The 57,671-nt window shown below is 67.3% G+C and carries 39 protein-coding genes and 1 pseudogene (1 of these 40 running past the window's edge); 14 read left to right on the top strand and 26 right to left on the bottom strand.

Annotated features, from left to right (window positions below; translation table 11 throughout):
- The first annotated feature begins 173 nt into the window (after positions 1 to 173).
- Together ACFQB0_RS14625 and ACFQB0_RS14630 are read left to right on the top strand one after the other, a co-directional pair.
- Complete coding sequence (locus tag ACFQB0_RS14625; RefSeq protein WP_386733067.1) at positions 174 to 1,670, top strand: DHA2 family efflux MFS transporter permease subunit; 1,497 nt, start codon at positions 174 to 176, stop codon at positions 1,668 to 1,670.
- A 9-nt stretch (positions 1,671 to 1,679) separates the two neighbouring features.
- Positions 1,680 to 2,675 carry a ketopantoate reductase family protein gene (locus tag ACFQB0_RS14630; protein ID WP_386733069.1) on the top strand — a complete coding sequence of 332 codons (996 nt, stop codon included), beginning with the start codon at positions 1,680 to 1,682 and terminating at the stop codon, positions 2,673 to 2,675.
- Positions 2,676 to 2,704: 29 nt separating this feature from the next.
- On the opposite strand, the gene ACFQB0_RS14635 is transcribed toward ACFQB0_RS14630, so the two are convergent.
- Complete coding sequence (locus tag ACFQB0_RS14635) at positions 2,705 to 3,319, bottom strand: hypothetical protein (protein WP_386733070.1); 615 nt, start codon at positions 3,317 to 3,319, stop codon at positions 2,705 to 2,707.
- 23 nt (positions 3,320 to 3,342) lie between these two features.
- Between ACFQB0_RS14635 and ACFQB0_RS14640 the strand changes: the two genes are divergently transcribed.
- Together ACFQB0_RS14640 and ACFQB0_RS14645 are read left to right on the top strand one after the other, a co-directional pair.
- Positions 3,343 to 4,281, top strand: coding sequence for an A/G-specific adenine glycosylase (locus tag ACFQB0_RS14640; RefSeq protein WP_386733072.1), 939 nt, complete (start codon positions 3,343 to 3,345; stop codon positions 4,279 to 4,281).
- A 51-nt stretch (positions 4,282 to 4,332) separates the two neighbouring features.
- The gene (locus ACFQB0_RS14645; RefSeq protein ID WP_386733074.1) at positions 4,333 to 5,592 is read left to right on the top strand and encodes a hypothetical protein; all 1,260 of its coding nucleotides are present in this window, start codon (positions 4,333 to 4,335) and stop codon (positions 5,590 to 5,592) included.
- 252 nt (positions 5,593 to 5,844) lie between these two features.
- Here the strand turns inward: ACFQB0_RS14645 and rbfA are convergent, their stop codons facing one another.
- The 6 genes from rbfA to ACFQB0_RS14675 all read right to left on the bottom strand — a co-directional run bounded on the left by rbfA (position 5,845) and on the right by ACFQB0_RS14675 (position 15,151).
- Positions 5,845 to 6,372 (bottom strand): 30S ribosome-binding factor RbfA, encoded by a 528-nt coding sequence (gene rbfA, locus ACFQB0_RS14650; protein WP_386733075.1) that lies wholly within the window; start codon positions 6,370 to 6,372, stop codon positions 5,845 to 5,847.
- Between the two features lie 129 nt (positions 6,373 to 6,501).
- On the bottom strand, positions 6,502 to 9,285 hold the full coding sequence (infB, locus tag ACFQB0_RS14655) for a translation initiation factor IF-2 (protein ID WP_386733076.1): 2,784 nt from the start codon (positions 9,283 to 9,285) through the stop codon (positions 6,502 to 6,504).
- A gap of 86 nt (positions 9,286 to 9,371) precedes the next feature.
- Entirely contained in the window at positions 9,372 to 9,635 is a 264-nt protein-coding gene (locus tag ACFQB0_RS14660; RefSeq protein WP_386733078.1) for a YlxR family protein, read from the bottom strand.
- Positions 9,636 to 9,776: 141 nt separating this feature from the next.
- Positions 9,777 to 10,775, bottom strand: a complete 999-nt coding sequence (nusA, locus tag ACFQB0_RS14665) for a transcription termination factor NusA (protein WP_386733080.1) — start codon at positions 10,773 to 10,775, stop codon at positions 9,777 to 9,779.
- 211 nt (positions 10,776 to 10,986) lie between these two features.
- A complete protein-coding gene (locus tag ACFQB0_RS14670) occupies positions 10,987 to 13,053 on the bottom strand; it encodes a PhoX family protein (protein ID WP_386733082.1) in 2,067 nt (688 codons plus the stop codon).
- Positions 13,054 to 13,387: 334 nt separating this feature from the next.
- Positions 13,388 to 15,151: a proline--tRNA ligase gene (locus ACFQB0_RS14675; protein WP_386733083.1), complete on the bottom strand. Its 1,764-nt coding sequence runs from the start codon at positions 15,149 to 15,151 to the stop codon at positions 13,388 to 13,390.
- Between the two features lie 37 nt (positions 15,152 to 15,188).
- Here ACFQB0_RS14675 and ACFQB0_RS14680 point away from each other — a divergent pair, with 37 nt between their 5' ends.
- Positions 15,189 to 16,643, top strand: a complete 1,455-nt coding sequence (locus ACFQB0_RS14680) for an RNB domain-containing ribonuclease (protein WP_386733085.1) — start codon at positions 15,189 to 15,191, stop codon at positions 16,641 to 16,643.
- 2 nt (positions 16,644 to 16,645) lie between these two features.
- On the opposite strand, the gene ispG is transcribed toward ACFQB0_RS14680, so the two are convergent.
- Positions 16,646 to 17,800 (bottom strand): flavodoxin-dependent (E)-4-hydroxy-3-methylbut-2-enyl-diphosphate synthase, encoded by a 1,155-nt coding sequence (gene ispG, locus ACFQB0_RS14685; protein ID WP_386733088.1) that lies wholly within the window; start codon positions 17,798 to 17,800, stop codon positions 16,646 to 16,648.
- Positions 17,801 to 17,919: 119 nt separating this feature from the next.
- Between ispG and ACFQB0_RS14690 the strand changes: the two genes are divergently transcribed.
- The gene (locus tag ACFQB0_RS14690; protein ID WP_386733090.1) at positions 17,920 to 19,104 is read left to right on the top strand and encodes an acetyl-CoA C-acetyltransferase; all 1,185 of its coding nucleotides are present in this window, start codon (positions 17,920 to 17,922) and stop codon (positions 19,102 to 19,104) included.
- Between the two features lie 111 nt (positions 19,105 to 19,215).
- On the opposite strand, the gene ACFQB0_RS14695 is transcribed toward ACFQB0_RS14690, so the two are convergent.
- The gene (locus ACFQB0_RS14695) at positions 19,216 to 20,547 is read right to left on the bottom strand and encodes a M50 family metallopeptidase (RefSeq protein ID WP_386733092.1); all 1,332 of its coding nucleotides are present in this window, start codon (positions 20,545 to 20,547) and stop codon (positions 19,216 to 19,218) included.
- 171 nt (positions 20,548 to 20,718) lie between these two features.
- Between ACFQB0_RS14695 and ACFQB0_RS14700 the strand changes: the two genes are divergently transcribed.
- A complete protein-coding gene (locus ACFQB0_RS14700) occupies positions 20,719 to 21,633 on the top strand; it encodes an NAD-dependent epimerase/dehydratase family protein (RefSeq protein WP_386733093.1) in 915 nt (304 codons plus the stop codon).
- On the opposite strand, the gene dxr is transcribed toward ACFQB0_RS14700, so the two are convergent.
- Positions 21,608 to 22,705 carry a 1-deoxy-D-xylulose-5-phosphate reductoisomerase gene (gene dxr / locus ACFQB0_RS14705; RefSeq protein WP_386733095.1) on the bottom strand — a complete coding sequence of 366 codons (1,098 nt, stop codon included), beginning with the start codon at positions 22,703 to 22,705 and terminating at the stop codon, positions 21,608 to 21,610. The genes ACFQB0_RS14700 and dxr overlap by 26 nt on opposite strands.
- A 110-nt stretch (positions 22,706 to 22,815) precedes the next feature.
- Between dxr and ACFQB0_RS14710 the strand changes: the two genes are divergently transcribed.
- Positions 22,816 to 26,766: a Pls/PosA family non-ribosomal peptide synthetase gene (locus ACFQB0_RS14710; RefSeq protein WP_386733097.1), complete on the top strand. Its 3,951-nt coding sequence runs from the start codon at positions 22,816 to 22,818 to the stop codon at positions 26,764 to 26,766.
- Positions 26,763 to 28,109 carry a M1 family metallopeptidase gene (locus tag ACFQB0_RS14715; protein WP_386733099.1) on the top strand — a complete coding sequence of 449 codons (1,347 nt, stop codon included), beginning with the start codon at positions 26,763 to 26,765 and terminating at the stop codon, positions 28,107 to 28,109. The genes ACFQB0_RS14710 and ACFQB0_RS14715 overlap by 4 nt, the downstream gene beginning before the upstream one ends.
- 47 nt (positions 28,110 to 28,156) lie before the next feature.
- Here ACFQB0_RS14715 and ACFQB0_RS14720 read toward each other — a convergent pair.
- Positions 28,157 to 28,891 (bottom strand): annotated as a pseudogene (locus ACFQB0_RS14720) (4'-phosphopantetheinyl transferase family protein); the annotation flags it as partial.
- Here ACFQB0_RS14720 and ACFQB0_RS14725 point away from each other — a divergent pair.
- The gene (locus ACFQB0_RS14725; RefSeq protein ID WP_386733101.1) at positions 28,863 to 29,630 is read left to right on the top strand and encodes a lysophospholipid acyltransferase family protein; all 768 of its coding nucleotides are present in this window, start codon (positions 28,863 to 28,865) and stop codon (positions 29,628 to 29,630) included. The pseudogene ACFQB0_RS14720 and the gene ACFQB0_RS14725 sit on opposite strands and share 29 nt — an antisense overlap.
- Before the next feature lie 21 nt (positions 29,631 to 29,651).
- The gene (locus ACFQB0_RS14730) at positions 29,652 to 30,575 is read left to right on the top strand and encodes a hypothetical protein (protein ID WP_386733103.1); all 924 of its coding nucleotides are present in this window, start codon (positions 29,652 to 29,654) and stop codon (positions 30,573 to 30,575) included.
- Between the two features lie 22 nt (positions 30,576 to 30,597).
- Here ACFQB0_RS14730 and ACFQB0_RS14735 read toward each other — a convergent pair whose 3' ends face one another.
- Both ACFQB0_RS14735 and ACFQB0_RS14740 read right to left on the bottom strand, forming a co-directional pair.
- The gene (locus ACFQB0_RS14735; protein WP_386733105.1) at positions 30,598 to 31,113 is read right to left on the bottom strand and encodes a CGNR zinc finger domain-containing protein; all 516 of its coding nucleotides are present in this window, start codon (positions 31,111 to 31,113) and stop codon (positions 30,598 to 30,600) included.
- A 323-nt stretch (positions 31,114 to 31,436) separates the two neighbouring features.
- A complete protein-coding gene (locus ACFQB0_RS14740; RefSeq protein ID WP_386733107.1) occupies positions 31,437 to 31,916 on the bottom strand; it encodes an OsmC family protein in 480 nt (159 codons plus the stop codon).
- 98 nt (positions 31,917 to 32,014) lie between these two features.
- On the opposite strand from ACFQB0_RS14740, the gene gabT reads away from it, so the two are divergent.
- Positions 32,015 to 33,394: a 4-aminobutyrate--2-oxoglutarate transaminase gene (gene gabT, locus ACFQB0_RS14745; protein ID WP_386733110.1), complete on the top strand. Its 1,380-nt coding sequence runs from the start codon at positions 32,015 to 32,017 to the stop codon at positions 33,392 to 33,394.
- A 144-nt stretch (positions 33,395 to 33,538) separates the two neighbouring features.
- Here gabT and ACFQB0_RS14750 read toward each other — a convergent pair whose 3' ends face one another.
- The gene (locus ACFQB0_RS14750; RefSeq protein WP_386733112.1) at positions 33,539 to 34,066 is read right to left on the bottom strand and encodes a VapA/VapB family virulence-associated protein; all 528 of its coding nucleotides are present in this window, start codon (positions 34,064 to 34,066) and stop codon (positions 33,539 to 33,541) included.
- A 298-nt stretch (positions 34,067 to 34,364) separates the two neighbouring features.
- Here ACFQB0_RS14750 and ACFQB0_RS14755 point away from each other — a divergent pair, with 298 nt between their 5' ends.
- Positions 34,365 to 35,381 (top strand): asparaginase, encoded by a 1,017-nt coding sequence (locus ACFQB0_RS14755; RefSeq protein WP_386733114.1) that lies wholly within the window; start codon positions 34,365 to 34,367, stop codon positions 35,379 to 35,381.
- A 226-nt stretch (positions 35,382 to 35,607) separates the two neighbouring features.
- Here ACFQB0_RS14755 and ACFQB0_RS14760 read toward each other — a convergent pair whose 3' ends face one another.
- Genes ACFQB0_RS14760 through ACFQB0_RS14775 form a run of 4 tightly spaced genes read right to left on the bottom strand, consistent with a single transcriptional unit; the run spans position 35,608 to position 39,828 of the window.
- Positions 35,608 to 36,441 carry an ABC transporter permease gene (locus tag ACFQB0_RS14760; protein ID WP_386733302.1) on the bottom strand — a complete coding sequence of 278 codons (834 nt, stop codon included), beginning with the start codon at positions 36,439 to 36,441 and terminating at the stop codon, positions 35,608 to 35,610.
- Between the two features lie 56 nt (positions 36,442 to 36,497).
- Positions 36,498 to 37,412 (bottom strand): ABC transporter permease, encoded by a 915-nt coding sequence (locus tag ACFQB0_RS14765; RefSeq protein ID WP_386733116.1) that lies wholly within the window; start codon positions 37,410 to 37,412, stop codon positions 36,498 to 36,500.
- Between the two features lie 2 nt (positions 37,413 to 37,414).
- Positions 37,415 to 38,614 carry an ABC transporter ATP-binding protein gene (locus ACFQB0_RS14770; protein WP_386733118.1) on the bottom strand — a complete coding sequence of 400 codons (1,200 nt, stop codon included), beginning with the start codon at positions 38,612 to 38,614 and terminating at the stop codon, positions 37,415 to 37,417.
- A gap of 2 nt (positions 38,615 to 38,616) precedes the next feature.
- Positions 38,617 to 39,828, bottom strand: a complete 1,212-nt coding sequence (locus ACFQB0_RS14775; RefSeq protein ID WP_386733119.1) for an ABC transporter substrate-binding protein — start codon at positions 39,826 to 39,828, stop codon at positions 38,617 to 38,619.
- A gap of 233 nt (positions 39,829 to 40,061) precedes the next feature.
- Here ACFQB0_RS14775 and ald point away from each other — a divergent pair, with 233 nt between their 5' ends.
- Positions 40,062 to 41,177, top strand: a complete 1,116-nt coding sequence (gene ald, locus ACFQB0_RS14780; protein WP_386733121.1) for an alanine dehydrogenase — start codon at positions 40,062 to 40,064, stop codon at positions 41,175 to 41,177.
- Positions 41,178 to 41,252: 75 nt separating this feature from the next.
- On the opposite strand, the gene ACFQB0_RS14785 is transcribed toward ald, so the two are convergent.
- From ACFQB0_RS14785 to ACFQB0_RS14820, 8 genes are all read right to left on the bottom strand, one after another.
- Positions 41,253 to 44,267 carry an FtsK/SpoIIIE domain-containing protein gene (locus tag ACFQB0_RS14785; protein WP_386733123.1) on the bottom strand — a complete coding sequence of 1,005 codons (3,015 nt, stop codon included), beginning with the start codon at positions 44,265 to 44,267 and terminating at the stop codon, positions 41,253 to 41,255.
- Positions 44,268 to 44,354: 87 nt separating this feature from the next.
- Complete coding sequence (locus ACFQB0_RS14790) at positions 44,355 to 45,470, bottom strand: hypothetical protein (RefSeq protein WP_386733125.1); 1,116 nt, start codon at positions 45,468 to 45,470, stop codon at positions 44,355 to 44,357.
- Entirely contained in the window at positions 45,467 to 47,785 is a 2,319-nt protein-coding gene (locus ACFQB0_RS14795; RefSeq protein ID WP_386733127.1) for a transglutaminase domain-containing protein, read from the bottom strand. The genes ACFQB0_RS14790 and ACFQB0_RS14795 overlap by 4 nt, the downstream gene beginning before the upstream one ends.
- A 10-nt stretch (positions 47,786 to 47,795) precedes the next feature.
- A complete protein-coding gene (locus ACFQB0_RS14800; RefSeq protein WP_386733129.1) occupies positions 47,796 to 49,133 on the bottom strand; it encodes a DUF58 domain-containing protein in 1,338 nt (445 codons plus the stop codon).
- A complete protein-coding gene (locus tag ACFQB0_RS14805; RefSeq protein WP_386733131.1) occupies positions 49,130 to 50,101 on the bottom strand; it encodes an AAA family ATPase in 972 nt (323 codons plus the stop codon). Before ACFQB0_RS14805 ends, ACFQB0_RS14800 begins: the two co-directional genes overlap by 4 nt.
- Before the next feature lie 46 nt (positions 50,102 to 50,147).
- Positions 50,148 to 56,132 carry an Ig-like domain-containing protein gene (locus tag ACFQB0_RS14810; protein WP_386733134.1) on the bottom strand — a complete coding sequence of 1,995 codons (5,985 nt, stop codon included), beginning with the start codon at positions 56,130 to 56,132 and terminating at the stop codon, positions 50,148 to 50,150.
- Positions 56,042 to 57,460 (bottom strand): serine/threonine-protein kinase, encoded by a 1,419-nt coding sequence (locus tag ACFQB0_RS14815; RefSeq protein WP_386733136.1) that lies wholly within the window; start codon positions 57,458 to 57,460, stop codon positions 56,042 to 56,044. The genes ACFQB0_RS14810 and ACFQB0_RS14815 overlap by 91 nt, the downstream gene beginning before the upstream one ends.
- Positions 57,461 to 57,599: 139 nt before the next feature.
- Positions 57,600 to 57,671: the 3' end of a PP2C family protein-serine/threonine phosphatase gene (locus ACFQB0_RS14820; protein WP_386733138.1), read on the bottom strand. Its footprint extends 738 nt past the window's final position; 72 of the gene's 810 nt are visible here — the last part of the coding sequence; the start codon falls outside the window, past its right edge — the gene reads right to left on this strand; its stop codon occupies positions 57,600 to 57,602.

Genomic DNA, 57,671 nt, shown 5'->3' on the forward strand with positions numbered 1-57,671 from the left:
CGTCAGGCTTCTCGTCAGGCTTCTCGTCAGGCTTCTCGTCAGGCTTCTCGTCAGGCTTCTCGTCAGGCTTCTCGTCAGGCTTCTCGTCAGGCTTCTCGTACACGCTTGACATGTTATCAGTCGATAACTAATCTGCATCATGTAATCATTCAATTACAACAGTCAGGAATACCGTGAAACCCCTTCACCCGACGCGACGCGTGCCCATCTGGCTCGCGATCCTCGCAGCCTCCCTGCCGATGTTCATGGCGACGCTCGACAACCTCGTCGTGACCGGTGCCCTCCCGGTGATCAGCCACGATCTCTCGGCCTCGATCGAAGAGCTGCAGTGGGTGATGAACGCCTACGCCCTGAGCTTCGCCACCTTCATGCTCCTCGCCGTCGCGCTCGGCGACCGCTTCGGCCGCCGAACCGTCTTCCTCGTCGGAATCGGCGTCTTCACCATCGCATCGGCGCTCTGCGCGCTCAGCCTCGAACCGTGGATGCTCATCGGCGCCCGCGCATTGCAAGGTGTCGGAGCCGCCGCCCTCATGCCCCTCTCGCTCACTCTGCTCGTCGGCTCCGTCAGTGACAGACTCCGACCCGCCGCGATCGGCATCTGGGGCGGAATCTCAGGCCTCGGGGTTGCTCTCGGCCCCCTCATCGGCGGCGCCGTCGTCGAGGGCTGGAACTGGCAAGCGATCTTCTGGCTCAACGTTCCTCTCGGCATCCTCTCGGTGCCGCTCGCACTGCTCTCCCTGCCGCAGAGCTTCGGAGCGCGCGTGCGGGCCGACATCGTCGGAACCCTCTTCGCCGGGCTCGGCGTGCTAGGCCTCGTCTACGGAATCGTGCGCGGCAACGACGCAGGCTGGACGAGCGCCGAAGTGCTCGGCGCGCTCATCGGCGGCGGAGTCCTGCTCGGCGCCTTCCTCGTCTGGGAGACGCGCACGGATGCGCCGCTGCTCCCACTCCGTCTGTTCCGGGACCGGAGTTTCACTGTGGCGAATCTCGTCGGCGTGACCTTCAGCTTCGGCATCTTCGGCTCGATCTTCATCCTCATCCAGTTTCTCCAGATCGTGCAAGGACACACTCCGCTCGAGGCAGGCGTGATGACGATGCCGTGGACCCTCGCACCAATGATCGTCGCGCCTCTCACCGGAGTGTTTAGCCCCCGCACGGGAACCCGACTGCCGATCGTCATCGGGCTCGCCCTCCTCTGCGTCGCCATGTTCTGGCTCGCTGCGACGATGTCGGCGACCGTCGAGTACGGTGAGATGGTTCCCGCCTTCCTGCTCGCCGGTATCGGCATGGGCTTCGTGTTCGCACCGAGTTCGACCGCCGTGCTCGCGAATATGGTTCCGGCCGACCATGCGAAGGCGTCCGGCACCAACTCGACGCTCCGCGAGATCGGCGTCGCCCTCGGTGTCGCAGTCCTTACCGCCGTCTTCACCGGAGCCGGCGGCGAACTCACCCCGACGGGCTACGTAGATGCCGCCATCCCCGCGATCATGGTCGGCGCCGCCGTCCTCGGCGCGGCCGCCGTCGCCGCGATCGCCCTGCCGTCGCGGCGCAGCGCTGCGCTTCGGACCGAGGCCTCCCGTGCTCGAACGATCGCGCATCCACCGGCATCCGTGGACGGCGAGCGCTCGGCCGTGGATCTCGATGCGGAGCTGACGACCGTCGAGATCTAGGCTGGAACGATGAGGATCGCGGTCATCGGAGCAGGTGCGCTCGGCGGGACCTTCGCGGTGCTCCTTGCCCGTGCAGGGCACGAGGTGACCGTGACGGCGCGCGGTGCCGGTCTCGCGGCGATCCGCTCCGGCGGCATCCGCCTCGACGGCGGCTTCGGCGAGGCGCACGAATGGGTGCATGCCCTCGAACGACTCGACGAGACCCCAGAACTCGTGCTCGTGTGCACGAAGGCTCAGGATGCGGCTGCGGCGATCGACGACAACGCGGCGGTCATCGACGGAGCATCCGTCATCGTCCTTCAGAACGGACTCGACGGCGTCGCGACCGCCGAACGCCTCCTGCCTCGATCGTCGTGCTTCGGGGCTCTCTCGATCATCGCCGCGAACTACACGGAACCTGGCCACGTCACGATCACGACGCCGGCATCCACCTACATCGGCCGCGGATCCGGACCCGTCGACGATGAGACCCGACGATGGCAGACACTGCTCTCGGCTGCCGCACCCGTCGTAGCGATCGACGACTTCGTCGGAGCGCAGTGGACGAAACTCGTCGTCAACATGCTCAACGGCCTCCCCGCCGCCACCGGTCTGAGCGTTCAGACGGTCGTCGCCCATCGCGGCCTCCGTCGTATCATGACGGCGAGCATGCGCGAGGCGGTGCGGGTCGGAACAGCGCGTGGCATCCGCTTCGGAACACTGCAGGGTCTCGGGGATCGACGGCTCAGGCTCTTCGCCCGGCTGCCGATCTGGATCGGTCAACTGCTGCCGTTGCTCATGAAGGCGCGCATGGGCACTGTGCCCAACCTCGGTTCGACTCTGCAGAGCCTGCGACGCGGCCAACGCAGCGAAATCGACCACCTCAACGGCGTCGTGGTGCGGGAAGGCTCGACTGTCGGCATCCCCACACCGGTCAATGCGGCGATCACCGCCATGGTGCACGAGGTCGAGGCGAGTGGGGTGCATCCGACACCGGACGCGGTCTCCGCTCGGATCCGGCTCTAGCGATGAGACGTCAGCAGATCCGGCTCTAGCTAAGAGGCGTCGGCGAGGAGACGTCGCGGCGCGGACGGCTCGTGGTTGTCGACGATGGCCGATGCCGCGGAACGCGGATTCGCGATCGAGAGGTACCGGCGGTCCGGAGCGCCTGCCACACCCTCAGCAGGCTCCGCGTCGAGCAGGATGCTGTAGTCCCAGAGATCCCGCAGCTCGGGCCGGTTGGCGAAGCGCCCGTCGACGATGAGCACCGCATCGGCCGGACCCGTCTCCCACTTCGGAACCATGCGGGCGTCACGTGCGGGGTCGAAGGCTCTGGTAACGAATCCGGTGCTTCCCGAAAGCCGGAACGGGCCGATGAGGACTCGGCGCAGCAACGAGTAGTCGAACCCGTAGCCGTAGTAGCGCTCGGGAGTGTCGGGCCCGAAGGCGTCCTGCTCGGCGCGGGATCGGTGGAAGAACTCCAGGCTCGCCCGGAACACCGCATGGCCGCGCTCGGCGAACACCGCCCCCAGGTCGTCCGCGAAGGCGGTCTTGCCCGAGCGCTCGACGCCGTCGACCGCCACGATCACGCGCCCGCGACCGTGATCGTGGGCGATCTCGGTCGCAAGGTCCCGCAGGAGCCGCACGCGTGGGGTCGAGACGAGTTCCATGGTGCGAGCCTACGCTGGAGGTGATGGACACGACAGCGGGCACCCACATCACGAGACGCACGACAGACGACTCCCACGACCGGCGCACGTTCGAGACCGAGGTCATTGCCGCCGCGATCATCGTCTGGTTCCGTGAGAACGGGCGGGATCTGCCCTGGCGCCGCCCGGGCTTCACCGCCTGGGGCACCCTCGTGAGCGAGTTCATGCTGCAGCAGACACCGGTCAACCGAGTCATCCCGCATCTCGAAGCCTGGCTGGACCGCTGGCCGTCACCGGTCGAACTCGCCGCCGAACCGCCCGCATCGGCGGTGCGCGCTTGGGCGAGCCTCGGCTATCCGCGTCGCGCCCTATGGTTGCATGCGGCGGCCGTGGAGATCACCGAACGGCACGGGGGCACGGTACCCGAGGACGTCGGTGCCCTGCTGGCGCTCAGCGGGGTCGGCGACTACACGGCGCGAGCCGTCGCCGCCTTCGCGTACGGCCATCGGCATCCGGTGGTGGACACGAACACCCGCCGGGTCATCGCGCGAGCCGTCGACGGGCAGGGCGAGCCCGGACCGCCGAGCCGCCGCGACCTGACGGCGATGGAGGCCATCCTGCCCCGTGGCGTCGTGGAAGCGCGCACCTTCAACGCCGGCATCATGGAACTCGGTGCGATCGTCTGCACAGCTCGCGCACCCCGCTGCCAGGAATGTCCCATCCGCGAGGCGTGCGCTTGGCGCGCCCAGGGCTATCCACCGTACCTCGGGGCACGCAAGCCCACGCAGAAGAAGTATGAGGGCTCCGACCGCCAGGTGCGCGGCCTCATCATGCGCGAGCTGCGCTCGACCCACCGACCGGTGACCGACACCGAGATCGAGCAGCTCTGGCCGGACGCCGTGCAACGCGACCGCGCGCTCACGGGTCTGCTCGGCGACGGCCTCGCGATCGCGACGGTCGACGGCTACACTCTCCCGTCGTGAGGCTCAGGACGGGAGGATCGGCGGCACCCGAACAGGCGATAGCGTATGCTCATGATCCGGATCCTCGTCTCCGCCCTCATCGGTGCCGCCGTCGCCGGAGCCGTCGCGTGGATCCTCTCGGCCGACGAGGCTTGGACCGGCCTGGTGGTCACGACCGCGATCGCGGCTGGCGTCTTGACCCCCCTAGTGCTCGTGGCCCGCAGTGCGAGCGGGGTCTTCGGAGCCGAGAGCAAGCCCGAGGACATCCAGCTCGCCCGGAGCGAAGGCCGGCTCGCTTTGGCGCGTGTGCTCGCCATTGCTAGGACCGGAACCTCGATCAACGACCAGCCACTGTGCGACATCGATCTGCTCGTGATGCCGCGCTTCGGCTCTCCCTATCAGGTGCGTACCCGGCGCCTCGTCGACATCGTCGAGATCCCGCGCCTGCAACCGGAGTGCGTCGTAGTGGTTGCGCTCGCGCAGAAGGCTCCCTCTGCGGTCGCTATCGTCATGAACCCGCCCGATGATTGGGCTGTGCAGGCGCTCTCGGACCAGGCCGTGCGTACAACGCGGAGTGCGCCTGTCTGGGTGCCTCAAGCGAGCGCGGCGAATACCTCCAGACTACGGCGCATTCCCGTATGGGCATACGGCTTCGGTCTCCTCGCCGGAGCCGCGCTCGCGCTCATTCCGGCGTATCCGATCATGGCACAGCTCGTGAACGGTGAGACGACGCTCGACGAGGTGCGCTCGGCATCCGGGTGGGAGGGGCGGCAAGCCGCCGAGGAGGCCGGACAGGCCGAAGCGGCGGCCGAGGCCGACATCTTCGTAGGAGACAATGCGCGGCGGCAGGTCGACGCCCTCGTCGAGAAGGTCGGACCGTTCGTCACGAGCCTGAGCTTCTGGCGTGCCGACGTCGCCGCGAGCGCGCCGACGACTCCGGGAGCGCAGACGGTGGACCGCTTCAGCGTGTCCGCGCAGACCGTCACCCGCGACGGGGCAGACAGCACGCAGCCCGAGCCAGGAGAGCTCGTCGAAGAGCTCTTCGACGCGACCGCGGTCGACTACGGGATCATGGGCGAGCTCATCACCGTCGCCCACGGATTGAGCGGTATCGATCCATCCGAGTCCTCCGACGGAGGACAGTGGGTCTATCTCGACAAGCGTCCGATCTTCGTGAACGGCGAGACGCAGACGATGCTCACCTTCGACGTTCCCGTCGACGGCGAGTACTACAATGCGTGGATCACCTTCGACACGGGTGGGAATGTACTCTCCATGCGCGGCGGCGCCCCCGGCTCGGCGAGCTATCTCGCCGAGCACCCGGCGGGCTAGGCACCCACCCGGTGAGGGGAATGAGAAGATCCATCCTCTTTCTTTTCGAAGGATCTACTACTGCTGCTACCAGGCTGCACCCAGGTCTGTCCTGAACGCGGACAGCGACGCCGTCATGACGACGAATGACCACGAAAGCAATGGGTACACTCATTCCCACCATCGACTTCCCACCATCGACGACTACGAATACGAATACGGAAACGCCCGACTCCTTCGAGCCGGGGACCTTTCATCAACGGCGGGACCAGGCTAAGCCTTGCCTGCCTCGTCTTCGGCCTCGGCCTCGGCCTCAGCCTCAGCCTTGTCTTCGGCTTCGGCTTCGGCGAGATCTTCGTCGAAGTCCTCGCCCTCGGCTTCTTCCCGCGGCTTGACGTAGGGGTCCGCGTCTCCCGCGTACTCCGCTGTCGCGGCCAAGCCGGCGACGGCGGTGTCGCGCTCGCGCGCCTCACGCAACAGACCTTCGATGTGCGCGGCGTTCTCGGGGATCGCATCGAGGATGAACTCGAGGGACGGAGTGAGCCGGGCCGTGATGTTCTTGCCGACCTCGCTGCGCAGCATCCCGGTCGCCGCTTTGAGAGCCGCAGCGGTGTCGGCACGTTCCTCCTCGGTTCCATACACCGTGTAAAACACCGAGGCATGCTGCAGGTCGCCGGTCATCTGAACGTCCGTGATGGTCACGAAACCGAGTCTCGGATCGCGGATGCCCCGCTCGAGGCGCTTCGCGACGATCACTTTGATGCGATCGGCCATCTTTCTGGCACGTGCCGGATCTGCCATGGTCTTCTCTCCTGCGTGGGGTCGTGCATAGACGCTACCGCGTCGGAATCAGATATGAGAACGGCCGGAAGCCGAGAGCACGTCTCGTGTCTCGGCTACCGGTGCTCGGTCGGAGCGCCCAACGGCGCGTCAGCCGCGCAGCTTCTCCTTGAGCTCGATCGTCTCGATCTCGTCGCCGATCTGGATGTCGTTGAACTTGCCGAGACCGATACCGGCCTCGAAATCCGTACGCACCTCGGTGACGTCGTCCTTGAAACGGCGCAGCGACTCGATCGCGAGATTGTCCCCCACGACGACCCCGTCGCGGATGACCCGCGCCTTGGCGTTGCGAGTGATCGTTCCGGAGCGCACGATGACACCGGCGATGTTGCCGAACTTCGAGGAGCGGAAGATCTCGCGGATCTCGGCGACACCGGACTGGACTTCTTCGTACTCAGGCTTGAGCATGCCCTTGAGCGAGCTCTCGATCTCGTCGATCGCGTTGTAGATGACCGAGTAGAAGCGGATGTCGACACCCTCGCGCGCGGCGCGCTCGCGCGCCTTCGTGTCCGGACGCACGTTGAAGCCCACGATGATCGCATTGTCGATCGTCGCGAGGTTGACATCCGACTCGGTGATCGCACCCACACCGCGGTGGATGATGCGGAGCTGGACGCTGTCGTCGACCTCGATCTTGAGCAACGACTCCTCGAGCGCCTCGACGGCGCCGGAGACGTCGCCCTTGAGGATGAGGTTGAGCGACTCGACCTTGCCCTCTTCGAGCGCGCGGGTGAAGTCTTCGAGGCTGATGCGCTTGCGGGCGCGTGCGAGCTGCGCGTTGCGCTCGGCCGCCTCGCGCTTCTCGGCGATCTGACGAGCCGTGCGGTCCTCGTCGGTGACGAGGAAGGTGTCGCCTGCACGCGGGACGCTCGAGAGACCCTGCACCTGAACGGGACGCGACGGGTAGGCGGCCTCGACCGAATCGCCGTTCTCGTCGGCCATGGCACGAACACGTCCGTAGGCAGTTCCGGCGACGATCGAGTCGCCGACACGCAGCGTTCCCGACTGGATGAGCACGGTTGCAACCGCACCACGGCCTTTGTCGAGCTTGGCCTCGATGGCCACGCCGCGAGCGTCCTTGTGCGGGTTCGCCCGCAGATCGAGACCGGCGTCAGCCGTCAGCAGCACAGCGTCGAGGAGGTCTTGGATGCCGATGTTGTTGCGAGCGGACACGTCGACGAACATGACGTCGCCGCCGTATTCCTCGGCGACCAGTCCGAACTCGGTGAGCTGCTGGCGCACCTTCTGCGGATTGGCGTCTTCCTTATCGATCTTGTTGACGGCGACCACGACCGGCACATTCGCCGCCTGAGCGTGGTTGAGCGCTTCGATCGTCTGTGGCATGATGCCGTCGTCGGCCGCGACAACGAGGATCGCGATGTCGGTGACCTGTGCGCCACGAGCACGCATGGCGGTGAACGCCTCGTGACCGGGGGTGTCGATGAAGGTGATGGCACGCTCGAGGCCTTCGTGCTCGGTCCACACCTGATAGGCACCGATATGCTGCGTGATGCCTCCCGCCTCGCCGGCGACGACGTTCGCATTGCGGATGGCGTCGAGCAGTCGGGTCTTACCGTGGTCGACGTGGCCCATGACGGTCACGACCGGTGGACGAATCTCGAGGTCTTCGTCGGTCTCGTCCTCGAGTTCCTGATCGAGATCGATGTCGAAGCCCTCGAGCAGTTCACGATCCTCTTCTTCAGGAGAGACGACGAGGATCTTGTAACCGAGTTCCTCGCCGAGAATGGCGAAAGTGGCCTCGTCGAGCGACTCCGTCGCCGTCGCCATCTCTCCGAGATGGAACAGCACGGTCACGAGGTTGCCGGGGCTGGCATCGATCTTGTCGGCGAAGTCCGTGATCGAGGCACCACGGCGCAGTCGGACGACGGTGTCGCCGTCGCCACGGGGAACGCTGACGCCACCGAGCGATGGGGCCTCCCGCAGCTCGAACTCTTGCCGCTTCGTCCGCTTCGACTTGCGAGCCTTGCTCTTGCCGCCACCGCGACCGAACGCTCCAGCCGTTCCACCGCCGGGGCCACGACCACGACCGCCGCCGCCGGCCGGGCGTGGAGCGAAACCGCCACCGGCACCCGGGGCGCCACCAGCGCCACCAGGACGTTGGAAACCTCCTCCGGCCGGGCGGGCTCCGCCCGCACCACCGGGGCGCTGGAAGCCACCGGCGCCCGGACGCTGGCCGAAGCCGACCGGGCGCTGGCCCATGCCGGGACCACCCGGACGCGGCGAACCGGGGCGCTGAGCCGCCGGACGCGGGATGTTGCTCGGAGTCGGACGCTGACCCATGCCTTGTGCGCTCGCGAACGGGTTGTTGCCCGGCCGTGGGTTCGCGGGACGCTGACCCATGCCCTGATTGGAGGCGAAGGGGTTGTTGCCGGGGCGGGGAGCGCCAGGACGGGGCGCGCCGGGGCGAGGGATCGACGAGTTCGTGGTTGTGGAAGCCGGAGCACTCGCAGACGAAGCGGCCGGGGCATCCGTCGACGTCGCGGCCTCGGCGGCGGCGGCGCGCTCCTCAGCCTGGGCCTGACGCTCGGCAACAGTGAGCGGGGCGACCGGAACTGGAACGGCCTCGGCCACAGGGGCCTCCTGAGCCTCCTTGACGACCGGAGCGGCAGGGGCTTGGGGGGTGGGCTTCGCCGCCGCAGGCTTCGCCGCAGCGGGCTTGGTCGGTGCCTCGGCGGCCTGGACGGAGACACCGTCCGCCTCGAGAGCAGCCTTCAGCCGCCGGGCGACCGGCGGAGCGATACTGGAAGACGGGCCCTTGACGAACTCGCCCATCTCCTTGAGTTTCGCAAGAGCGATCTTGCTGTCTACACCGATCTCGCTTGCGATCTCGTGCACGCGTGGATTTGCAGCCACAATTCTCCTGTTCCGGGTCTGCACCCGGACAGGGGCAGACCATTAAAAAAGACGGACGGGTCTCATTTCGAGCCGCTCATTAGTTGTCACTCATTGGTGATCACTGTGCCGTTCAGCCTGTTCTCTAAAGTTTCCGTGTCGAGCGCCTCGTTCGCCTTGAGCGCCCGCCCGAAGGCCCGGCGCTGCACGGCTGAGCGAAAACACTCAAGAGTCGGATGCAGCCACGCGCCACGCCCGGGAAGTGTGGCGGTGTCATCCACCACAAGTTCTGATCCCCGGGCCACGACCCTCAGAAGAGAGGATCTCGGATCACGCGAACGGCACCCAACGCACGTTCTAACGGGTTCCATGTTAGCACTCCTCCTCGAGGCGAGAGGCCGGGGACAAGGTCTGCGCGAGCACAGCCTCGTGCGTTCTCGTCACGATCGAGGCTACGTCACGTGCGCGTGCAGCTCGCGCTTTCGCGAAAGCCGGCTGGCTCCCAAGGCGCCTTAGTCCTCTTCGAGGATCGAGTCGGGCTGGATGTCGATCTTCGCGCCCGTCAGCTTGGCGGCGAGGCGGGCGTTCTGCCCCTCCTTGCCGATCGCGAGCGAAAGCTGGTAGTCCGGCACGAGCGCCCGAACGGCCTTGAGCGACTCGTCGATGACGAAGGCACTCGTGACCTTCGCGGGCGAGAGCGCACTCGAGACGAAGGTGGCGAGATCCTCCGAGTAGTCGACGATGTCGATCTTCTCGTTGTTGAGCTCTGCCGTCACCGCACGCACACGCTGGCCGAGCTCGCCGATGCACGCGCCCTTGGCGTTCACACCCGGCTCGGTCGCACGCACAGCGATCTTGGTGCGATGGCCGGCCTCGCGAGCCAGGGACACGATCTCGACGACCCCGCTCGCGATCTCGGGAACCTCGAGCGCGAACAGCTTGCGCACGAGCGCGGGATGCGTGCGGGAGACCGTGATCTGCGGCCCCCTGAGCCCCTTGCTGACGCTCGTCACGTACACGCGGATACGCGACCCGTGGTTGTACTCCTCACCGGGAACCTGCTCCTCGGGCGGTAGGATCGCCTCGACGCTGCCGAGATCGACGTGGATCATGCGCGGGTTCGGCCCCTGCTGGATCACACCGGCGACGATATCGCCCTCGCGTCCGCGGAACTCACCGAGCACCGCGTCGTCTGCGATGTCGCGCAGCCGCTGGTTGATGATCTGCTTGGCCGCGAAGGCGGCGATCCGGCCGAAGTCGCTCGGGCTGTCCTCGGCCTCGCCGACGACGTTGCCCTCCTCGTCGAGCTCCGGTACGAAGACCGAGACGTGGCCGCTTTTGCGGTCGAGATGCACACGCGCGCCATCCGGGTTCAGATGCCCGTGTGCGGCCGGATTGACGTGCTTGAGGTACGCGGTCAAGATGGCCTGTTCGATGATCTCCACGAGTTCCTCGAAGGGGATGTCTTTCTCGCGTTCCATCAGACGCAGGACGCTGAGGTCGATGTCCATTGCCGGCCTCCTCTATTCATCTATTCAAGTCTCACCGCCGCACCACCGCACAGCGGGCTAGAGGTCTAAGTTACCCGACTCCCACGACTCCCGTCACCACTGGCAGCATTCGCTTCGCGCATCCCAACGCACCGAACCGGCAGTCGCCGCCGCTATGGCGCTCCCATAGGGGCGACGACTGCCGGTTCGAGGAACAACTACGAGGGACGACTCAGAGTGCGCTCGATCTCCAGGACTGCACCACCGCCGGGCGAGGTGCACGGAACTTGCCGCCGCCGTCCGCATCGACATAGTCGGGGAACAGCGAGTGCGGCGCCTCCCATGCACCCTCCTCGCCCGGGTGCTGCACGGCGACGAAGACGAGACCGTCCTGGTCGTGGATGACGGGACCACAGGTCTCGGCGTCGCGCGGCACCGAGAGAAACTGCTGCACGCGACCGCGCTCCGGTCCTTCGAGCGGAACCTTGAACAGACCGTCGTTCGTGCCGATCTTGCTCGGCGCACCGTCGGTCGATATCCACAGGTTGCCCTCGGAGTCGAAGGCGACGTTGTCGGGGCAGGAGATCGGCGACACCTGCTCCTTCGGATAGCCGGCGAAGTACGTGGTCGAGTCGGTCGCCGGGTTGCCGCAGAGCAGCAGGATGTTCCACGCGAAGCGAGTGCCACCCTGACCGGACACCTCAGTGAGCTCGATCACGTGGCCGTCACGGTTTCCGTTGCGCGGGTTCGCCTCATCGGCCGGCGCGTTCTTGCCCGCCTTGCCGCGATCGGAATTGTTCGTGCAGGCGATGTAGACCTTGCCAGTAGCCAGGCTGGGCTCGACATCCTCGCAGCGGTCCATCTTCGTGGCTCCCGCGAGATCCGCGGCGAGCCGTGTGTACACGAGCACCTGTTCGGTGGTCATACCAGGAACGGCGCTCTCACCCTTGTGCGTGAGCGCAACCCACTCCCCCGTTCCATCGAAGAGCCCGTCGCTCGGAAGCCGCCCGGAGCCGTCGATCTCGGCGGCGGAGTTGCCCGTGAACTTCGCGACGTAGAGGTCGCCATCGCTCAGCAGACGGCGGTTCTGCTTGCGCGCGCCCGGGTTGTTCTTCGGGTTGTACTTGTGCTTGGAGACGAACTTGTAGAGGTAGTCGTTGCGCTCGTCGTCGCCCATGTACGCCACAACCTTGCCGTCGTCGCCAACGATGACGTTCGCGCCCTCGTGCTTGAACCGGCCCATCGCCGTGTGCTTGAGCGGCATGGCGGTCGGGTTCTGCGGGTCGATCTCGACGATGTATCCGAAGCGGTTCGGCTCGTTCTCGTAACCGGGATTGTCGGCGTTGAAGCGCGGGTCGTAGCGCTCCCACGTCGTCGAAGTCGTGAGCGCAGCCAGCCCATAGCGCTTGCGCTCCGCGCTGACCGTTGGAGCCGTGAAGTAGCCGTTGAAGTTCTCCTCACCCGAGAGGATCGTGCCCCATGGGGTGAGCCCGCCAGCGCAGTTGCCGAGCGTGCCGCGCACGATCCGTCCGCTCGGGTCGTCGATCGTCTTCAGCAGCGTCGAGCCGGCGGCCCGACCGGTCAGTTCGAACTCGGTCTCGACCGTGAGACGGCGGTTGCGTGCGCCACCCTGAACATAGCTCCACGGCTGGCCGACGGCCGGACGGGTGAGCTCGACGACGGTCATGCCCTGCGCGGCCTTGTAGAGATTGGCACGGTCTTCGAGCACTGCCGGGTCACTCGAAGCGGGGAACATGATGTTCGGGTTCACGTACTCGTGGTTGCAGACGAGCACACCGCTTGTGCCGCTCGCGTCGGGGACGATGGCGAGGTAGTCGTTGTTGTAGCCGAACTGGCGCTCCTGCGCGGCGGCCGTCTGGCTGTGGATGTCGAAGGCCGGCGAGTCGGCGAAGAGCGGGTCGCCCCAGCGGATGATCGGGCTCCACGAGAAGCCTTCCGGCACGACAAAGGCGTCGACGGCCTTGTCGACGGGGGCGATCGGTCCGAAGGAGAGACCTGCGCCGGCCGGCACAGCGGGTGCGGCTCCGGCCGCCTGCGCGGCGGGCGCATCCGTCGCCGCATCGCCGACGATGAGGGCGAGCGCGCCGGCCGTGCCGAGTCCTAGCAGCGCGCGCCGCGACAGCGCGACGGAGGCGATGTCTCGGAACGACGGGTTGGAGGAGGTGTTGCACTCGTCGCCGAGGCACGCATTGGCGCACTTGAGCTGACAGGTCACGGCCGAGCGCTTGCCACGCACATGGTCGGCCATCGGCAGGAGACGCGGGTGTTCGAGAGTCATCGGTGTCCCAATCGCTGGTGAGGTCGGTCATACCAGGATGGACTGTGAACGCCGTCCGCATCCGCCCCCGCTCGGTGAACGTCCCGTGACGATCCCGTGAAACTCCGTCGTCGCTCTCCGCGGGGTCGCTCACCGAACTGGCAGTCGTCGCCCTTATCGCGCTCCCAGAACGGCGACGACTGCCGGTTCGCGGGTAGAGACGAGGCCGGGAGGCAGTCGCGAGGACACGGCACGAAACCAGGAGAACGCGGCAAGAAACCAGGAGAACGCGGCAAGGAACCAGGAGAACACGGCACGAAGCCTAGAAGCTAAAACTAGAGAACGCGGCAAGAAGCTAGGAGAACGCTGCGGCGATCTCCGTGATCGCGACGGGGGTGCGCTCTCCGGTCGCACGATCCCAGAGCTCCACGAGTCCCTCGGAGACCCCGCGGCCCGCGATCACGATCTTCGGAACGCCGATGAGCTCGGCATCGCCGAACTTCACCCCGGGAGAGACCTTCGGACGGTCGTCGTAGAGCACGCTCTTGCCCACGGCCTCGAGCGAGGCGACGACGATCTCCGCGGCCTCGAACGCCGCGTCATCCCGGCCCGTCGCGATGACGTGGACGTCGAAGGGAGAGACGGATGCCGGCCAGACGAGCCCCTTGTCGTCGTTGTTCAGTTCGGCGATGATCGCGAGGATGCGGGTGACGCCGATGCCATAGGAGCCCATCGTCACGGTGACGAGCTTGCCGTTCTCGTCAAGCACCTTGAGCCCGAAGGCCTCCGCGTATTTACGACCGAGCTGGAAGACATGGCCGATCTCCATGCCGCGGGCGAGCTCGACCGGCCCGGAGCCATCAGGAGCGGGGTCGCCGGGCAGCACCCCAGCCACTTCGACGGTGCCGTCGTGGCCGAAATCGCGGCCGGCCACGAGTCCGAAGACATGCTTGCCGTGCTCGTTCGCCCCGGTGATCCACCCGGAACCGTCGACTATGCGGGGATCGACGACGTAGCGGATGCCCGTGCTCGACTCCTCGCCGAGGACGGGCCCGGTGGCGGACCACGGTCCGATATAGCCCTTGACCAACCTGGGGTGCTTCGCGAAGTCCTCCTCGGTCGCCGCCTCGACAGCGGCCGGCTGGAACGCGACCTCGGCGCGCTTGGTGTCGACCTCACGGTCTCCGGGGAGCCCGATGATCACGAGCTCGCGCGTGCCGTCGAGCTGCGTGAGCGCGAGCACGACGTTCTTGAGGGTGTCTGCCGCCGTCCAGGCGCGGCCGTCCGGCCGCGGGTGGGCCGTGTTCGCGCGGTCGACGAGTGTCTGGATCGTGGGCGTGTCCGGGGTGTCGAGCACCTCGGCCGGGGTCAACGCGTCATAGCTTCGAACTGGAGGAGGCGTCGTCGTGAACGCCTCGACGTTCGCCGCGTAGCCGCCCGCCGAGCGCACGAAGGTGTCCTCGCCGATGGGGGTCGGATGCAAGAACTCCTCGCTCTTGGAGCCGCCCATCGCTCCGGCATCCGCCTGAACGATCACGTATTCGAGGCCGAGACGCGTGAAGATGCGCTCGTACGCGTCGCGTTGCGCCTGGTAGCTGGCATCGAGGCCCGCGTCGGTGTAGTCGAAGGAGTAGGCATCCTTCATCGTGAACTCGCGGCCGCGCAGCAGTCCAGCGCGGGGGCGCGCCTCGTCACGGTACTTGTCCTGGATCTGGTAGATCGACAGCGGCAGATCCTTATAGGAGTTGTACAGGTCTTTCACGAGCAGCGTGAAGACCTCCTCGTGCGTCGGGGCGAGCAACAGGTCGCTCCCCTTGCGGTCCTGCAGCCGGAACAACCCGTCACCGTACTCCTCCCACCTGCCGGTCAGCTCGTAGGGCTCCTTGGGAAGCAGCGCCGGAAAATGCACCTCGTGCGCTCCCGCCGCAGTCATCTCCTCGCGGATGATGCGCTCGATCTTCTCCTTGACACGCAAGCCGAGCGGCAGCCAGGCGAAGATGCCGGGAGCTTGACGCCGAATGTAACCGGCCCGCACGAGCAGACGATGACTCGCGACCTCGGCATCCGAGGGATCGTCGCGGAGGGTGCGCAGAAAGTAGTTCGAGAGGCGTGTAGGCACGAGCGTTAGTTTATCGAGCGCCGCATAGGCTGGGCGCATGCCCTCACGCCGGCCACATGTCGCAGCATCCGCCGCGCAGAGCGAACTCGCCCGAGCACTCGCCTCATTGCGCACCGCCTTCGAGTTGCCGACCGGTTTCCCGCCGTCGGTGCTCGCCGAAGCGGAGGATGCAGCGGCATCCGTCGTGCTGCCCGATCTGGATCGCACCGACATCGACTTCGTCACGATAGACCCGATGGGAGCGACCGACCTCGACCAGGCGCTGCACCTGGAGGCGACCGGCTCCGGGTACCTCGTGCACTACGCGATCGCCGATGTTCCCGCCTTCGTCGTGCCCGGCGGAGCCGTCGACGGCGAGGCCAGGCAGCGCGGGCAGACGATCTACGCCGCAGACGGGCGCATCCCCCTGCATCCCCCCTCGATCAGTGACGGTGCAGGATCCCTTCTTCCCGGCGTCGAACGCGGGGCATTCGTCTGGGAGTTCCACCTCGACCCCGAAGCAGCCGTGCGATCGGTGAGGGTACGTCGGGCACGTGTCAGATCGAGGCGGCAGTACGACTACGACGAAGTGCAGGCCGCCATCGACGACGGAACCGCCGATGCCTCCCTCGCCCTGCTCAAGGTCGTCGGTCTCGCACGCATCGAGCTCGAACGCCGTCGCGGCGGCGCGAGTCTCAACACCCCCGACGAGGAGATCGTGCGCAACGACGGCGGCTACTCGATCGAGCGGCGTCTGCCACTGCCCGTCGAGGATTGGAATGCCCAGCTCTCGCTCATGACGGGGATGGCCGCGGCCGAGATGATGCTGAACGGGCGGGTGGGCATCTTGCGCACGATGCCCCCGCCGGGCGAGGACGCGGTCTCGACCTTCCGTCGGCAGACGGAGGCGCTCGGGCAACCGTGGCCGGAAGACCAGGAGTACGGGGAATACCTGCGCGGTCTCGACCGCAGCGATCCCGCCGCACTCGCGATCATGCAGGCCGCAACCGGCCTGTTCCGCGGTGCAGGCTACGTTGCGATGAACGGCTTCACCCCGGCCGATCCGGTGCAGTCGGCTGTCGGCGCCCCCTACGCGCATACGACGGCCCCCCTGCGCCGGCTCGTCGACCGCTGGTCCCTCGTCATCTGCGAGGCCCTGAGCAACGGCACCGACGTTCCCAGGTGGGCTCGCGAATCACTCGGCGAGCTGCCCACGATCATGGGCGCATCGTCGCGTATTGCGGCGCAGCTCGACTCGGCCTCCGTCGACCGAGTCGAGGCGGCGCTGCTGAGCGACAAGATCGGTCGGCGCTTCGCCGCGACGGTTCTGGCTCAGCGCGGCGACACTGCCGTCATCCAGCTCGTCCAGCCGGCCGTCACCGCGGAATGCGCCGCCCCGGAGCGCCCGAAACCCGGTTCGCACGTGACGGTGACGCTCGACTCCGTTGACATCGCGACGGGCGCGGCACGCTTCGTGCTCGCGGAGGAGGGTCTCGTCGCGCGAACGGCCTGAACTCAGCCGGCGGTGACGACCGGCGCCCCGATCGAGGTGTCGTTCGCCGGCATCTCGGCCGCGATCCGATTGGCCTCTTCGATGAGGGTCGCGACGATCTCGGACTCCGGCACGGTCTTGATGACCTCGCCCTTGACGAAGATCTGCCCCTTGCCGTTGCCGGAGGCAACGCCGAGGTCCGCTTCGCGCGCCTCGCCGGGCCCGTTCACGACGCATCCCATCACCGCGACGCGCAGCGGCACCGTCATACCCTCGAGACCGTCGGTCACATCGTTGGCGAGCTTGTAGACGTCGACCTGCGCGCGTCCACAGCTCGGGCAGGAGACGATCTCGAGCTTGCGCTCACGCAGATTGAGCGATTGCAGGATCTGCAGCCCGACCTTGACCTCTTCGGACGGAGGCGCGCTGAGAGAGACCCTTATCGTGTCGCCGATGCCCTCAGAGAGCAGGATGCCGAACGCGGTGGCGCTCTTGATGGTGCCCTGGAAGCTTGGACCGGCTTCAGTCACGCCGAGGTGCAACGGCCAGTCCCCGCGCTCTGCGAGCAGACGGTAGGCCTTGACCATGACGATCGGGTCGTTGTGCTTGACCGAGATCTTGAAGTCGTGGAAGTCGTGCTCTTCGAACAGGCTCGCCTCCCACACGGCGCTCTCCACGAGCGCCTCCGGCGTCGCCTTGCCGTACTTCTGCAGCAGCCGAGGATCCAGCGAACCGGCATTGACACCGATGCGGATGCTGACACCCGCCTCCTTGGCGCGACGGGCGATCTCGCCCACCTGATCGTCGAACTTGCGGATATTGCCCGGGTTGACGCGCACGGCGGCACATCCGGCGTCGATCGCGGCATAGACGTAGTTGGGCTGGAAGTGGATGTCTGCGATGACCGGGATCTGGCTCTTCTTGGCGATGATCGGCAGCGCCTCTGCATCGTCGCGGCTCGGCACGGCAACGCGCACGATGTCGCATCCCGACGCGGTGAGTTCGGCGATCTGCTGCAACGTCGCGTTGATGTTCGGCGTCGGTGTCGTGGTCATCGACTGCACGCTGATCTGCGCGTCGCCGCCTACGAGCACCTTGCCGACCTTGATCTGACGAGAGGTGCGGCGCGGAGCGAGGACCTCCGGCACTTTCGGCATTCCGAGATTCACTGCTGGCACCCTGCTAGCTTACGCGCCGTCTCTCACACGCGGCTGGGCCCGGTATGTCGCGCCCACACTTCGGCGTTAAAGTCGAAGAGCCCCTGCAGACACAAGCTCGCAGACAAGGAGTCAGCGTCATGAGCGCTATCGAGGTCGTCATCCTGTCCGGTTCGCGAACACCTCAGGGCCGCATCAACGGCCAGTTCGCCGCCCTCACGGCCGTGCAGCTCGGCACGATCGCCATCGCCGACGCGATCGCCACGTCGGGGGTGAGCGCAGATGAGGTCGCCGCCGTGCTCATGGGTCAGGTGTTGCAAGCCGGCGCCGGTCAGAATCCGGCCAAGCAGAGCGCCATCGCGGCAGGCATCCCGTGGAACGTCCCGGCTATGACGCTCAACAAGGTGTGCCTTTCGGGTCTCGCCGCGGTGGTCGACGCCGCCAGGCTCATCCGCCTCGGCGAGGCCGATGTCGTCGTCGCGGGAGGGCAGGAGTCCATGACCAACGCGCCGCACCTGCTGGCCGGCTCCCGAAAGGGCTGGGCCTACGGCACGATCGGCGCTCTCGACCACGCGGCGTACGACGGTTTGACGGACGCCTTCGACGGTCTCTCGATGGGCGAGTCGACCGAACACGTCAACGGCAGGCTCGGCATCGGACGACGGGAGCAGGATGAGATCGCCGCGGCATCGCACCAGCGGGCGGCGGCGGCGCAGGCTGCGGGCATCTTCGACTCCGAGATCGCCTCCGTGCCCGTGCCGCAGCGCAAGGGGGACCCCATCGTGATCGCAGGCGATGAGGGTGTGCGAGGCGAGAGCACGACCGATACCCTGGGCGGCCTACGTCCGGCCTTCACCCCGGACGGGACGATCACGGCGGGCAACTCGTCGCCGTTGAGCGACGGGGCGAGCGCGCTCGTGCTTTCGAGCCGCCGGTTCGCCGAGGAACGCGGACTGCCATGGCTGGCCACAGTCGAGGCGTCCGGTCATGTGGCCGGACCCGACAACTCGCTGCACTCGCAGCCGTCCAACGCGATCAGGGCTGCGCTCTCCCGCCAGGGCTGGGCCGCGAGCGATCTGGACCTCGTCGAGATCAACGAGGCCTTCGCCGCCGTGACCCTGCAGTCGACCCGCGACCTCGGTCTCTCGCCTGAGGTCGTCAACATCCATGGCGGAGCGATTGCGATCGGCCACCCGATCGGCGCCTCCGGCGCACGGCTGGCGCTGCACGCAGCCCACGAGCTCGCACGACGCGGCTCAGGCAAGGCCGTCGTCGCGCTGTGCGGGGGCGGCGGACAGGGCGACGCACTGCTGCTCTCACGCTGACCGTCGCCCGCCGACCGGCACCCGCTGACCGTCGCCCGCCGACCGGCACCCGCAGTGACACAGGCGTTAGCCGCACCGGAGCAGGCGGTAGGCGCGCCCGCCCCGCAAGCCTCAGCCGAAGAGGTTGACAGGCTTGACGATGTCGGCGTAGATGAGCAGCGCGCTCATGCCGCCGAGCACGATCACGACAGCGAAGGTGAGCGGCATGAGCTTGGCCGTGTCGACCGGTCCGGGATCCGGCTTGCGGAAGAGCGAAGCGAAGCCGCGACGGACGGCCTCCCACAGCGCACCCGCGATGTGCCCGCCATCCAGCGGCATGAGCGGGATCAGGTTGAAGACGAAGAGGGCGATGTTGAGCGAGGCGAGCAGTTCGATGAGGCCCGCCGCCTTGCTTTGCAGCGGGATCGTGTCGATACTCGCGATCTCACCGGCGACCCGGCCGACGCCGACGACGCTGATGGGCCCGTTGGGGTCGCGTTCTCCCGGCCCGAAGGCGGCATTGGCCACGTCGACGAGACGCTGCGGCAGGTTGACGACGATGTGCACGACACCACCGATGTTCTGGCCGACAGCGGGAAGCACCGCCGTCACGGGCTGTTGTACGAGCTCGCTCGCGGGACCTATGCCGACGAACCCGACCTGACGGGTCACGGCCTTGCCGTCGGCATCCGTCACGACGGCACCAGCTTCATCCGTCACATTCCGCTCGGTGAGCAGAGGGGTCACGGTCAGGTTCTTCGTGGCGCCGTCGCGTTCGACGACGACAGTGAGCGGCACGCCGGCAGACTCGCGAATGAGCTGAGTGGATCGATCCCAGCTCGTCACTGCCGCACCGTCGATGCTGACGAGCCGGTCGCCGGGCAGGATGCCGGCCGCCGCCCCAGGCGCGACCGGGTCGGACGCCGTGCACTTTTGGCTCGTGTCGCTCACGTTGTGCACGCAGGCGGACACGCTGCCGACCGTCGTGCTGACCTGCGCCGCGCCGAACCCCATGAGCAGCACCCCGAAGAGCACGACCGCGATGAGAAGGTTCATGAAGGGGCCGCCGAACATGATGACGACGCGCTTCCACACCGGCAGCCGGTAGAAGGCCCGGTGCTCGTCGCCGTCGGTGATCGTGCTCGCGCTGGCCGTGCGGGCATCCTGAACCAGGGTGTTGAAGAAACCCGTGCTCGCGTTGCGCATCACGCCGCCCTGTCTGGCGGGCGGGAACATTCCGATCATGGAGATGTAGCCGCCGAAGGGGATCGCCTTGACGCCATACTCGGTCTCGCCCTTGCGCTTCGACCAGATCGTCGGGCCGAAGCCGATCATGTACTGCGTCACCTTGACGCCGAAGAGCTTCGCCGGCACGAGGTGGCCGATCTCGTGGAGCCCGATCGAGACGGCGAGGCCGACCGCCAGGATGGCGACGCCGAGAATGAAGAGCAGCACGGATTCCACTGCATCACGATACCGCCATCCGCTGACGGCTGACTGCGCGAACGCTGAACGTCGGGCGACGTCGACTGAGAGGCCGCCATAACCGCCACCCCCTATGATGAGCGCGTCGGAGCGGTGAAATCAGAGCACGAAGCCGGATCGCGAAACCGGAGCGAGGAATGGGAGCGGACGATGGCACGTCACCTGGTGGTCGGAACGGGGCTCATCGGACGGGAGCTCGCGGAGCAGCTCGTCGCGCGCGGCGACACGGTGATCGCGGCGAGCCGCTCGGGAACCGTCGTGGCCGGGGCGGATGCCATGCGCCTCGACGCTGCGGACGCCGACGCCTTCGGAGCCGCCGCTGTCGGGGCGGACACGATCTTCCTCTGCACCAACCCGCCCTATCCGGCATGGGCGACCGACTGGCCACCGGTCTTCGTCGCCGCGATCGAGGCCGCCAGGCGCTCCGGCGCCGGCCTCGTGCTCATGGGAAACCTCTACGCCTACGGAGTCCCTGACGGCCCGATGACGGAGCGCACGCCGTTGCATCCGGCCGAGACGAAGGGTGAGGTGCGCCGCGACGGCTGGTTTGTGGCACGTGCAGCGCACGAACGTGGAGAGCTCAGGGCCGTCGAGGTGCGTGCGAGCGACTACTTCGGGCCGAACGCGAAGGGAACCGCGCATCTCGGCGAATCGTTCTTTCGTGCAGTGCTGAACTCGAAGAAGGCCATGGTGGTCGGCGATCCGATCGCCCCGCACAGCTGGAGCTACCTGCCAGACATCGCCACGACCCTCGTCGCCGCGGCAGACTTCTCTAGCGAGTGGGGTCGCGTCTGGCACGTGCCGAGCAACGAGCCGCTTTCCCGCACCGAGATCGCCGCTCAGGTGAACGCCCGCTACGGCACGAGCGGACGGGTAGCGGGCTACCCGCCATGGATGCTCAGGACACTCGGCCGCTTCAACCCCACGATGCGCGAGGTGGAGGCGTCGAGCTATCAGTTCCGCATGCCGTTCGTGATCGACTCCGCCGAGACGGAGCGGTTGCTCGGCGTGAGCGCGACACCGTGGCCCGAGGCCCTGTTCAGGACCGCGGACTCGTACCGCTGAGGTAGCCGTCCGCCGCAGCACGCGCCCAGTCTTCGGCCGCGACGAGCGACTCCCGTGTGAGCGGCCCCGACCATGCCTCATGCCCGTCGACCACCCTGCGGACCGTGTCGACGATGCCAGAAAAGCCGATGCGCCCCGCGTGGAAGGCGTGCACGGCCTGTTCGTTGGCCGCGTTGAAGACTGCCGGATAGCTTGAACCTGCCCGGCCGACCTGCTTGGCGAGCGTCACCGCGGGGAACGCTGCCTCGTCGAGGGGCTCGAAGCTCCACGTCTGCGCAGAGGCCCAGTCGAGTGGCCTCCCGACCGAGGCGACCCGGTTCGGCCAGTCGAGCCCGAGCGAGATGGGCAACCGCATATCGGGCGGAGAGGCCTGCGCGATGGTCGAGCCGTCGACGAACTCGACCATCGAGTGCACGATCGATTGCGGATGCACGACCACATCGATGCGGTCGTAGGGAACGTCGAAGAGCAGGTGCGCCTCGATCACCTCGAGGCCCTTGTTGACGAGGGTGGCCGAGTTGGTCGTGACGACGAGCCCCATGTCCCAGGTGGGATGCGCGAGCGCCTGCGCCGGTGTGACTCCGTTCAGCGAGTCTCGGGAGCGCCCGCGGAACGGCCCGCCCGACGCTGTGAGCACGAGCCGGCGCACCTCGCTCGGTGTGCCAGAGCGCAACGCCTGGGCGATGGCCGAATGCTCAGAGTCCACCGGGACGATCTGACCGGGTCTCGCAACAGACGTGACGAGTTCGCCTCCGACGATGAGAGACTCCTTGTTGGCGAGCGCCAAGGTGCGGCCGGTCTCGAGAGCGGCGAGCGTCGGCCCGAGTCCGACGGAGCCGGTGATGCCATTGAGCACGACATCGGCGTCGACCGAGCGCACGAGGCGTTCGGCATCTGCGGCGCCAAGCGCGGTCTCGTCGACATGGAAGTCCGCAGCCTGCTGCGCGAGCTGCTCAGCGTCGCTGCCGGCCGCAAGCCCCACGACCTCGAAACGTTCCGGGTTGGCCCGGATCACGTCGAGGGCCTGTGTACCGATCGAACCAGTCGAACCGAGGATGATGACTTTACGCACGTGCCCAGCCTAGAACCCGCTCGACGCTGTTCACCGCGCGTACACTCGTGATCAATATCCTCGCTCTTCGCCGCATCGGGTCCAGCCGGGGCGGCGCCGAGAGGACAGAAATGACCGAGGTTCCCGATATCGGCCTGATGCTCGCGAGTGACCGCGCGGCGGCGGAACGCACGCTCATCGACATTCTCCGCACGACGGCGCATGCGCATCCGCAGGCCTCCGCTCTCGCCGACAGCGCAGGTGCCCTCAGCTATCGCGAACTGCTACGCCTGGTCAACGACTCGGCGGCACGCCTCAGCATCGCCGGAATCCGCCGCGGCGACAGGGTCGGCATCCGCATCCCATCCGGCACACGAACCCTCTATATCTCGATCCTCGCAGTGCTGGCCGTCGGTGCCGCCTACGTTCCCGTCGACGCCGACGACCCGGAGGAGCGCGCGGAGCTCGTCTTCGGAGAAGCAGACGTCGCCGGCGTGATCGGCGCGGACGGCCTGCTCGTCCCACGTGACCAGCGCGGGAAGGAGACGCTCGTCGATCGTGAGCCCCCGACCTCCGGGATCCCGACCATCGGCTCGCCGACCGGCAGCGTACCCCTGGTCGGCGCGCCTGAGCCCGACGACGACGCCTGGGTGATCTTCACGAGCGGATCGACCGGGGTACCGAAGGGGGTCGCCGTCACCCACCGCTCCGCAGCGGCCTTCGTCGACGCAGAGGCCCGCCTCTTCTTGCAGGAGGAGCCCATCGCCCCGGGCGACCGCGTGCTCGCCGGCCTCTCGGTCGCCTTCGACGCGTCATGCGAGGAGATGTGGCTCGCCTGGCGCAACGGAGCGTGCCTTGTCCCGGCACCGCGCTCGCTCGTACGCTCGGGAGTCGATCTCGGCCCGTGGCTCATCGCCCACGGCATCACGATCGTGTCGACGGTCCCGACGCTCGCCGCGTTGTGGCCGGCCGAGTCGCTCGAACTCGTGCGGCTGCTCATCTTCGGCGGCGAGGCGTGCCCGCCGGACCTCGCCGAGCGTCTCGTGTTGGACGGCCGGGAGGTGTGGAACACCTATGGTCCGACCGAGGCAACGGTCGTCGCATGCGCGACCCGCCTGACCGGTGCACCGCCGATCCGCATCGGGCTGCCGCTCGATGGCTGGGACCTCGCTGTCGTCGATGCCGGGGGACGACCCGTCGCCGAAGGCGAGCTCGGCGAGCTCGTCATCGGCGGCGTCGGGCTGGCACGCTATCTCGACCCGGCCAAGGATGCCGAGAAGTACGCGCCGATGCCGACGCTCGGCTGGGAGCGGGCATACCGATCCGGCGATCTCGTGCGTTTCGAGACAGAGGGACTCGTCTTCCAGGGGCGCGCCGACGATCAGATCAAACTCGGCGGACGGCGCATCGAGCTCGGCGAGATCGATGCTGCGCTCCAGGCTCTGCCGGATGTCGCCGGCGGTGCGGCTGTCGTGCAGAGGACTCCGGCCGGCAATCAGATCCTCGTCGGCTACGTCGCGCTCGCCGATCCGATCCACCGCTTCGACACGGACGCTGCGACGCGACGTCTGCGGGAGGAGCTGCCAGCTGCGCTCGTCCCGGTCCTCGCCGTCGTGGACACCCTGCCGACGAGAACGTCGGGGAAAGTGGACCGTGCCGCACTGCCGTGGCCGCTTTCTGTGACCGACACTGCAGACGCCGCCGGCCTCTCCCCGACCGCCGCCTGGATCGCGGAGCGTTGGACGGCCATCCTCGGCTCCCCCGTCACTGGCCCCGACGACGACTTTTTCGCCCACGGCGGCGGCTCGCTCACCGCGGCGCAGCTCGTCTCGGCGATCCGCGCCCGCTTTCCGGAGGCACGCGTCTCCGACATCTACGATCAGCCGCGCATCGGCGCGCTCGCGACCGAGCTCGACTCCCGCACGCCGGAACCGGAGCGCGAACGCCGGCACGTCGTTCCGACGCCGTTCCGCACCCAGCTCGCGCAGACCATCCTGGGCATCCCCCTGCACGTCATCGTAGGATTGCGCTGGCTCGTCTACCTGCTGACCGCGAACAACCTGCTGGCCCTGTTCGGAGACTTCGCCTGGGCGCCGACGGTGTCTTGGTGGTGGATCCTCGCGGGATTCGTCGTGCTCATCACGCCGGTCGGGCGCATGGGCCTCTCGGTGCTCTCCTCGCGTCTGCTGCTCGCGGGCGTGACGCCCGGTGACTATCCACGCGGCGGGAGCGTGCACGTGCGACTCTGGCTCGCCGAGCAAGTGGCGCATCTCGTCGGCGCGGCAAATCTGGCCGGTGCCCCGTGGATCAGCTACTACGCTCGCGCACTCGGGGCCACGATCGCCCCAGGAGTCGATCTGCACTCGTTGCCACCGATCACTGGCATGCTCAGGATCGGCGCGGGTGCCTCGATCGAACCCGAGGTCGACCTCAGCGGGTACTGGATCGACGGAGACATCCTGCGTCTCGGCACGATCCAGATCGGAGCCGATGCCACGGTCGGCTCACGCAGCACCCTGCTTCCAGGCACCCGCCTCGGCAAGGGCGCCGAGGTCGCCGCAGGCTCGGCCGTTCACGGCCAGGTTCCCGCCGGCCAGCTCTGGGCGGGATCGCCGGCCGCGCGGGTCGGCAAGGCGAAGCATGACTGGCCCGAACGACGCCCGCCGCGCGCCACCGGATGGCTCGTCGCCTATGGCATCGGCTCAGCCGTGCTCTCCGCGCTGCCTGCGGTCGCGGTAGCAGTCGGCGCGCTCATCACCGGCTGGACGATCGCGGAGGCCGGAACGCTCGGCGAGGCCGCGCTGCGGGCGCTCGCCGTGCAGCCGATCGTCGTTCTCGCAGCAGGAGTCGTGTTCGCCGGGCTCATCGTCCTCGCTGTCCGACTGCTGAGCATCGGCATCCGACCGGGAACCTACGCCGTGCGCAGCCGGATCGGCTGGCAGGTGTGGGCGACCGAGCGTCTACTCGACACGGCGCGCACGGTGCTCTTTCCGTTCTACGCGAGCCTGTTCACGCCGGTCTGGCTCCGGATGCTTGGAGCGAAGGTCGGCCGGAATGTCGAGGCCTCGACCGTGCTCTTGCTGCCGAAGCTCACGACGATCGCGGACCACGCTTTCCTCGCCGACGACACAATGGTCGCGTCCTATGAGCTCGGCGGTGGATGGATGCACGTCGACGAGGCCAAAGTCGGCCGCCGCGCGTTCCTCGGAAACTCAGGCATGACCGGGCCAGGCCGGACCGTGCCGAAGAACGGTCTCGTCGCCGTCCTCTCCGCCACGCCTCGCAAGGCCAAGTCGGGATCGTCGTGGCTCGGCAACCCCCCGGTGCGCCTGCGCCGCGCCGTCGCGGAGTTCGACGAGACGCGCACATTCCAGCCACCGCTCCGGCTCAAGGCCGCCCGCCTGCTCTGGGAGCTCTGTCGTTTCGTTCCCGTCGTCGTCACAGCCTGGATCGCCATCGGCGTGCTCGCCGCGCTCGAATGGATGGTCGCCGATTGGGGGGTCGTCTGGGCGATCGCCCTCTCGGGGATCGTCCTGCTCGCAGCCGGCGCGATCGCCGCGGGGGTCACCACGGTGTCGAAGTGGGTGCTCGTCGGCCGGATCGGCGTCGAAGAGCATCCGCTCTGGTCCTCGTTCGTATGGCGCAATGAGGTGTCGGACACCTTCGTCGAGATGGTGGCTGCGCCCTGGTTCGCGGTCACGGCGACCGGCACCCCCGCCCTCGCCTGGTGGCTGCGCTCGCTCGGCGCCCGACTCGGCCGCGGCGTCTGGTGCGAGTCCTACTGGTTGCCGGAGGCAGACCTCATCGCCCTCGGTGACGGCGCGACGGTGAACCGCGGATGCGTTGTGCAAACACACCTCTTCCACGATCGGGTCATGGCCCTCGACACCGTCGAGATCGGTGTGGGCGGAACCCTCGGTCCGCATAGCGTCATCCTTCCCGCGGCCGCCATCGGAGCCCACGCGACGGTCGGGCCCGCCTCCCTCGTCATGCGCGGAGAATCCGTGCCTGAATCGAGTCAATGGGCGGGCAACCCGATCGCCCCATGGATTTCGGCGCCATGGAATACTGGAGCGCAGTGAAAAGCAATGCTCCCCTCCTGAAAGCCATCGGTGTGGCGAGCGCCGGCGACCCCTATCTGCCGGAGAGCGGCAACAGCGGCTACCACGTGACCCACTACGACCTCGACGTCGACTACCGGGTGTCGAGCAACCGGCTGAGCGGTGCGGTCAGGATCGCCGCGATCGCAGACGAACGCCTGGAACGCTTCACCCTCGATCTCTGCGGATTGACCGCCTCGAAGGTCTCGGTGAACGGCGAGCGCGCCGCCAAGGTGACGCAGAGCCCGACCAAGCTCACGATCAGGACGGCCGCTCCGGTCGAGGCCGGAGCCGGTTTCACGATCGCGATCCGCTACGCCGGTTCCCCGTCACCACGGAACACGGCGTGGGGTGATGTCGGCTGGGAGGAGCTCAGCGAGGGGGTTCTCGTCGCCGGGCAGCCCTCCGGTGCTCCGAGCTGGTTCCCGTGCAACGACCACCCGAGCGACAAGGCCACCTTTCGCACGGCTGTCACCGCCGACTCGTCGTATCGCGTGATCGCGAACGGGCGGCTGGTCTCGCGCACCGTCAAGTCGAGTCGCACCCGCTGGGTGTTCGAGACCGCAGAGCCGCTCGCGAGCTACCTCGCGACGGTGCAGATCGGCCACTACGAGGCCGCGGAGCTGCCCCCGGCGTCGATTCCGCAGCACGCCTTCATCCCCAGGGATCTCCGAGCCGACTTCGCGGCGGACTTCGCCGAACAGCCGGCGATGATCGCGCTCTTCGAGCAGGCCTTCGGACCGTATCCGTTCTCCGACTACACGGTCGTGGTGACCGACGACGACCTCGAGATCCCTCTCGAAGCCCACGGGATCTCGGTGTTCGGCCGCAACCATGTCGATGGACATCGCGGATCGAACCGGCTCGTGGCGCACGAGCTCGCCCACTCCTGGTTCGGCAACAGCCTCACCGTCAGCGCGTGGCAGCACATCTGGCTGCACGAGGGCTTCGCGTGCTATGCGGAGTGGCTGTGGTCGGAGGCATCCGGAGGCCCGAGCGCCCATCGATTCGCGGAACAGCAATGGGGCAAACTCAAAACGCTCCCCCAGGATCTCGTCATCGGCGATCCCGGACCGGAATTGATGTTCGACGACCGCCTCTACAAGCGAGGCGCGCTCGCTCTGCACGCGCTGCGTCTCTCAATTGGCGACCGGGCGTTCTTCGAGACGCTACGAGCATGGACGACCGCGAAACGACACGGTTCGGTGAGCACGGAGGAGTTCCTCGATCATGTCGCCACGCGAAACGGCGATCCGACCCGCGTGCTGCTCTCGGCCTGGCTCTTCGAGACTGCGCTGCCACCGCTGCCGAAGCCGCGTCGCTAACCGCCGGGCAGACGGTCGAGTTCGATCCGGAACGGTTCGGTCGTGCACACGGCGATCGCGCCGATGAGGCCGTCCGCGAGTTCTACGATCGCGATCCGCGGTGCCTCGGCGAATCCGAGGTCTACGGGCCAGCCGACGATCTCGACGATGCCATCAGTCGCCACCCGCAGTTCGAGCGAGGATGGGTCGACGGCGAGGCCCCAGCCGCTCGCTTTGAGAACGGCTTCCTTCGCGGTCCAGAGAATCGCACGCCGTTCGAGGCGGGCGTCCTCGGCGAGCGAGTCGAGAGCGGCGAGCTCCGCCGGATGAAGCGCGGCGTCGTCGATCCCGGCGGCGGCGATGCGGCGGGGATCCTCGACGTCGATGCCGAGAGGGGCGATATCCGTCACCGCGACCACGACGATGCCGGTGGTGCGGCTGAGGCTGAGCTGCAGCTCAGGGGCCGACGCATCCCGGGCCGGAAGCAGGACAGGCCTCCCGTGCCCTGTGCCGCCGCAGCGACGACAGAACGCGCCGACACGCACATCGCCGCGGTGGATCCCCGTGTGCCGCACGACCCCATCGGCGAGAAGTTCCCGGTCGTGCGCCCGGTCCCCCGTGGAACGGCGCAGCAAGACCCGCACCTGCCGCGGCGCATGATCCCCGGCCCGCGAGGGAACGGACGCTCGATCCTCGTTCATGCGATCCTCCTCGTGCCCGACTGCCGACTCTACATTTCCACGTCCGCATTCGGATATCGCTAAGGTCGAAGACATGTCCGAGACAGAATCCTCCGGCTCCATCGATGTTGCCGGCCCCCGTCGCCCTGGATTCGTCTACCTCCTCGGACGTTCCGTGATCGCCCCGATAGCAAAACTCATATTCCGGCCCAGGATCACGGGGCGGGAGAACGTTCCGAAGCACGGTCCTGTCATCCTGGCAAGCAATCACCTGTCATTTATCGACAGTATCGTCATCCCGATCGCCGCCCCGCGACGGGTGCAGTTCCTGGCGAAGTCCCATTACTTCACCGGAACGGGCTTCACGGGATGGGTGTCGCGAAACTTCTTCACGGCCATCGGTGCTGTCAGCGTCGAGCGGGGCGCGGGGCAAGCCGCCCAGGCGGCCCTCGATCAGGGCAGGCGCATCCTCGACGGCGGCGACGCCTTCGCGCTCTACCCCGAAGGCACTCGGTCGCTCGATGGCCGTCTCTACCGTGGCCGCACCGGCATTGCCTGGCTCGCACTCACGACGGGGGCGATAGTCGTTCCCGTCGGACTCATCGGTACGCAGGAGATCCAGCCGGTCGGCGCGAAACTGCCCCGGGTGCGCAAAGTCACCGTGAGGTTCGGCGAGCCGCTCGACCTGCGCGTATACGGCTCCGCCGAGTCCGGAAAGGCTCGTCGTCTCGCGACCGACGAGATCATGACGGCGATCCAGAGACTCACCGGGCAGGAACTCGCCAACCAGTACAACGAGGCTCCACCATCCGGCACCCTGCAGAAGCTGGCTGACAGGGTGTTTCCCAAAGAACGTCTCTGATGACCGGGTAGGGTCGACGGGATGGACGCACGACCCCCGACCCGGCCACGCACCGGTCGCTCCGCTCGAATGAGACAGCGACTCGGCCTGCTGACCGCCGTGGTGCTGTCTCTCGGTCTCGCCCCGTTCGCGACGCAGGCCGCATACGCCGAGACCGACCCTGGATGGGCAGCTTTCGACGGAGAGGACTTCGACGCCGGACTCATCATCAGCGACGACAGCTTCTACAACGACACCGCGATGAGCGAGCGGGAGATCCAGGACTTCCTCAGATCCCAGCCGTGCACGCCCGAGGATCTTTCACCCTGCCTGAGCGTCTACCGGCAGAACACGACGACGCAGCCGGACCAGGGCACCCGACACTGCGCAGTGTACCGCGGGGCACGCGGCGAGCGGGCGAGCCGCATCGTCGCAAAGGTCGCCGAGGCCTGCGGCATCAGTCCCCGCGTGCTGCTCGTGCTGCTGCAGAAGGAGCAGTCGCTGCTGACCAGGCCGAGCGCCTACGGCTATCAGCGTGCGACCGGCTACGGCTGCCCGGACACCGCGGACTGCGATGCGAAGTACTTCGGCTTCTTCAACCAGGTGTACAACGCGGCGTGGCAGTTCCGGCAATACACGGAGCAGCCGGAGCGCGACTATCGCATCGGCACCGTCGACGTGCAGTACAACCCGGATCCGTCGTGCGGAGCCTCGACCGTGAGGATTCGCAACCAGGCGACGGCCAACCTCTACAACTACACGCCGTACCAGCCCAACGAGGCGGCGCTCTCCGATCTGACGGGCGATGGCGACGCGTGTTCGACGCACGGCAACCTCAACTTCTGGCTGCTGTACTCGAAATGGTTCGGCGACCCGCTCGCGGTGCGCTTCCCCGCCGTGTTCGGTCCCTGTGCCAATCTCGTCGGAGGTCACGGCTGCGAGCCGGATCTCTGGCCGCTTGCCTGATGACCCCTCGGTCTGGCGAGCTCTAGGAGTTCGCGACGCCCGCATCGGCATGCTTCGAGCGGAAGCTTCGGGCCTTCTGCCGGTTGCCGCAGATCTCCATGCTGCACCAGGTGCGCGACCCGTTGCGGGACAGGTCGTAGAAAGCCTCCCGGCAGTCGTCGGCCGGGCAGAGCTTGACGCGAGCGAGGCGGCCCTGGACACCGAGGATCACGGCGGCGGCAAGAGCGGCTTCGGCGACCGTCGCCGCCTTAAGGCGTATCGTGCCGCCTGCGTACGACGGTTCGAGCATCACGGCAGGCAGTTTCGGATGCTCGCCCACGGCGAGTTCCCTGAGGGCATCGCGTGTCCGCTGAGCCTCGGAGAGGTCGCCGGGTTCCAGCCCGTGTTCTCCCGCCCAGGCGGCAAGGCCGGTCTTGTCGGCGATCGCATCCGTTCCGTCCTCGACATCGAGGGTGTTGAGAAAAGCGACAAGGAAGGTCTCGTCTGGTTCCGAGGCGACGGCACCGCCCTTTCTCGATTGATTTCCACCATCCTTCATCTAACCAGTGTAACCGAAATAAAGGTTATGCTAATCTATAACCTGTGAAGTAGTTATATCGGTTACTGTCGAGTCGAAAGCAGGACGGGACATGCACCCTCTCGCCATCTGGGCCCTACACGCCGCGAGCCCGCTGGGACGCGAGCGCGAGGACACTGTCAACAGGAGGCGGCCCGAACGACTCGACGACGACCTCACTCCGCTCGAGCGCGACGGACGCTGGGCCGCAGCGATCAGACGCTGGGCTGAGGCGGAGACGCTGGAGGCGGAAGCTCGCGCGGCCACAGAAGCGAGACAATCCGGGGAGCACGAGCCTTCGAACGCTACGAAGCCGTCGCCATCGTGGTGACGGCTTCGTGCTCGACCGGGAAGTTGACGGATGCTGCGATGAAGCACTTGCGCGCAGCCTCGGCGTGCAGACTCCCCGCGAGCTCGACCATCGACTCCGCAGCGACCACGACCAGTGGCCGCAGCGTCGCCGTCGTGAAACGACCTCCGCCGTCGAGTCCCGTCTCCATCGTGCCGACGGCGTCGTCGCTGTAGCCGACCACGACGACCCTATTGCTCGCGGCGACATGCAGATACGAGAGCATGTGGCACTGGCTGAGCGCGGCGAGCAGGAGCTCCTCGGGATTCCAGCGGTCGCGATCTCCGTGGAACGTCGGATCGGACGAACCCTCGATCGCGTGCTTGCCCACGGCGGTCACGAGATGCTGCCGCCCGTAGTCACGATAGCCACTCGTTCCTGTTCCGCGATTCCCCGACCATTCGGTGCGCAGTGCGTAGTGATGGGGGTGGTTCATGGGACCTCCTGGTTTTCGGCGCGGCGGGCGACGGACTCGACACTGTAGGAATCTCGACACTGTAGGAATTCTGCGCTCAACGATAGGCTGGAAGCATCATGACTGACACCTTGAACTCGCCTGCGCCCTCGATCGCTTCCGCTCCGGTGTACACCATCGCGCAGCAGCGCAAGATCGTGACCAGCATCCCCGGTCCGAGATCTGTCGAGCTGCAGCAGCGTCGCAATGCCGTCGTCTCCGGCGGGGTCTCCTCGGTCCTCCCCGTCTACATCGAGAAGGCCAACGGAGCCGTGCTCGTCGACGTCGACGGCAACCAGTTCATCGACTTCGGCGCCGGCATCGGCGTCACGACGATTGGCCACACCGAGGCCAGTGTCGTCGCAGCCGCCACCGGACAGCTCCAGGACGTCATCCACACGCTCTTCACCATCACTCCGTACGAGGCGTACGTGCGCGTCGCCGAGTTGCTCGCCGAACACACACCCGGCGACTTCGCCAAGAAGACCGTGCTCGTAAACTCGGGCGCAGAGGCCGTCGAGAACGGCGTGAAGATCGCCCGCAAGTACACGGGGCGCCGGGCCGTAGCCGTGCTCGACCACGCTTACCATGGCCGCACCAACCTCACGATGGCCATGAACTACAAGGCCATGCCCTACGCGGCCGGATTCGGCCCGCTCGCCGGCGACGTCTACCACGCTCCCAGCAGCTATCCATACCACGACGGTCTGAACGGTGCGGATGCCGCCACCCGCACGATCGCCTACCTCGAGAAGGTCATCGGGGCGAGCGATCTCGCCTGTCTGGTCGTGGAGCCTATTCAGGGCGAGGGCGGCTTCATGGTGCCGGCCGACGGCTACCTTACGGCTCTTCAGGAGTGGTGCACCGCCAACGGCGTGGTCATGATCGCCGACGAGATCCAGAGCGGCATGGCCCGCACCGGCCACTACTACGCCTCGGAGATCTTCGGGTGGGTTCCGGATCTCGTGCTCACGGCCAAGGGCATCGCGGGCGGCCTGCCGCTCGCGGCCGTCACCGGCCGCGCCGAGATCATGGACTCGTCCCAGCCCGGTGGCCTCGGCGGAACCTTCGGCGGCAACCCTGTCGCTTGCGCCGCCGCGGTCGCCGTCTTCGAGTCGATCGAACGGAACGGGCTGCTCACCGAGGGGCGCCGCATCGGCCGCACCCTGACAGCCGGCCTCGAGGCGCTCAAAGCCACGTACGACGTGATCGGCGAGGTCCGTGGCCACGGTGCCATGATCGCCATCGAACTCGTGCAGCCGGGCACCCGCGGAACGACGAAGGTGCCGAATGCCGCCGCCGTGACGCACATCGCGAACTTCGCCGCAGAGCGCGGCGTGCTCCTGCTCACCGCAGGAACCTACGGCAACGTGCTCCGCTTCCTGCCGAGCCTCGCCGTCACCGACGAACTCATCGCCGACGGCCTCTCCGTTATCGACGAGGCATTCGCCGCGCTGTAGACGCGCTGTAGACACGCCACAAGGAACTGCCGAGGAGCGCGCGCTCCTCGGCAGCCGTTGCCTGGCCAGAACCGGCACCGACTCGAATCGGCGACGGTTGAGGCAGCGGCATCCGGGCTCGATAGGGGCCAAGCCCAGTTGCGCCTAGATCGACCAGTTGCCCGTGCCGCCCCCGACGCCCACTACCGTCGACACCGAGCCCGCGTGCAGGCTCCCCAGCAGATTCGCATCCGAATCGAAGAAATTGATGTTGGTGTAGACAGGAGTCGCGTTGACCTGGAAGTTCGTCGTATCGCTGTACAGACGAGCAAGGTCGTTCGTGTAGAGATCGCCGAGGAACGCACCGGCTCCCGGGGTGAAGACCCCGCCGCCGTTACCGACGAATTTCTCGCCGCTACCGTCCTTGCTGTCGATCTGGACGCGTGTGTAAAGCAGTCCGCCTATGACAGCCCCGGATACCGGATACGACTCGCCGGCCGGATCCTGGCCCGCCGGATCCTGAGCGGCCGAATCCTGAGCGGCCGCGCTCTTAACGGATGACGCCTGCGCGGTCGCGACCTCCGGCGGGACTCCCGTCGAGGTAGCCGCCTGCGCTGGCGCAGCAGCGGCGATTGCGCCGACGAGCGCGAGCCCGACGCCGAGAGAGAGTGCACTGCGAATTGACTTGTTCATTTCTTTACTCCTTTTCCGATAGCTGTCCGCGGAAGCGGCCGAGCAGTTCTCGACCAGCGGGACGCTTGTGGCGCCCCTCCTCGACCACCGCATGTGCGCGGCCTGGCGAGCTTCAGAACCGTCGATCGACGGTCGAAGACCGGGTCGTCGTTCGCGCGAACACGATCGATGGTAGGCAGCGCCGAAGAAGGGCCGCAGCAAGTCTGAACGGTGCCGGATCGAGCTCCGAGGCGGCGTCCAGGCTGGGGGCTGCGGCGAGAACGCGAACGGTTCGGTAGCGTTGCATGGTGCGGTCGCGATGACCGCCGCGATGAAGGGAAAGCACGTGCCCGAGACGTTCACAATTGCGGATGCCGTCGAGCTGGCCGTCGTGGAACGGAGCGGCTTCGTCGAGTCCCGTCATGCAGGCTCCGCCATCGTCATCTCCGCGGACGGTGCGGTGCTACGCTCGCTCGGCGATGTGACGACCCCGATCTTCCCACGCTCATGCCTTAAGCCGTTCCAGGCCGTTGCCATCATGTCGAGCGGTGTGACGCTGCGCGGCGAAGACGCTGCGATCGCTACCGCCAGCCACACGGGAACGACACGGCACGTCGAACTCGCACGTGGCCTGCTCGCCCGCGCGGGAATCCCCGAGGCCGCCCTCGCCTGCCCTCCTGCCATGCCGCAGGACTCCGAATCCCGCGACGTCGTCGTCCGGACCGGCGGAGGCAAGCAGCGGGTCTACATGAATTGCTCGGGCAAGCATGCGGCGATGCTGCTCGCCTGCGCCCAGAACGGCTGGCCGCTCGATGGCTACCTCGAGCCGGAGCATCCGCTGCAGAAACGCATCCTCGACGTCATCGAACGCTTCACGGGCGAACGCCCCTCGGCAAGCGGAGTCGACGGCTGCGGCGCCCCCGTGCACGCGATCTCGCTCACAGCACTAGCCCGAGGCATCCAGCGCGTCGCGACCTCGACGCCATCCTCGCCATTCGCGATCTTCCGCGAGGCCGGCGTGCTCGCAGAGGCCGTTCGCGAGAGCGGCTGGGTCATCGCGGGACCCGGAGAGCCCGACACCCTCGTGATCGAACGGCTCGGTGTCTTCGCCAAGACCGGCGCGGAAGGCGTCATGGTCATGACAGCGCAGAACGGCACGACGGTCGCGCTGAAGATCCTCGACGGCTCCCTGCGCGCCGCGACCATCGTTGGGCTGACTCTGCTCGCGGACGCCGGCTCGATCGAACGTTCGGCCGTTGGCGCGCTCGCACCCGACCTCGGCCTCGGCATCCACGGCGGCGACGCCGTCATCGGGCGCATCCGCGCCACGGTCTGAATCGCCCCGCGCATCGGCGCACGTCACCGCCTCGCACGGCTTCCCCAGCTACAGCCTCCGCGCAGTTTCCCCGCGCAGTCTCCCCCGCGCAGTCTCCCCCGCGCAGTCTCCCCCGCGCAGTCTCCCCCGCGCAGTCTCCCCTGCGCAGTCTCCCCCGCGCACCCCCGTCCTGTGCGCTCACGCTCGCATCGTCTCATTCGCCAGAGCCAGCGCTTCCCGTTGTGCGCTAGCCGAGCAGCCGCCGCCTCCGCGCCGCCCGCGATACCTGCGTCGAGATCACGATCACGAGCGCGAGGACGAACACCGCGGAGGCGATGACGTTCGCCTCCGCGGGGATCCCGCGCGACGCCGAGATGTAGATGTACTTCGGGAACGTCATGACCGAGCCGGAGTTGAAGTTGGTGATGATGAAGTCGTCGAAGCTCAGCGAGAACGACAGCAGCGCGGCGGCCAGAATCCCCGGCAGCAGGAGCGGGAACGTGATGCGCCAGAACACCTGCCGTGGCGATCCGTAGAGATCGCGCCCAGCCTCCTCGAGGGCCGGGTCGAGACTCGCCACGCGCGCTTTGACCGTCACGACGACGAAGCTGATGCAGAACATCGTGTGCGCCAGGATGATCGTGAGCATGGCCTTCGGCACGCCTGCGGCGAGGAACTGGGCGGCGAGTCCTGCACCGAGCACCACCTCGGGCGTCGCCATCGGCAGGAACAGCAGCAGGCTGATCGCGGAGCGCGCCCGGAAGCGGTACCGCACGAGCGCGAGCGCGATCATCGTGCCGAGCGTCGTGGCGACGACGGTGGCGACGACGCCGATCACGATGCTGTTGCCGAAGGCCTCGCATACCGCGCCGCCCTGCACATTGCAGACGTTGAGCCACTTGTCGAGGGTGAAGCCGCGCCAGGAGATGTTCGACTTGATCGAGTCGTTGAACGAGAACACGAAGGTGTACACGATCGGCACGAGCAGGAAGACGAACGCCAGGACTGTGTAGAGCGGCAGCAACCACCTCCCCAGGGAGAAGCCTGTGCGAGACTCGCGCTGACGCGGTCCCGGCCGCAAGGTCTCCTCCGTCGCTATGAGCCCGCCGACGACCGCACCAGCCTGTCCTTCGCCACTCACAGCAGGTCCTCCGTTCCGGCACGTTTCACATAGACGCCCACGATCACAAGGATGACCGCCATCAGGATGATCGATAGGGCTGCGGCGGCCGGGTAGTTCAGCAGCACGAGGAAGTTCGCCTCGATCACGTTTCCCATCATCTGCGTGTCCGGTCCGCCGAGGAAGTCACGACTCGCGTTCACGTAGTCGCCGGCCGCCGGGATGAAGGTGAGCAGGGTCCCCGCCACGATGCCTGGCATCGAAAGCGGGATCGTGACCTTGCGGAACACTTGGAACGGACTCGCGTAGAGGTCGCTCCCGGCCTCGAGATACCGGGTGTCCAGGCGTTCGAGCATGGTGTAGAGGGGCAGGGTCATGAAGGGGATGAAGTTGTAGGTGAGGCCGAAGATCACCGCGATCGGGGTACCCGTGAAGTGCGCGTCCGGTGCCATGAGCGAGAGCGCCTTGAGCGAGGTGATGATGAAGGACTCGTCGCTCAGGATCTGCTTCCAGGCGAGGGTGCGCAACAGGAAGCTGATGAAGAACGGGGCGATCACGAGCACGAGCATGAGGCTCTGAAGAAGCGGCCAGCGCCTGGCCCTCACGCCGATGAAGTAAGCGAGCGGATAGCTGAACAGCAACGCGAAGACCGTGGCTGCGAGCGCGTAGCCGAAAGAGCGCAGGATATGCGGCAGATACTGCTCGACGACGGTGACGTAGTTCTGCCAGTCGAACGCGTAGTCGAACTGGCCGATGTCGCCGAACTCCCTTGGCGCCTGCAACGAGGTAAGCAGCAGCGACACGAGCGGTGTCAGGAAGAACAGCACCAGATACAGGATGCCCGGCAGAAGCAGGAACAACGCGACCTTGCTCCTCTTCCTGGGCGCCTGTTCCGCTGCGGTCGTCGTGGTGGAAAAGGCTGCGAAGGCCATTCCTAGGCTCCCTCGAGCTCCGTGAGAATGGCATCGCGCCTCTGTGCGGCGATGCTCAGGGTGTCGGTGTCCTGCACGAACCGCGGCGCTTCGACCGGATCGTCGGCGAGACCGAACCCATGCTCGACGTTCCAGCTGACCCACACCTCGCCTCCGACGTGGGCGACGGGGCCGAACTCCATGTTCTGGGCGAACACGACGATGGTTCCGGCGCCGGGGACGGCGACCAGGTACTGGGTGCTCACACCCGAGAACGAGACGTCGATGACCCGTCCGGGGCCGACGGTGTTCCTCGCCGAGTCGACGAGCGGAACCTCGTGATGCAGCGTGAGCTTCTCGGGGCGGACACCGATCGTGACGTTGCCGCTGTGACGTCGCGCACGGCTCATGGGCACGACGATGCGATGCCCAGCGACGTCCACCGAGATGGCATCGCCGGAGGTCGCCACAACCGACCCAGTGAACAGGTTCGACTGACCGAGGAAGTTGGCCACGAAGGCCGTCTCCGGCAGTTCGTAGAGCTGTTCTGGGGCACCCATCTGCTCGATCTGCCCCTTGTTCATGACCGCGACGGTGTCGGCCATGGTCATGGCCTCGTCCTGGTCGTGGGTCACGTGCAGGAAGGTCAGGCCGACCTCCTCCTGGATCGTCTTCAACTCGAGTTGCATCTGGCGGCGCAACTTGAGGTCGAGCGCGCCCAGGGGCTCGTCGAGCAGGAGGAGGGCCGGCCGGTTCACAATGGCGCGTGCGAGGGCGACGCGTTGCTGCTGGCCGCCCGAGAGCTGCTGCGGCTTGCGCGCCGCGAGGTGGTCGAGCTCGACGAGACATAGGGCCTCGTGAGCCCTGCCGACGGCGTCGCCGATCTTGCGTCGCCGCAGTCCGAAGGCGACGTTCTCGAGGATCGTCATGTGAGGGAAGAGCGCATAGCTCTGGAACACCGTGTTGACGGGGCGCTGGAACGACTTCGTGTCGGTGACGTCCTGACCGCCGATGAGGATCCTGCCTTTGCTGGGCTCCTCCAGTCCGGCCACGAGCCGCAGGGTGGTCGTCTTTCCGCAGCCGGACGGGCCGAGCAATGCGAAGAACGACCCGGCGGGAATCGCCAGATCAAGGTTTTCGATGGCGGTGAAACCGGGAAACCTTTTCTGGATGCCGACCAGTTCGAGATCGGCTCCGCGTTCCGCGAACGCTCCCGACGGCATTCTCACGCTCCCAACAGAACGCTCTGGAACTCGGCCTGGTACTTCTGCTCCTCAGCGCCGGTCAGCGTGCGGAAGACGTGCGCCTGTGAGAGGGTCGACTCGTCAGGGAAGATGAGCTGGTTGTCGGCGAGCTCGGGATCGATCGCGATCGCCGCTTCCTTGGCGCCGACGACCGGCGTGATGTAGTTGACCCAGGCTGCGACCTCGGCTGCGACCTCCGGCTCGTAGTAGTAGTTGATGAGCGTCTCGGCGTTGGTCTTGCGCGGCGAGCCGATCGGCACGAGGAAGTTGTCGTTCCACAGAGTGCCGCCGGTCGATGGGATCGCGAACTCCCATTTGTCTCCGGCCTCCGCGTTGATCACCGTGATGTCGCCGGACCAGCAGATCGCCGCGAGGGTGTCTTCGTTCTTGAGATCCTCGAGGTAGGAGTTGCCTTTGATGTTGCGCACCTGGCCGTCTTCGACCTGCTTTCTGAGCACGTCGTTGGCGACTGAGAAGTCGTCGTCGCTCCAGTCACCCGAGATGTCGACGCCCTGTTGCAGCATGATGAGCCCGATCGTGTCGCGCATCTCGGAGAGCACTCCGACTCGGCCCTTGAGCCCGCCGTCCCAGAGCTCGTCGACGGAGGCGAGGCCGTTCGGGAGCTTCTCTTTGTTCCAGCAGATGCCGGCGAACCCGCCCTGCCACGGGATCGAGTACTCGCGCCCCTTGTCGAAGTCGACCTGGACCAGGCTCGGATTGAGGTTCTTGACGTTCGGTATGTTGTCGTGGTCGAGCTTCTGCGCATAGCCGAAACGGATCCACCGTGCGACCATCCAGTCCGTGAGACACACGGTGTCGGCTCCGATGTCCTGGCCGAGCGCGAGCTGATCCTTGACCTTGCCGTAGTAGGTGTTGTTGTCGTCGACGGCGACGTCGTAGTTGACCCCGATGCCGGTCTGCTTGGTGAACGCCTCAAGCGTCGGGTAGTTGCCCGCATCGTCCTCGTCGATGTATGCGGCCCAGTTGGCCCAGCTGAGGGTCTTGTCGGTGGCCGACTTGTCGGTGGCCGCCACAGGCTTCTCGGACCCGCCCGTCGAGCACGCCGCGAGGGCGAGGGCCGTTGCCCCGGCGCCTGCTCCTGCCAACATCGTGCGACGGTTCACGCGCGTCTGCCGCGCCCGGTGAATGAGCTGCTGGATCATCGGGTCTGCTGGCAGCTGTCTTGGCTTCACGGGCTGGTCTCCTTCGGGTTTCGTACGCGCTCGCGCCATTCGCATCGTTGCAAGTGGGTCGATACTTACACAATCGAAGCTCTAATGCATCACCGAGTGTCCAAATCGTTAATTTTTTCGCTGATCTTCACGAAATCAGCATCGCAAGGGGAGAATGGCCTTCGAAAACGACAGTTCGCAGCAAGTAGGCTGACTTTGCGGGACACCGTCGTCCCCCGAGTGTAAGGAGCGAGATGAAGATCGCAGTCCCCAAGGAGATCAAGAACAACGAGTTCCGCGTCGCTATCACGCCGTCAGGGGCCCACGACCTCGTCTCCCACGGCCACCAGGTCTTCGTCGAGACAGGCGCCGGTCTCGGATCCTCCATCACGGACGACGCCTATCGTGCGGCGGGCGCCGCGATCCTGCCGGATGCCGCCACCACCTGGGCGTCCGCCGAGGTACTTCTCAAGGTCAAAGAGCCGATCGAGAGCGAGTATCGCCATTTCCGCGACGATCTCGTGCTGTTCACCTACCTGCATCTCGCGGCCGAGTCCGGGCTCACCCGGGCGCTCCTCGATTCCGGTGTCACCGGCATCGCCTACGAGACCGTTCAGCTGCCGAACCGCACGCTGCCGTTGCTCGCACCCATGAGCGAGGTCGCCGGGCGGCTCGCGCCGATCGTCGGCGCGAACGTCATGCTCAAGCCGAACGGTGGACCCGGCCTGCTGATTCCCGGCGTCCCTGGCACACACCCAGCCAAGGTCACCGTGCTCGGCGGCGGCGTGGCCGGAACGAATGCCATGCAGATCGCCATCGGCATGGGGGCCGACGTCACCGTGCTCGACACCAAGCTGTTCCGGCTGCGCGAACTCGACGCACTCTACACGGGCAGGATCACGACGGTCGCCTCCAACAGTTTCGAGATCGACCGTGCGGTCGTCGAGAGCGATCTCGTGATCGGCTCCGTCCTGGTTCCCGGTGCCAAGGCCCCGAAGCTCGTGAGCAACGAACTGGTTTCGCGGATGAGGCCGGGAAGCGTGCTCGTCGACATCGCCGTCGACCAGGGCGGCTGTTTCGAAGACTCGCGTCCGACGACCCACGCAGACCCGACGTTCACGGTTCACGGGTCGCTGTTCTACTGCGTTGCGAACATGCCGGGTGCCGTTCCGAACACCTCGACCTATGCGCTGACGAATGCGACCCTGCCGTACGTTCGAGCGGTCGCAAACCACGGATGGCGCGACGCGCTTCGAGCCGACCCGTCGCTCGCGCTCGGTCTCAACACCCACGCCGGCGAACTCGTCAACGCCCCGGTCGCCGCCGCACACGGGCTCACCGCTCACGACCTCGCCTCGGTTCTCGCCTGATAGGTTTTCTCGCCTGATAGGTTTCGCTCGACGACCCGGCGACAGCGATCAGCGATCAGCGATCAGAGACAGCGATCAGCGACGGATGCGTCGCCTGTGCGTCACCCCATCAGGCGTGACGAGCCACCCGTGATCCGTCTCCGCGGCGAGCACGGGCGGCAGCTCTCGACGGCGGGTGAGTAGGCGATAGTCCGCGAGGCTGCCGCCGTCGAACACCAGGCCGCAATCGCCGCGCAACGAGGAGAACAAGCTCCAGTTCGCCTGCCAGGCGTCGAGGTCGCCGACGAGAGCCGTCTTCCGCGCGGAGTCGGCGACGGTTATTCCCCGGAACCCGGTTGTGTTCGCGGTTGCCCTGGAGAGTGGAGATAGCTCCGAGACCTCGAATCCATCGCGGCGCAGCCCCTCCGCGGTGCGCGTCGGACTGGACGATACGACGAGCAGCGGACCGTCTGAGGGCTCGAGGTCCGGCGCATTCTGGACCCGCGCAACGGCGGCCGGAGGAGGCTGTGTGGGGAGTACGCATTGCATCCGGAGCCCCCGCCACTCACCGGACCCGGGCGGGTCTGAGGTATCCCAGTACTCCGGTCGACCGCCGGCGAGCAGATGATCCGAGCGGTCGGCGAGGCGGAGGATCACGGCGGACCCGAACGACGGTCGTGCCGACTGAAGCTGACCGGTGAGCCGCTGACTCGCGAGTACCACATGACGTCGGGCGGCCGGCCCGTCGCGCAGGACGCGGAGAAGGAGCTCGATCCCCGCCTGCCGGTGGTCGGAAGGCCACCGAGCCGAGACCGAGTCCCAGTCGTCGAGGAGAAGAACTCTTCCCTTCCTGGGCACGGAATCGGGGCCGTCTTGGCGTGCCGCGTCGACGAGTGCGTCCCACAGCGACTCCGGGTCGGGCGCGATCGCATCGACGGAATAGCCCCCGCCGTGTTCGTGGATCGCGGCGAGGAGGGATGTCTTTCCGGTTCCGGGCCCGCCGAGCAGGAGCAGGTGACCGTGCCTCTCGGGGATCCAGACCGCCGCGTTCTGACGTTGCCGCTCCGGATCGTCGAGGAGTCCGAGAAGTATCCCCGGCTGTTCGCCATCGAACATCGCGGCCCGCAGACGCGCGTCGTTCCGCGGCAATCGACGGGGCAAGGGGTCGAGCCACGGGCGTCGCAGCTCGGGGGAAGCGACCTCGGAAGATCTCGTCGTCTCGACGATGTGCCGGATGTCCGCCGACACGGTGACCGCAGCCTGGAACTCGATCGTGCGACCGCTCCCGGTGTCGAGGAAGCAACGCCCGGGGTTGTCCGGCGCGATCCGTGCGGCCTCCTCGGTGCCGATCACCGCGAGACTGTCCGAGCGATTGTTGACCCTTAGCGAGAGGCGAAGATTGCAGTTCGCGAGCAGTGCGTCGCGCACGATCCCGGCCGGCCGCTGCGTGCACAACACGAGATGGACGCCGAGGGAACGCCCCCTGGCCGCGAGATCGACGAAGAGGGCGTGGAGCTCGGGGAACAGCCCGAGCATCGCGGCGAACTCGTCGACGACGATGACGAGGCGCGGCAACCGGCCGCCGAGCTCCGCGTCGGCGATGTCCCGTGCGCCATACTGCCGAAGCTGTTCCTCGCGGAACCGCAGTTCGGCTCGCAGACTCGCGAGCGCACGACTCGCTTCGCGCTCGTCGAGATCCGTGATCACGCCGACGCAATGCGGAAGTTCCGCGAGCTGTGCGAAGGAGGATCCCCCCTTGAAATCGACGAGAAGAACCGTGAGCTCGCGAGTGCTGTGGCGGCTCGCCATCGATGCGATCCAGGTGACGAGGAGTTCGCTCTTGCCGCTTCCCGTCGTGCCGCCGATCAAAGCATGGGGGCCTTGCCCGACGAGATCGACGACGATGTGACCCCGGCGGGTCCTGCCGAGCGGACAGGACAGGTCCCGGCCGACGGTTTCGCCCGAGCCGGCGGACGAGACCTCGACCAGTTCCTCGAACACAACCCGGTCGGGAAGGGCCTCCCGTCTCAGGCCGAGTCCTGCCGCTGCGGCCATCTCGCGAAGATCTCGCGCAAACCCGGCCGCCTGCTCCCGGCCGATGAACTCGGGGACGACGATCGTTCCCGCGAACCCGTCGCGTGAGCGCACCACCCGCCCCCGCCGCACACCGTCGACGCGCAACACCGTGCCGCACCCGGGCGGGAGTTGCTCGCCGGTCGTCGCGGCGACAAGGAGCGTCACCCGGCCGACGTCCGCCTCGAACGGCTCCGATGGGCCCGACCCTCCGTCGGTGAGGTCCCGTACGACGATCCACCGCTCGGGCTCCTGTATCGTGGCTGAACCTGGCCTCGCCGCTCCGATGTTCTCCTGCGCATGTTCCCCCGTCCGTCGTGCCCCGCCGTCGGCCACCATCGGGCCGGTCGCATGGGGCAGGCCCGCGGCCCACTCCCACTCCTTCGTGGACGGCACCTCGATGCGGACGACGCTCGGATCGGAGGACCGGCACAACTGCAGAAGAAGGCCCCGCAGTGCAGCGCGGGCAAGCGGCGAGGGTCCGACCACGCCGATGCCTTCGCCCGCCTCGCAACTGAGCGGTGCGTCCTCGAGAAACGCGACGACGTCGCGCAGCTCTCGCTCGAGGTCGGAGACCACACTGCCGTCGAGCCGGAGCATGCTCGCGATCGTGCCACGCCCGAGCACCGCCCGGCCGGGAGAACGTGCGTGCCATCGTTCGGGGTCGTCACGCGCGCATGCGATGAGCATTGTGGCGGAGGGAGTCCGCCGCCACGCCTCACATCGCTCGCGTTCGTGGGCCTCCGCCATCTCGACCCTCAGCGCCGTGATCGACGAGACATAGCGTGCTGCCTCACGCCTGCGTCGACGCACAGCATGACGACGCGAGTCCAGGAGGCTCGCGATCGCAACGATCGGGCCGAGCGCCGCGAACACGAGGGCGAACGGCGACCGGGTGACCGCCCAGATCGCGGCGGCGGCCACGACGGGCGCGATGCTCGCGACGAGAGGGAACGGCGCCTTCTCGGGCTCGTGGGGTCGCGACGGCAACACGAGAGGGGCGACCCACCTGTCCGGGAGAACCTGTCCGTGATCCATCCGGCCAGTCCAGCACGCTCAGGCGACCTCGCCCGAACGTTCGCGGACGCCGGTGGGAACAGGTCTTTCCAGAGGAACCGTGCAGGACTAGTTCACGACGAAGAACTGGTCGGCGAGTTCGACCCTGGACCCACGCGGCACGAGATAGCGCCGACCTGGTTCGCACCGCACGGCAACATCGTCCGGGCGGCGGATGACGGTGCCGTTTCCCGAGAACCGGTCGCTGACCCAGAGCTCGCCGTCGTGCTGGCCGAACTCGAGATGACTCTTCGACACCGACATGCCGATGTCGTTGATCTGGATGAGATGGTCGAAATGCTCGCCCGGCTGCGGCAGCGGACGGCGCCCCACCAGCCCGGTGCCGAGAACGATCACGGACTCGCCCGTGCTGAACTGCAGCGCGAACGGCACCGCTTCGCGCGGGGAGACGGCTGGCGGGACACCCGTGGCGTCGACCGGCGCAACCGGCCCGGCGTGGTCATCCGTCGAGGCGAATCCGGCCGGTCCGATGGGACCAGAGGCGATCACGGGTTCCGAGGCGACAGCGGCGGGTGTGACAGGCTCCGGCACGTTCGAGACAGGTCCTGCGTGGTCCGAGCCGACAGGACCCGAGCCGACAGGACCCGAGCCGACAGGACCTGAGCCGACACTGCCCGAGCCGACACTGCCCGATCCGACACTGCCCGAACCCACCGGGTGCGATCCGGACGCGCCGACACGCGACGGCTCCGGCGACTCGGATGCGACGGCCGCGCCCCGTTCCGGCGGATCCGCTGGCGGGAACGCGCTCTGTGCGGCGGTCGCTCGCTGCGGGGCGAGGGGCTCGACCCCGGGAAGAACTCGGTCGGTCCCGACCTCCGCCTCCCGGCCTCCGACCGACGATCCGATCGCGGACCCGACCGTCGGCCCGGGTCTCTCGGCGAGCACGGCATCGCCGTCGAGCTCGGGCGCCACCCCGGATTCGACCTCGGGCTCGGTCGGTCTGTCGGCATCCGGGAGCGCCCCGGGATGCAAACTGGTGACGATCGACACGCTGACGACGGAGGGCGGGATGCGCGGGGTGAGCGGCTGGATGATGGTCGTGTCCGACGGCCGCGGATCCGGCCGCTTGCGAGAGAGCGGGGTCGCCGTCGTCGAACTGCCGCACTCGCCGCAGAACATCGCGCCGTCGGGCAGTTCCGCTGCGCAGATCTGGCAGTTCACGACCGGTCTCCCCTCTTCTTCACAGCGTAGCGGCCGAAGGAACGCAACGAGACGAGCGCCAGGATGCGTTGCCGTCTCGAACGGTTCGCGCCGAGGAGCCCGCGCAGCTCGTCGACGGCCTCCCACACCTGTTCGGCATCCTCGGCGGATGGCTCTCCTGGCGCGAAGACCGCCCGATCGACAGCGGACGCCAGCACGAGCGGAGGCATGCCGCCCATGGCGACAGCGGTCTCACTGCGCGTCGCCGACGGCGGTAGCCTCACGCCGTGGTCCGTCGCAGAGTCTGCGAACTCACGCCATCCGCCCGCTATCCGCTGCACGGGCGACCCGGCGGTGCGACGCAATCGTCGCCTGCGCATCTTGGCAGCGATGATCCCGAGGAACGGGCTCACAAGGATCGCCATGCCGAGGACGGTCCAGCCAGCGAGCCTCGCGATGGCCAGAAGCAAGAGCAGGAGCGGGTCCACCGTCTCGAGCGGATCCTCCGGGGTGCTCTCAGGCGGCATGAGATTCGGGTCCCGCGGGGTGTCCTCCGCGGGCGGCGGCAGAACCGTCTGCGGGCGTGAGACGACGGTCGGCTCGTTCGGCTGCTTCTCGGGGATCGCCCGCGGCTCGGGATTCGGATCGATGGTGATCCAGCGTCCGCGGGAGTCCTGTACCTCGATCCAGGCGGACACGTCCGAGCCGAGAACTGCGACGACGCCCCTCGAGGACGATGCCGGTGGCACGTATCCGACGACCACGCGAGCGGGGAATCCGAGCTCCCGCGCCATGAGGGCCGTGACCACCGCATACTGCTCGGCGTCGCCGAGCATCGGCTTGTCGGTGAGCAACTGGGTGATGCGATCTGCGGCGTGTCCCGAGCGGCTGAACGGCTCGTGCTCGACGATGCCGTGGCTCACATACCCCTCCGTCGCGAGGCCATCGAGCATCTCGGCGAGCCGGCGGCCCTCCGGCGCGTCGGCCTCCGTCCAGCGATCGAGGGTCTGCCTGAGCCCATCGGGCAGCACGCCGATGGGCGGCAGCACCGCGGTCCCCGGTCGGAGCGCCGAGAGGTCGTCGACCGCTGCCGGCACGACGGACTCCGCCCGATAGCGATCCCCCTGTCGCAAGCCTCCGAGCACCGCTGCCGTGCCGCTGTTGTCGTTGTAGAAGAAGACGTCGCTGAGACGCGACGCATCGTCCGAGGTGAACTCGATGCGCTCGAGCTGCCCCGTTCCCGGAACCCAGACGCCGCGGTATCCCTCGATCGTCACCTCGATCGTCGTCTCGGTGCCGTCGACTCCGCTCTGATCGAGCCTGTACGGCAACCGGGTGAACGATCCGGATGCGCTCGACACCCGATCGCTGCCGACCGAGTAGACGACGCCGTCATAGCTGTCGAGGGTCGCGACACGGATACGTCCACCCTCGGGCAGTCCCGAGACCGTGAGCATCCTGGCGTCAGCGCTCCCCGGCCGCAGGTTGCCGCGGAAGCCGGCGAGCGGGCTCGGATAATCGCGCGGATCGAAGGGTTGCTGCACGTGGCTTCTCGCGACATTGCGCGGTGCGGAGGCAGGCAGCGCGAGTGTCGCGGCCGTGCCAGCCGCCGCCGCGACCGCGACGACCACTGTGGCACCCACGAGGGTGCGTGCTGTGGCGATGCGGCGATCGGCGGCGGATTCGATGACACGCGTCGACCGCTGTGAGACGAGACGTACAGCGGCCCGACGGCGCTGCCAGCGGAACCACAGCAGCCAGAACAGCACCACGACGAGCAGGCCGAGGCCGATCTCGAACGGCGCGGACACCGCGGCGGGGCCGAGGAGGATACCGGCGACGAACAGCACGATCGGCGCGAGCACGGCGAGCTCGCCGAAACGCGCGCGAAGCGCGATCGACATGCCGATCGTCACCGTGCCGAGCACGAGCACGAGCGGTGGGACGAGCAGGGTCTGGTATGAGCCGACCGGGAGCACGATCGTGAGCAACTGCTTCCAGCTCAAGGCGGTGCCACGCACCAGTTCGACGAATCCGTCGGCGGACGGGAGGATTCCCGCCGCCATCGATGGGACCGCGAGCGGCACTCCTGCGACGAGGTAGGAGCCGACGGTCGCCAGCAGCACGACGTAGGACGGCCAGCGGAAGACCGCGCCGAGTGTCGCGATCACGATGCCGAGCGCAGTGGCAGAGCCCACGAGCACGAGGAACGCCGCACTCTCGTAGACGGGCCAGAGGGGCGACACGGCGATGAGACTCGCCAGGGCCAGAGCTGCCGCGTTCACGAGGACGAATCCGACGCCCGGCCTGCGCCGCTTCGGCTGCGTCTGGCTCATGACCATCCCGTCATGCGGCGGCCGACCGCGCGAGCGACTTTTGCAGATCGTCGAGGAAGCCGATCGTCAGCACGCTGAGCCCGGCGACTCGGCGCAGGCTGGGAACCATGCCGGGGTCGCACACGATCGCGACGACCTCGACTCCGAGGGGGAAGCTCGTCGACGCCATGCGCAATTGACCCACCGTGGTTGTGGAGCCGCAGACGAGGAAGGCGACCGAGATGCCTGCGACGCTCTCGGCGGCGACCCGAGCGAGTGCGACGAGAGAGGCGGCCGCTGGATCCGTGTCGACGGCGCTCAATGAGTCGAGGAGTCTGATGCGGCTCACGGTGTCAAGGGTCCTCATGGCCGGATCGCGCCGCCGGATGAACTCCGTGACGGCCCCGCTGGCCACGACCGACACGGTCCTCGCGTCGCGGATGGCGCGGACACCGAGGGATCCCGCCGCACTCACGGCGAGTTCGAACTCCTCCTCGTTCGCGTAGTCGGCCTCGGCGAGGGTGATGGCCACCATGAGATGGCTGCGGCGGCTCTCCTCGAACTGGCGCACCATGAAGGTTCCGGTCTTGGCAGTGCTCTTCCAATGGATGAACCGGCGTTCGTCGCCCGGCGCGTACTCGCGTAGGGCATGGAACGACACGTCGCTCGGCGTGAGGTCGCGGGTGGGGTGGCCTTCGAGGTCCCGGATGAACCCCGTGCTGGTGCTGGGGATCGGGATCGTGCGCGGGTGCACGTAGAGTTCGACGACCTCTGACCAGACGAGCTCACGACGCAGCAGGCCGACCGGATCGGCGCGTACGGTACGAACGGGTCCGATCGGCACGATGCCGCGGCGTACGGCGGGCACGACGAAGACGTCGTCGAAGGCCGCCCCCTTCGCAAGGCCCGGCATCGCGAATTCGGCGAGCCCCGCGCCGACCGGGATCTCCACATTCACTCCGGGAAGGCGGCGACGTGATGGATTCCGCACGACGATCTGGGCGGGGGCCTTATCACCGACGACGACGCGGTTGACGGGCATCGAGAGACTGATGCTATACGCGTTCCGGCCGATCAGGTGGAGCAGGGCGACGAGGACCAGCACCAGGCAAGTCCAGGCGATGACGACGAACTCCGCCCAGCCGAGGCCGTAGCCGACGACGAAGCAGAGCACCGTGGCCCCGGCGACGCACAAGCCGAGCGGAGTGACGACGGAGCCGACGAGACGTCCCCAGCGCACGAACGCCGAGCGCGCCGAGCGGGCGAAGCGCACGATGGCGACGATCGCATCGGTCAGCTTTCCGTCGTGCGGATCGTCCCCACGCGAGCGGGGAGCGATCGTCGACTCGGAGGGAGCGGCTTGACTCACACCGCCTGCCTGTCGCTCGGCGGCGGAGTCTCGATCAGTAGCTGGGAGATCACCCTCGAGGTGGTCACGCCGTCGAACTCCGCCTCCGGGTCCAACACGAGACGATGCGCGAGCACGGGCTCCGCGAGCGACTTGACGTCGTCGGGGAGCACGTAATGGCGTCCGTTTGCCGCCGCGAGGGTCTTCGCGGTGCGGATGAGAGCGAGCGCGCCGCGCACGCTCGCGCCGAGACGGACCTCCTGTGCCCCGCGTGTGGCGTCGACGAGGCGCGATACGTAGTCGTTGACGGTCGGGTCCACGTGCACCCTTCGGGCCAACGCCGCCATCTCGACGACGGTCTCGGCGGAAATCACCGACGGCACACTCGTGTCGTGCGCCCGGTGATCCGCCCCTTCGAGGATGCGGATGGTCGCCGCGTGATCCGGATACCCGATCGACGTCTTCATGATGAAGCGGTCGAGCTGAGCCTCCGGAAGCCGGTAGGTGCCTGCCTGCTCGATCGGGTTCTGCGTCGCGATCACCATGAACGGCACCGCGACGCGGTGCGTCACACCGTCGACGGTGATCTGCTCCTCCTCCATCACCTCGAGCAGTGCGGACTGCGTCTTCGGGCTCGCACGGTTGATCTCGTCGGCCAGCACGATGTTCGCGAAGACGGGACCACGGTGGAACTCGAACGCAGCACTGCGCTGGTCGTAGACGCTCACCCCGGTGATGTCACCCGGGAGCAGGTCGGGAGTGAACTGGACCCGGTTGCTGGTTCCCGCAACACTCTGAGCCATCGCCCGTGCGAGAGAGGTCTTGCCCGTTCCCGGAACGTCCTCCAGCAGCAGGTGACCCTCGCTGAGCAGCGCGGCGAACGACAGCCGGATGACGTGGGTCTTGCCGAGGAGGACCTTCTCGACGCCACCGACCAGGCGATCGAACACCTCGGCGAACCAGGATGCCTGCTCCGGGGTCATCGTCACTGCCACTCCTCTTCTCGCGTCACTGTTTCTCTCGTCGTTGTCGTCGTCACCGCGTCTGCACGTAACGACGCGATTGGCCGGCGACCTCGACTTCCAACCATACGGATTGCCCAGCGCCGGGCGCCGTCGGCAGAGTACAGCTGTTCGGCGTGTCGGCGGCCGCTCCGGCAGTGTTCTGCCCGGTCCCGCAACGGAATGTCGCGGGATACGCCGCGGTGTTGTCAGGGGCGTTCGTCCACGTCCACTGGTGCGCCGCCTCGCCCCATTGCCTGCTTGGAAGCTCGAAAGTGAGCGACGGCTGCGGCGACGCCGGGTACACCCCCGACCATGCTCCACAGGTGTTCCACGGGCTGCATGCCTGCAGCTTGAATCGGACCGCTTCGCCCCAGGGGCGGCCGAGGAGGTCGTGCGCCCACCCCGTTCCGCCGAACTCGACGACGGGCCCGATCGCCGTCCCTGAGCCGTCGACAGCCTGAATCTTGTAGTGGCCACGGTAGCGCGAGTTCACGTCGTTGATCCGGAGGTCCCAGAGATAGTCGCTGTAGGCGGCCATGAACGTGCTCACACCCGTGATTCCACCGGGGCCTGGACGCAGCTCGTCGCCCGCGACAACCGTATGCGCGCATCCGGCGGCATTGTAGCCCCACACGACGAAGTTATAGCGGGTATTCTCGGCGATGAGGCCGGTGAACGTCATGCTCGTGGTGCCGGCCCCCACAGAATGGGTCTCCTTGACATTGCCGCCGTTGACCGGCGCCGTCACCGTGCCGGGTGCAGGCTGGCTCACGGTGCACGCCTGTGCACCGGTGGGGACTTCGTCGTTGTTGTCCACGAGTTGCTGAACGAAATAACCGCCGATGCCGTTCGGGTCGCCGTTCGCGTCGAAAGGCCCCCAACTCACCGTCATCGTGCCGCTGTCGCGATCGCTCGCGACCGTGATGCCGCGCTCCACCGCTGCGCCGAAGGGAATCCCAGAGCCCTGCGTCTGCTGCCAGGAGGAGAGCGCCGGATACGCCTGGTTACGAGCACTCACAGAGAACTGCATCGTGCTGCCGTTCGCGAGACCCATCCGGTCGACACTGCAACGCGACGCCGTGCAGATCGAAGACGCCGAGAGCTCGCCAAGAGGCTCCCCGCCGACGGTCACGACGTAGTGGGACACGGGGGTTCCACCGCCAGGGGTCACGACCGGGTTCCACGACATCCGGAGTCCGCCATCGAGCGGGGCCGACGAGACGCCTGTCGGCGCGGGCGGGACCACATCGGACCAGGCGACCTCCGAGGTCGTCGCGGGATCGGACGCCCCGATCGCGTTGCGGGCCGTCACCTGAACGCGCACCCGGTTCGCCTCGCCGTTGCCGGGCGTCGCCACCTCGCATGTCGTCGCCCGGCACGCTGTCGAGCCGACGACGGCGCCTGATGCCGGATCGAGGAGAGCGACGTCGTAGCCCGAGATCGCGGAATTGTTGAAGGCAGCAGCGTCGAAGGCGATCGTGAGGGCCCGATCCCCGTAGCCGGTCACCCTCAGATTCGTCACCGGGTCCGGGCGGTCCTGCACGGAGATGCGCACGGTCCCCCAGGCGAAACGGTCGGGATCGTTCGTCGCATCCGCCACCTGGTACTGCAGGTTCGTATCGACGGGCGCGGCCGTCGGTGCGACCGTCACGGTGAGCCTGCTGCGATCCTCGCTCGGAACGATGGACACTCCGGCAGGAATTCCCCCGTCGATACCACGCACCCCGACGACCCGCAGCGGCACCTTCGGGAACGGGTTCGTCGCGGTGTCGTTGTCGAGAACGTCGATCACCGTGGTCCGCCCTCGTGGCACGATCTGGCTGTCGGACGCCGGAACCGCGAGCGGCCGGGTCGAGGGCACCACGCGCAGCTCGATGCGACCCGCTTGACCTTGGTTGACCGCGTCGCCCACTCCCAGGATGATCGAGCTCTGGCTCCCCTTGCTCGCCCTCTCGGTCGCGTGCAGGGTGAGCTGCTGCCCATCGAGCCGGTAGTCGAAGGCATCCGGCTTGGGTTCGAGCACCGAGAAGACGAGTTCGCGCTGGTCGTCGGGGTACGGATAGTTCGTGAGCTTCAGCAGCTCGATCGTCTTGGACTGGTCCGGCTCGAAGTCGATGACTCCCCCGACGAACACGGGCGGCTGGTTCTCGCGCGGCGTCACCGTGATCGGCAGCACGATCGTCGCTGTTCGGCCGTTCGGGTCGTCGGCCGACGACCCGTCGGTGACCTCGAACGAGATGGATGCCGGACCGTAGTACTTGTCAGCGCTCGTGAAGCGCACGGTTTTGTCGTCGACGACGAGGTCGGAGCCGTCGGAATGGGTCGAGCGCACGGTTCCGGCATCCGTCAGCCGCACGTCCTTGCCGCCGACCGCGACAACGTAGTCGTTGATGTGGATCGTGAGGGTGTCCTCGCTCGCGACGGTGAGCTTCGGCATGTTCCTGCGCAGTTGCGGCAGTGCGTCGTCGAAGCCTGGGACCCAGATGAAGGCGTATGAGACGATCGTCGGATCCTCGGGGTGGGAGACGGCGAATGGGATGATCTGACTCGCGTCGCCGACCGTGACCCGGATGCGCTTGTTGCCGGTGACCGTGGCGTTTCGTTCGTAGTCGGGAAGCAGGGACAACCCGAGCTGCTTGGGTGATCCGTCGGCGAAGAACACCTTGGCGAGCACATCGACGTCGACGGTCTCGCGTCCGAGCACCTCGGAGAGGGCCAGCACAGTGTCCCGCGCATCGGGTCGGGAGAGCGGGGCGTCCTTCCTGACGATGACGGTGAGGAAGTTGGAGCTCGTGCCGCCGCGTTCGTTCTGGATCTCGTAGATGAAGCCGTACCGTCCTTCGGCGGCCGGCGCGGTGACCCGCACCGTGTCGTCGACGACCTTCGCGCTCGCGCCCTCTGTCGTCGCCTCGACGCCCGTGATGCTCAACGACCCGCCGTCGGGATCCGAGTCGTTGCCCAGCACGCGCACGGAGACGGTGCTTCCCGGACGCATCGCGATCTCGTCCTCCACCGCGACCGGGTTGTGGGCGCCATCGAGGCGTGAGCTGATGCCGACACGGACCGTGCCGGTGGCTCGCGCGCCGAGCGCATCGATCACCGAGTAGCCGAAGGAGTCGGTGCCGGCCGAGTACTCGCCCGCCTCGTACTCGATCCAGTCGGGTCCGACACCGACGACCGCGCCTTTCTCGGGGTTCGTCTCCTGCCCGAGCAGTTGCACGGAATCGCCGTCAGGGTCGATCCCGGTCAGCGGGACACGGATGCGGACGGTGTCGCCGGAGAGCACGCGGGCCGTCACCGTCTTCGGCACTGGCGGCGTGTTCGACGCGGCATCCGCCTCGCGCACGGAGATGCGCACCTCGGCGCTCGCGTACTGTCCGTCTGGCGCGTCCACCTGGTAGACGGCCGTGTAGTTTCCCGGCTCCTTCGGCGCGAGGTAGCGCAGCACGGAACCAGAGGAGAACAACAGGCCGGCGTCAGCGGGAAGCGCCGTGGGAAGCGTCGGATTGAGCGTGAGCGGGTCGCCGTCGGGATGCTCGTCGTTGTCGAGCACGGGGATGTCGATGACGTCGCCGACCCGCACCGAGACGGAGTCGGCGGTGGCGACCGGCGCCTGCTTGCGCGCGGGGGCCGGCACCTCGATGACGGTCACCGATCCGTCCGCCTCCGCGAGTCCGTTGCTCACGCGGTAGCCGAACGTCGACGAGCCGTTCTCGAGTGGTCTGGTCAGGGTGATGCGCAGCAGACGCTGCTCGAGGATCTCGACCCGCATCCCGCTCGCGGGCGGCACGTCGCGCACACCGGTGACGAGCAGCACGCCGCCCGTCGGGTCGATGTCCGTCGCGAGCACGTCGACGGCCGCCGAGCCCTGGGCACGCACGAACGCAGTATGCGGCACCGTGATGGGGCGGGTAGGGCCGTTCGGGATGGGGTCGACGTCGATGCGGACGAGTCCCGTCGCGGTCTGCTGTCCGTCCGTGACCGCATACTCGATGTAATGGGTGCGCACGGCGTCGCTGACGAACCGGAAGGTCCCGCCGTCGAAGTCGGGGGTGATGGTCACGTCGGGCTTGGCCGGCACGCTGCTCAAGCGGATGTCGCCGCTGCCGCCGCGCACGTGACCCAACGGCGACACCGTGATCTCCTGACCCGCGTAGGTGCGCTGGGCGAAGGACTCTGCCACGATCGGGACGGCACCACTCGGTTTGACCGTGACAAGCAGGCTGCCGGTCGCCTCATCACGCCCGTCTGAGACGACGAGGCCGAGTTGCCTCGACTCGCCGTCGCCACCGGCATCGGTGAAGATCACCGTCCCGTCCGGTTTGAACCCGATGCCGTCTGGTGCCGGCGCCGTCGCGGAGACCAAGAAGAAAGGATCTCCGTCGGGATCAATCCAGTCCCCGAGCACCTGGGTCGTGACCCGGCCTCCTGACTGCACGGTCGCCTTCGTCGTCCGCAGCTGCTGCGGAGGTGAGTTCTCCTCGTCGGAGCGCACCGTCACCGTCACCACGGCCGACGCCACTCCGCCACGACCGTCACTGATCGTATAGCCGAAGCTCAGGGTTCCAGACGCCTCTGGCGGCAGCGTCAGCTGAAGCTGCTGCCGGTTGCTGACGAGATCGATGCGGCCGAGCTCGACCGCGGGCGGGCTGATCTCGCTGATCACGAGCACGTCGCCGTTCGGGTCGAAGTCGTTGAAAAGAACAGGCAGGGTGGTGGTCTTCCCCGGCCTGGCACCGAAACTGTCGTCGACGGCCACCGGTGGCACCTGGGTCTTCTCGAACTCCGGCGGGGTCTCCTGGTCGTTCTCCTCGACGCGCTGCTCGTCGTGGTCTCGCACGATGAGGTCGTCCCAGTTGTCGATCAGTTGGTTGTCGCGCTGAACCGCCCAGCTCGCCCCACCGCGCGCGTCGTTGAGCACGACCGTGCGCCCGTTCGTGCGAAAGACGAGGCGGGCGCTCGGCCCGATGCCGTCGATCGTCGAGATCGTGCCATCACGGTCGTCACCGCAGCGCTGCCAGACGGTGGAATCGGCCCACGCCGCATGCACACATCCCTCTGCGACCACGGGCGCCGCCGGGTCGCCGCTGCGGCCGGTCACGAGTTCGAGCGGCTCGCCCCCGTCCGGCACGAACAGCAGACCGCCGTGGTGGGCGAGGTAGACGCCACCGGCTGAGACCGATGCCTGTTGCAGTTGCGGCGTGTCCGTCACGCCGAGGAACGGGGCAAGGTCGACGACCCTGTCCTCGAAGATCACAGTGCGTGTCGTCACGTCGAGCAGAGCCCACCGTCCAGCGGTGCTCGTCAGCTGCACGACGTCGTCTTGCTCAACCCCCTCGACGAGCCGGGTCGTGACGACCTCTCCGCTCGCGCCATCCGCCTGCACGAGGTCGCCGGTCGACGGCGTGAAGGAGAAGATCACACCGCTCGCATCGACACTCATGATCGAGCCGGAGCCGAGTGCGAGCTGCGGCGTCGACTCGCTGTCGAAGTCGGGGAGCTCGTCGACGGGAACGCTCCACACGTTCCCGTCTGACTGTACGATCACGTTCGAGCCGGCGAGCGCCACCCCAGGGTCGACGGGCGGCAATGGGACGCTCTCCGTGAGCTCTGACGTCGCCGGGTCGACGATATCGACCGAGTTGTTACCCCGATCGAGCACGAGCACGGTCCCGCCCTGCTGCACGACCTCGAGGTTCGAGCCGGAGGAGTCCACGACCGTGTTCAACTCGAGCACTTCCGTGTTCGCGCGCCCGACGACCTGCCTTTGCCCATTGGTCACCCAGATGCCCGCATCGCCGAGGTCCATGCGCTGCGCGGTATAGCCGCCAGAAGCGACGGCGACCCCTGCGACGAGGGCGAGCACGGCCATGCTGCTTACCGCCGTGGTGACGAGCGAGCGATGCTGGGACAGCCACGCCATGATCACGGCGCGGCCCCGTCCCGGATGTCGACGCACTTCTCGGCGCTCGGTGCGCCGCTCCGGCCCTCCCGGCTCACCGCCACCGTCAGACATACGCGGTTCAGATCGCCCGCGTCGACCTGGAACCGGGTGCTGCGTTGCACGCTCGACTGTCCGCCTCCGAGCCGCACGACATAGCTGTCTCCCGAACGCAGGCCGGGATCGTTCCATGAGAAGACGACCCGTCCGCCGTCCTGCTGACCGGCGACATCGCTGACCGTCGGAATGCCGTTCGAGGTGGAGCGGATGAGGGCTACCGCTGCGGTGGCGGCGAGGCCGAGTACCAGCACGACGACCGCAACCATCGCCCAGACGAGACGACGGCCCCCGCGAGCGTTCCCAGCCGGCATCGGACCACTGCCGCTCTGCCTGCCACCCGTTCCGGTCGTGCCGACGCTCGGACGCTGCTTTTGGACGCGTCGCTCTCGCCGTACGGCGACCGGATCGATGGAGTTCACACCGCTGATGCGGGTGCGGTCGTCGAGATCGATCGCCGTCGCGACGGCCCAGTCGTCCATGGCGACCTCGATGGACGTCTGGGGGAGGCCGAGCTCCGTTTCGACGGATTGCAGCTCACGGATGAGTTCCAGCACGCCGCGCTGTCGCGCATCGGGCTTGCGCGACATGGACCGCGTCAGGAGCTGTTCAAGCCGCGGCGGAACATCCGCCCGTTCGATGGACGGAGGACGAGCCTTCGCGATCCGCGCCATGACATCCGCCGAACCGTTCTCCTGGCCGGGCAACTCGAACGGCGACCGCCCGGCGAGCAGGGAGTAGAGGGTCGCACCGATCGACCACACCTCGGAGGCGACGGAGCCGGACACCTCGTCGTTCAGCACCTCGGGGGCAGACCACGGAATCGAGAGCCCGACGGCCTCGGTATGCTCTATCCCGCCGAGGGTCGCCGCGATGCCGAAGTCCGAGAGCACCGGGTGCCCATAGGCCGAGATGAGGATGTTCGACGGCTTGATGTCACGATGCAGCACCCCGGTCCGGTGTGCGGTCTCGACGGCGCTCGCGATCTTGACACCGATGCGCAGCACCTCGGGGACGGGGAGAGGCGCGGCGCGGTAGCGCTGGCTGAGCGTCGACGAGCAGTACTCCATCACGATATAGGGTCGCCCGTCTGAGGAGACGCTCGCCTGGTAGACGGTGAGGATCGACGGATGCGAGCTGAGTTGGGCCATGAGGTTCGCCTCAGCCTGGAACATCTGGCGTAGCTGATCGTTGACGACCTCGGCGAGCAGCACCTTGATGGCGACCTGCCTGCGCGGCATGTTCTGCTCGTAGAGGAACACATCGGCGAAACCACCAGAACCGAGCACCCGAACGTAGGAGAAACCCGGAAGGTTCGGCGGCATCGACGGGAGACGTCGTGCCATCAGTGCCTCCCCCAGTGATCTGTCATAGCCGTTCGCGAATCGTCTCGTCGTACCGTCACCGGAAACCTCGGCAAACGTCCCACAAGTTTAGGCATGTGTCATCCGCCACTGCGCATCGCGCCCGATGTTCGAAGACGGGTCACACCCCCAACCCGGGGGGCGTCCGGCGGACGGCGAGCACATCGACGACGAGCACCGTCACATTGTCGCG

The sequence above is a fragment of the Luethyella okanaganae genome, from assembly GCF_042660285.1.
Lineage (GTDB): Bacteria > Actinomycetota > Actinomycetes > Actinomycetales > Microbacteriaceae > Luethyella > Luethyella okanaganae.

Coding starts and splice junctions, on each gene's coding strand:
- ACFQB0_RS14630 (WP_386733069.1), top strand. CDS start 1,680: ATGAGGATCGCGGTCATCGGAGCAGGTGCGCTCGGCGGGACCTTCGCG.
- ACFQB0_RS14635 (WP_386733070.1), bottom strand. CDS start 3,319: ATGGAACTCGTCTCGACCCCACGCGTGCGGCTCCTGCGGGACCTTGCG.
- ACFQB0_RS14640 (WP_386733072.1), top strand. CDS start 3,343: ATGGACACGACAGCGGGCACCCACATCACGAGACGCACGACAGACGAC.
- ACFQB0_RS14645 (WP_386733074.1), top strand. CDS start 4,333: ATGATCCGGATCCTCGTCTCCGCCCTCATCGGTGCCGCCGTCGCCGGA.
- rbfA (WP_386733075.1), bottom strand. CDS start 6,372: ATGGCAGATCCGGCACGTGCCAGAAAGATGGCCGATCGCATCAAAGTG.
- ACFQB0_RS14660 (WP_386733078.1), bottom strand. CDS start 9,635: ATGGAACCCGTTAGAACGTGCGTTGGGTGCCGTTCGCGTGATCCGAGA.
- nusA (WP_386733080.1), bottom strand. CDS start 10,775: ATGGACATCGACCTCAGCGTCCTGCGTCTGATGGAACGCGAGAAAGAC.
- ACFQB0_RS14670 (WP_386733082.1), bottom strand. CDS start 13,053: ATGACTCTCGAACACCCGCGTCTCCTGCCGATGGCCGACCATGTGCGT.
- ACFQB0_RS14680 (WP_386733085.1), top strand. CDS start 15,189: ATGCCCTCACGCCGGCCACATGTCGCAGCATCCGCCGCGCAGAGCGAA.
- ACFQB0_RS14690 (WP_386733090.1), top strand. CDS start 17,920: ATGAGCGCTATCGAGGTCGTCATCCTGTCCGGTTCGCGAACACCTCAG.
- ACFQB0_RS14700 (WP_386733093.1), top strand. CDS start 20,719: ATGGCACGTCACCTGGTGGTCGGAACGGGGCTCATCGGACGGGAGCTC.
- ACFQB0_RS14710 (WP_386733097.1), top strand. CDS start 22,816: ATGACCGAGGTTCCCGATATCGGCCTGATGCTCGCGAGTGACCGCGCG.
- ACFQB0_RS14725 (WP_386733101.1), top strand. CDS start 28,863: ATGTCCGAGACAGAATCCTCCGGCTCCATCGATGTTGCCGGCCCCCGT.
- ACFQB0_RS14730 (WP_386733103.1), top strand. CDS start 29,652: ATGGACGCACGACCCCCGACCCGGCCACGCACCGGTCGCTCCGCTCGA.
- ACFQB0_RS14735 (WP_386733105.1), bottom strand. CDS start 31,113: ATGAAGGATGGTGGAAATCAATCGAGAAAGGGCGGTGCCGTCGCCTCG.
- ACFQB0_RS14740 (WP_386733107.1), bottom strand. CDS start 31,916: ATGAACCACCCCCATCACTACGCACTGCGCACCGAATGGTCGGGGAAT.
- gabT (WP_386733110.1), top strand. CDS start 32,015: ATGACTGACACCTTGAACTCGCCTGCGCCCTCGATCGCTTCCGCTCCG.
- ACFQB0_RS14750 (WP_386733112.1), bottom strand. CDS start 34,066: ATGAACAAGTCAATTCGCAGTGCACTCTCTCTCGGCGTCGGGCTCGCG.
- ACFQB0_RS14755 (WP_386733114.1), top strand. CDS start 34,365: ATGACCGCCGCGATGAAGGGAAAGCACGTGCCCGAGACGTTCACAATT.
- ACFQB0_RS14765 (WP_386733116.1), bottom strand. CDS start 37,412: ATGGCCTTCGCAGCCTTTTCCACCACGACGACCGCAGCGGAACAGGCG.
- ACFQB0_RS14770 (WP_386733118.1), bottom strand. CDS start 38,614: ATGCCGTCGGGAGCGTTCGCGGAACGCGGAGCCGATCTCGAACTGGTC.
- ald (WP_386733121.1), top strand. CDS start 40,062: ATGAAGATCGCAGTCCCCAAGGAGATCAAGAACAACGAGTTCCGCGTC.
- ACFQB0_RS14785 (WP_386733123.1), bottom strand. CDS start 44,267: ATGGATCACGGACAGGTTCTCCCGGACAGGTGGGTCGCCCCTCTCGTG.
- ACFQB0_RS14795 (WP_386733127.1), bottom strand. CDS start 47,785: ATGAGCCAGACGCAGCCGAAGCGGCGCAGGCCGGGCGTCGGATTCGTC.
- ACFQB0_RS14810 (WP_386733134.1), bottom strand. CDS start 56,132: ATGTCTGACGGTGGCGGTGAGCCGGGAGGGCCGGAGCGGCGCACCGAG.
- ACFQB0_RS14815 (WP_386733136.1), bottom strand. CDS start 57,460: ATGGCACGACGTCTCCCGTCGATGCCGCCGAACCTTCCGGGTTTCTCC.